General features: G+C 66.0%; 67 protein-coding genes, 1 pseudogene and 1 riboswitch (2 of these 69 only partly in view). Of the genes and pseudogenes, 53 read left to right on the plus strand and 15 right to left on the minus strand.

Annotated elements, in window-relative coordinates; translation table 11 throughout:
• Positions 1-488: the 3' portion of a transcriptional regulator gene (locus tag ACZ5M6_RS09080; RefSeq protein ID WP_464158239.1), read on the plus strand. Its footprint begins 421 nt before the window's first position; the window shows 488 of its 909 coding nt (coding positions 422-909); its start codon lies beyond the left edge, outside the window; the stop codon is at positions 486-488.
• A 101-nt stretch (positions 489-589) separates the two neighbouring features.
• Positions 590-1,465, plus strand: a complete 876-nt coding sequence (locus tag ACZ5M6_RS09085) for a head GIN domain-containing protein (protein WP_464158241.1) — start codon at positions 590-592, stop codon at positions 1,463-1,465.
• A gap of 128 nt (positions 1,466-1,593) precedes the next feature.
• Here ACZ5M6_RS09085 and ACZ5M6_RS09090 read toward each other — a convergent pair whose 3' ends face one another.
• Positions 1,594-2,343, minus strand: coding sequence for a porin (locus ACZ5M6_RS09090; protein WP_464158243.1), 750 nt, complete (start codon positions 2,341-2,343; stop codon positions 1,594-1,596).
• A gap of 250 nt (positions 2,344-2,593) precedes the next feature.
• Positions 2,594-2,796, plus strand: a riboswitch (cobalamin riboswitch).
• A 110-nt stretch (positions 2,797-2,906) separates the two neighbouring features.
• Between ACZ5M6_RS09090 and metE the strand changes: the two genes are divergently transcribed.
• The 30 genes from metE to ACZ5M6_RS09240 all read left to right on the plus strand — a co-directional run bounded on the left by metE (position 2,907) and on the right by ACZ5M6_RS09240 (position 21,348).
• On the plus strand, positions 2,907-5,249 hold the full coding sequence (gene metE / locus ACZ5M6_RS09095) for a 5-methyltetrahydropteroyltriglutamate--homocysteine S-methyltransferase (RefSeq protein WP_464158245.1): 2,343 nt from the start codon (positions 2,907-2,909) through the stop codon (positions 5,247-5,249).
• 346 nt (positions 5,250-5,595) lie between these two features.
• Entirely contained in the window at positions 5,596-5,901 is a 306-nt protein-coding gene (gene rpsJ / locus ACZ5M6_RS09100) for a 30S ribosomal protein S10 (protein ID WP_003164367.1), read from the plus strand.
• 20 nt (positions 5,902-5,921) lie between these two features.
• Positions 5,922-6,671 carry a 50S ribosomal protein L3 gene (gene rplC / locus ACZ5M6_RS09105; protein WP_152949956.1) on the plus strand — a complete coding sequence of 250 codons (750 nt, stop codon included), beginning with the start codon at positions 5,922-5,924 and terminating at the stop codon, positions 6,669-6,671.
• Positions 6,671-7,309, plus strand: a complete 639-nt coding sequence (gene rplD, locus ACZ5M6_RS09110) for a 50S ribosomal protein L4 (protein ID WP_152949958.1) — start codon at positions 6,671-6,673, stop codon at positions 7,307-7,309. The genes rplC and rplD overlap by 1 nt, the downstream gene beginning before the upstream one ends.
• Positions 7,309-7,611 carry a 50S ribosomal protein L23 gene (locus ACZ5M6_RS09115; protein WP_054765458.1) on the plus strand — a complete coding sequence of 101 codons (303 nt, stop codon included), beginning with the start codon at positions 7,309-7,311 and terminating at the stop codon, positions 7,609-7,611. The genes rplD and ACZ5M6_RS09115 overlap by 1 nt, the downstream gene beginning before the upstream one ends.
• Positions 7,612-7,615: 4 nt before the next feature.
• Positions 7,616-8,452 (plus strand): 50S ribosomal protein L2, encoded by an 837-nt coding sequence (rplB, locus tag ACZ5M6_RS09120; RefSeq protein ID WP_054765459.1) that lies wholly within the window; start codon positions 7,616-7,618, stop codon positions 8,450-8,452.
• A gap of 2 nt (positions 8,453-8,454) precedes the next feature.
• A complete protein-coding gene (gene rpsS / locus ACZ5M6_RS09125) occupies positions 8,455-8,733 on the plus strand; it encodes a 30S ribosomal protein S19 (RefSeq protein ID WP_007442184.1) in 279 nt (92 codons plus the stop codon).
• Positions 8,734-8,736: 3 nt separating this feature from the next.
• Positions 8,737-9,117, plus strand: coding sequence for a 50S ribosomal protein L22 (gene rplV / locus ACZ5M6_RS09130; RefSeq protein WP_054765460.1), 381 nt, complete (start codon positions 8,737-8,739; stop codon positions 9,115-9,117).
• Positions 9,117-9,872: a 30S ribosomal protein S3 gene (gene rpsC / locus ACZ5M6_RS09135; protein ID WP_054765461.1), complete on the plus strand. Its 756-nt coding sequence runs from the start codon at positions 9,117-9,119 to the stop codon at positions 9,870-9,872. The genes rplV and rpsC overlap by 1 nt, the downstream gene beginning before the upstream one ends.
• Before the next feature lie 3 nt (positions 9,873-9,875).
• Complete coding sequence (rplP, locus tag ACZ5M6_RS09140) at positions 9,876-10,316, plus strand: 50S ribosomal protein L16 (RefSeq protein ID WP_054765462.1); 441 nt, start codon at positions 9,876-9,878, stop codon at positions 10,314-10,316.
• Complete coding sequence (gene rpmC, locus ACZ5M6_RS09145) at positions 10,316-10,513, plus strand: 50S ribosomal protein L29 (protein ID WP_054765463.1); 198 nt, start codon at positions 10,316-10,318, stop codon at positions 10,511-10,513. The genes rplP and rpmC overlap by 1 nt, the downstream gene beginning before the upstream one ends.
• A gap of 10 nt (positions 10,514-10,523) precedes the next feature.
• Complete coding sequence (gene rpsQ, locus ACZ5M6_RS09150; protein ID WP_201462487.1) at positions 10,524-10,766, plus strand: 30S ribosomal protein S17; 243 nt, start codon at positions 10,524-10,526, stop codon at positions 10,764-10,766.
• An 18-nt stretch (positions 10,767-10,784) separates the two neighbouring features.
• Positions 10,785-11,153: a 50S ribosomal protein L14 gene (rplN, locus tag ACZ5M6_RS09155; RefSeq protein WP_003164378.1), complete on the plus strand. Its 369-nt coding sequence runs from the start codon at positions 10,785-10,787 to the stop codon at positions 11,151-11,153.
• 2 nt (positions 11,154-11,155) lie between these two features.
• Entirely contained in the window at positions 11,156-11,464 is a 309-nt protein-coding gene (gene rplX, locus ACZ5M6_RS09160) for a 50S ribosomal protein L24 (protein ID WP_054765465.1), read from the plus strand.
• Positions 11,464-12,024, plus strand: coding sequence for a 50S ribosomal protein L5 (gene rplE, locus ACZ5M6_RS09165; RefSeq protein WP_464158252.1), 561 nt, complete (start codon positions 11,464-11,466; stop codon positions 12,022-12,024). Before rplX ends, rplE begins: the two co-directional genes overlap by 1 nt.
• Positions 12,025-12,043: 19 nt before the next feature.
• Entirely contained in the window at positions 12,044-12,349 is a 306-nt protein-coding gene (rpsN, locus tag ACZ5M6_RS09170) for a 30S ribosomal protein S14 (RefSeq protein WP_054765467.1), read from the plus strand.
• 15 nt (positions 12,350-12,364) lie between these two features.
• Entirely contained in the window at positions 12,365-12,763 is a 399-nt protein-coding gene (gene rpsH / locus ACZ5M6_RS09175; protein WP_054765468.1) for a 30S ribosomal protein S8, read from the plus strand.
• 1 nt (position 12,764) lies between these two features.
• Positions 12,765-13,298, plus strand: coding sequence for a 50S ribosomal protein L6 (rplF, locus tag ACZ5M6_RS09180; protein ID WP_054765469.1), 534 nt, complete (start codon positions 12,765-12,767; stop codon positions 13,296-13,298).
• Between the two features lie 3 nt (positions 13,299-13,301).
• Positions 13,302-13,658, plus strand: coding sequence for a 50S ribosomal protein L18 (gene rplR / locus ACZ5M6_RS09185; protein ID WP_183215851.1), 357 nt, complete (start codon positions 13,302-13,304; stop codon positions 13,656-13,658).
• A 12-nt stretch (positions 13,659-13,670) separates the two neighbouring features.
• Positions 13,671-14,273 carry a 30S ribosomal protein S5 gene (rpsE, locus tag ACZ5M6_RS09190; RefSeq protein WP_054765471.1) on the plus strand — a complete coding sequence of 201 codons (603 nt, stop codon included), beginning with the start codon at positions 13,671-13,673 and terminating at the stop codon, positions 14,271-14,273.
• Positions 14,274-14,276: 3 nt separating this feature from the next.
• Complete coding sequence (gene rpmD, locus ACZ5M6_RS09195) at positions 14,277-14,465, plus strand: 50S ribosomal protein L30 (RefSeq protein WP_054765472.1); 189 nt, start codon at positions 14,277-14,279, stop codon at positions 14,463-14,465.
• Between the two features lie 174 nt (positions 14,466-14,639).
• A complete protein-coding gene (gene rplO, locus ACZ5M6_RS09200) occupies positions 14,640-15,233 on the plus strand; it encodes a 50S ribosomal protein L15 (RefSeq protein WP_152949964.1) in 594 nt (197 codons plus the stop codon).
• Positions 15,234-15,363: 130 nt separating this feature from the next.
• A complete protein-coding gene (gene secY, locus ACZ5M6_RS09205; protein WP_182713952.1) occupies positions 15,364-16,743 on the plus strand; it encodes a preprotein translocase subunit SecY in 1,380 nt (459 codons plus the stop codon).
• 33 nt (positions 16,744-16,776) lie between these two features.
• Positions 16,777-17,337, plus strand: a complete 561-nt coding sequence (locus ACZ5M6_RS09210) for an adenylate kinase (RefSeq protein ID WP_054766908.1) — start codon at positions 16,777-16,779, stop codon at positions 17,335-17,337.
• 30 nt (positions 17,338-17,367) lie between these two features.
• Positions 17,368-18,108 (plus strand): energy transducer TonB, encoded by a 741-nt coding sequence (locus tag ACZ5M6_RS09215; protein WP_464158256.1) that lies wholly within the window; start codon positions 17,368-17,370, stop codon positions 18,106-18,108.
• Between the two features lie 276 nt (positions 18,109-18,384).
• On the plus strand, positions 18,385-18,753 hold the full coding sequence (gene rpsM, locus ACZ5M6_RS09220) for a 30S ribosomal protein S13 (RefSeq protein ID WP_054766909.1): 369 nt from the start codon (positions 18,385-18,387) through the stop codon (positions 18,751-18,753).
• 14 nt (positions 18,754-18,767) lie between these two features.
• Positions 18,768-19,157, plus strand: coding sequence for a 30S ribosomal protein S11 (gene rpsK / locus ACZ5M6_RS09225; protein WP_054765476.1), 390 nt, complete (start codon positions 18,768-18,770; stop codon positions 19,155-19,157).
• Between the two features lie 91 nt (positions 19,158-19,248).
• Entirely contained in the window at positions 19,249-20,268 is a 1,020-nt protein-coding gene (locus ACZ5M6_RS09230; protein ID WP_054765477.1) for a DNA-directed RNA polymerase subunit alpha, read from the plus strand.
• Positions 20,269-20,375: 107 nt separating this feature from the next.
• Positions 20,376-20,795 (plus strand): 50S ribosomal protein L17, encoded by a 420-nt coding sequence (gene rplQ / locus ACZ5M6_RS09235; RefSeq protein WP_054765478.1) that lies wholly within the window; start codon positions 20,376-20,378, stop codon positions 20,793-20,795.
• A 94-nt stretch (positions 20,796-20,889) separates the two neighbouring features.
• Positions 20,890-21,348 carry a GNAT family N-acetyltransferase gene (locus ACZ5M6_RS09240; RefSeq protein WP_464158259.1) on the plus strand — a complete coding sequence of 153 codons (459 nt, stop codon included), beginning with the start codon at positions 20,890-20,892 and terminating at the stop codon, positions 21,346-21,348.
• A 32-nt stretch (positions 21,349-21,380) separates the two neighbouring features.
• Here the strand turns inward: ACZ5M6_RS09240 and ACZ5M6_RS09245 are convergent, their stop codons facing one another.
• Positions 21,381-22,238: an ABC-2 transporter permease gene (locus ACZ5M6_RS09245; RefSeq protein ID WP_464158261.1), complete on the minus strand. Its 858-nt coding sequence runs from the start codon at positions 22,236-22,238 to the stop codon at positions 21,381-21,383.
• Positions 22,228-23,154 carry an ABC transporter ATP-binding protein gene (locus tag ACZ5M6_RS09250; protein WP_464158263.1) on the minus strand — a complete coding sequence of 309 codons (927 nt, stop codon included), beginning with the start codon at positions 23,152-23,154 and terminating at the stop codon, positions 22,228-22,230. Before ACZ5M6_RS09250 ends, ACZ5M6_RS09245 begins: the two co-directional genes overlap by 11 nt.
• A gap of 163 nt (positions 23,155-23,317) precedes the next feature.
• On the opposite strand from ACZ5M6_RS09250, the gene ACZ5M6_RS09255 reads away from it, so the two are divergent.
• On the plus strand, positions 23,318-24,352 hold the full coding sequence (locus tag ACZ5M6_RS09255; protein WP_464158265.1) for an NAD(P)/FAD-dependent oxidoreductase: 1,035 nt from the start codon (positions 23,318-23,320) through the stop codon (positions 24,350-24,352).
• Here the strand turns inward: ACZ5M6_RS09255 and ACZ5M6_RS09260 are convergent.
• Entirely contained in the window at positions 24,349-25,083 is a 735-nt protein-coding gene (locus tag ACZ5M6_RS09260) for a TonB family protein (RefSeq protein ID WP_054765483.1), read from the minus strand. The two genes, ACZ5M6_RS09255 and ACZ5M6_RS09260, sit on opposite strands and share 4 nt — an antisense overlap.
• 180 nt (positions 25,084-25,263) lie before the next feature.
• On the opposite strand from ACZ5M6_RS09260, the gene ACZ5M6_RS09265 reads away from it, so the two are divergent.
• Both ACZ5M6_RS09265 and spbR read left to right on the plus strand, forming a co-directional pair.
• Positions 25,264-26,061, plus strand: a complete 798-nt coding sequence (locus tag ACZ5M6_RS09265) for a transglycosylase SLT domain-containing protein (RefSeq protein WP_054766910.1) — start codon at positions 25,264-25,266, stop codon at positions 26,059-26,061.
• A gap of 110 nt (positions 26,062-26,171) precedes the next feature.
• On the plus strand, positions 26,172-27,314 hold the full coding sequence (gene spbR / locus ACZ5M6_RS09270; RefSeq protein WP_464158267.1) for a SpbR family protein: 1,143 nt from the start codon (positions 26,172-26,174) through the stop codon (positions 27,312-27,314).
• A gap of 46 nt (positions 27,315-27,360) precedes the next feature.
• On the opposite strand, the gene ACZ5M6_RS09275 is transcribed toward spbR, so the two are convergent.
• From ACZ5M6_RS09275 to ACZ5M6_RS09285, 3 genes are all read right to left on the minus strand, one after another.
• The gene (locus ACZ5M6_RS09275; RefSeq protein ID WP_464158269.1) at positions 27,361-27,837 is read right to left on the minus strand and encodes an Hpt domain-containing protein; all 477 of its coding nucleotides are present in this window, start codon (positions 27,835-27,837) and stop codon (positions 27,361-27,363) included.
• A 64-nt stretch (positions 27,838-27,901) separates the two neighbouring features.
• Entirely contained in the window at positions 27,902-28,681 is a 780-nt protein-coding gene (locus tag ACZ5M6_RS09280; protein WP_191555511.1) for an NAD kinase, read from the minus strand.
• A gap of 32 nt (positions 28,682-28,713) precedes the next feature.
• Complete coding sequence (locus tag ACZ5M6_RS09285; RefSeq protein WP_333895886.1) at positions 28,714-29,838, minus strand: DUF2336 domain-containing protein; 1,125 nt, start codon at positions 29,836-29,838, stop codon at positions 28,714-28,716.
• Between the two features lie 187 nt (positions 29,839-30,025).
• On the opposite strand from ACZ5M6_RS09285, the gene ACZ5M6_RS09290 reads away from it, so the two are divergent.
• The 4 genes from ACZ5M6_RS09290 to ACZ5M6_RS09305 all read left to right on the plus strand — a co-directional run bounded on the left by ACZ5M6_RS09290 (position 30,026) and on the right by ACZ5M6_RS09305 (position 35,967).
• Complete coding sequence (locus ACZ5M6_RS09290; protein WP_152949974.1) at positions 30,026-30,790, plus strand: class II aldolase/adducin family protein; 765 nt, start codon at positions 30,026-30,028, stop codon at positions 30,788-30,790.
• A gap of 38 nt (positions 30,791-30,828) precedes the next feature.
• On the plus strand, positions 30,829-31,551 hold the full coding sequence (locus tag ACZ5M6_RS09295; protein WP_464158272.1) for a hypothetical protein: 723 nt from the start codon (positions 30,829-30,831) through the stop codon (positions 31,549-31,551).
• Between the two features lie 109 nt (positions 31,552-31,660).
• On the plus strand, positions 31,661-32,761 hold the full coding sequence (locus ACZ5M6_RS09300) for an efflux RND transporter periplasmic adaptor subunit (protein WP_464158274.1): 1,101 nt from the start codon (positions 31,661-31,663) through the stop codon (positions 32,759-32,761).
• Positions 32,761-35,967, plus strand: coding sequence for an efflux RND transporter permease subunit (locus ACZ5M6_RS09305; RefSeq protein WP_221233607.1), 3,207 nt, complete (start codon positions 32,761-32,763; stop codon positions 35,965-35,967). Before ACZ5M6_RS09300 ends, ACZ5M6_RS09305 begins: the two co-directional genes overlap by 1 nt.
• A gap of 4 nt (positions 35,968-35,971) precedes the next feature.
• Here the strand turns inward: ACZ5M6_RS09305 and ACZ5M6_RS09310 are convergent, their stop codons facing one another.
• Positions 35,972-36,475, minus strand: a complete 504-nt coding sequence (locus ACZ5M6_RS09310) for a c-type cytochrome (protein WP_191555514.1) — start codon at positions 36,473-36,475, stop codon at positions 35,972-35,974.
• Between the two features lie 165 nt (positions 36,476-36,640).
• On the opposite strand from ACZ5M6_RS09310, the gene ACZ5M6_RS09315 reads away from it, so the two are divergent.
• From ACZ5M6_RS09315 to ACZ5M6_RS09325, 3 genes are read left to right on the plus strand one after another with little or no spacing between them, the layout of a single operon-like run.
• Entirely contained in the window at positions 36,641-36,907 is a 267-nt protein-coding gene (locus ACZ5M6_RS09315) for a FeoA family protein (RefSeq protein ID WP_054766914.1), read from the plus strand.
• Positions 36,907-38,790, plus strand: coding sequence for a ferrous iron transporter B (gene feoB, locus ACZ5M6_RS09320; RefSeq protein ID WP_464158276.1), 1,884 nt, complete (start codon positions 36,907-36,909; stop codon positions 38,788-38,790). Before ACZ5M6_RS09315 ends, feoB begins: the two co-directional genes overlap by 1 nt.
• Positions 38,791-38,823: 33 nt before the next feature.
• Positions 38,824-39,588, plus strand: coding sequence for a prepilin peptidase (locus ACZ5M6_RS09325; protein WP_464158278.1), 765 nt, complete (start codon positions 38,824-38,826; stop codon positions 39,586-39,588).
• On the opposite strand, the gene ACZ5M6_RS09330 is transcribed toward ACZ5M6_RS09325, so the two are convergent.
• From ACZ5M6_RS09330 to ACZ5M6_RS09340, 3 genes are all read right to left on the minus strand, one after another.
• The gene (locus ACZ5M6_RS09330) at positions 39,585-40,211 is read right to left on the minus strand and encodes a TetR/AcrR family transcriptional regulator (RefSeq protein WP_054765492.1); all 627 of its coding nucleotides are present in this window, start codon (positions 40,209-40,211) and stop codon (positions 39,585-39,587) included. The two genes, ACZ5M6_RS09325 and ACZ5M6_RS09330, sit on opposite strands and share 4 nt — an antisense overlap.
• A 138-nt stretch (positions 40,212-40,349) precedes the next feature.
• Positions 40,350-40,568 (minus strand): hypothetical protein, encoded by a 219-nt coding sequence (locus ACZ5M6_RS09335; RefSeq protein WP_191555517.1) that lies wholly within the window; start codon positions 40,566-40,568, stop codon positions 40,350-40,352.
• Between the two features lie 141 nt (positions 40,569-40,709).
• Complete coding sequence (locus ACZ5M6_RS09340) at positions 40,710-40,952, minus strand: DUF378 domain-containing protein (RefSeq protein WP_054765494.1); 243 nt, start codon at positions 40,950-40,952, stop codon at positions 40,710-40,712.
• Between the two features lie 203 nt (positions 40,953-41,155).
• Here ACZ5M6_RS09340 and ACZ5M6_RS09345 point away from each other — a divergent pair, with 203 nt between their 5' ends.
• Entirely contained in the window at positions 41,156-41,284 is a 129-nt protein-coding gene (locus tag ACZ5M6_RS09345) for a hypothetical protein (protein ID WP_257720131.1), read from the plus strand.
• Here the strand turns inward: ACZ5M6_RS09345 and ACZ5M6_RS09350 are convergent.
• A complete protein-coding gene (locus ACZ5M6_RS09350; RefSeq protein WP_201462500.1) occupies positions 41,281-41,529 on the minus strand; it encodes a DUF6894 family protein in 249 nt (82 codons plus the stop codon). The genes ACZ5M6_RS09345 and ACZ5M6_RS09350 overlap by 4 nt on opposite strands.
• Before the next feature lie 53 nt (positions 41,530-41,582).
• On the opposite strand from ACZ5M6_RS09350, the gene ACZ5M6_RS09355 reads away from it, so the two are divergent.
• Entirely contained in the window at positions 41,583-42,302 is a 720-nt protein-coding gene (locus ACZ5M6_RS09355) for a Crp/Fnr family transcriptional regulator (protein WP_054765496.1), read from the plus strand.
• Between the two features lie 3 nt (positions 42,303-42,305).
• Here the strand turns inward: ACZ5M6_RS09355 and ACZ5M6_RS09360 are convergent, their stop codons facing one another.
• Positions 42,306-43,112 carry an SDR family NAD(P)-dependent oxidoreductase gene (locus tag ACZ5M6_RS09360; protein ID WP_152949979.1) on the minus strand — a complete coding sequence of 269 codons (807 nt, stop codon included), beginning with the start codon at positions 43,110-43,112 and terminating at the stop codon, positions 42,306-42,308.
• A gap of 122 nt (positions 43,113-43,234) precedes the next feature.
• On the opposite strand from ACZ5M6_RS09360, the gene ACZ5M6_RS09365 reads away from it, so the two are divergent.
• Positions 43,235-43,804, plus strand: a complete 570-nt coding sequence (locus ACZ5M6_RS09365) for an SRPBCC family protein (RefSeq protein WP_054765498.1) — start codon at positions 43,235-43,237, stop codon at positions 43,802-43,804.
• Positions 43,805-43,832: 28 nt separating this feature from the next.
• Entirely contained in the window at positions 43,833-45,008 is a 1,176-nt protein-coding gene (locus ACZ5M6_RS09370) for a zinc-dependent alcohol dehydrogenase (RefSeq protein WP_152949981.1), read from the plus strand.
• A gap of 4 nt (positions 45,009-45,012) precedes the next feature.
• Here the strand turns inward: ACZ5M6_RS09370 and ACZ5M6_RS09375 are convergent, their stop codons facing one another.
• A complete protein-coding gene (locus ACZ5M6_RS09375; protein WP_201462503.1) occupies positions 45,013-45,705 on the minus strand; it encodes a Crp/Fnr family transcriptional regulator in 693 nt (230 codons plus the stop codon).
• Between the two features lie 227 nt (positions 45,706-45,932).
• On the opposite strand from ACZ5M6_RS09375, the gene ACZ5M6_RS09380 reads away from it, so the two are divergent.
• The 5 genes from ACZ5M6_RS09380 to ACZ5M6_RS09400 all read left to right on the plus strand — a co-directional run bounded on the left by ACZ5M6_RS09380 (position 45,933) and on the right by ACZ5M6_RS09400 (position 48,170).
• Positions 45,933-46,190, plus strand: a complete 258-nt coding sequence (locus tag ACZ5M6_RS09380; RefSeq protein WP_464158282.1) for a hypothetical protein — start codon at positions 45,933-45,935, stop codon at positions 46,188-46,190.
• Positions 46,191-46,405: 215 nt separating this feature from the next.
• Entirely contained in the window at positions 46,406-47,047 is a 642-nt protein-coding gene (locus ACZ5M6_RS09385) for a helix-turn-helix domain-containing protein (RefSeq protein WP_464158284.1), read from the plus strand.
• 63 nt (positions 47,048-47,110) lie between these two features.
• Positions 47,111-47,452 (plus strand): hypothetical protein, encoded by a 342-nt coding sequence (locus ACZ5M6_RS09390; protein WP_054765502.1) that lies wholly within the window; start codon positions 47,111-47,113, stop codon positions 47,450-47,452.
• A gap of 48 nt (positions 47,453-47,500) precedes the next feature.
• Positions 47,501-47,947 (plus strand): hypothetical protein, encoded by a 447-nt coding sequence (locus tag ACZ5M6_RS09395; protein WP_201462505.1) that lies wholly within the window; start codon positions 47,501-47,503, stop codon positions 47,945-47,947.
• Positions 47,913-48,170 (plus strand): helix-turn-helix domain-containing protein, encoded by a 258-nt coding sequence (locus ACZ5M6_RS09400; protein ID WP_191555522.1) that lies wholly within the window; start codon positions 47,913-47,915, stop codon positions 48,168-48,170. Before ACZ5M6_RS09395 ends, ACZ5M6_RS09400 begins: the two co-directional genes overlap by 35 nt.
• 358 nt (positions 48,171-48,528) lie before the next feature.
• Here ACZ5M6_RS09400 and ACZ5M6_RS09405 read toward each other — a convergent pair.
• A pseudogene (locus ACZ5M6_RS09405) lies at positions 48,529-48,757 on the minus strand (IS5/IS1182 family transposase); the annotation flags it as partial.
• Positions 48,758-49,061: 304 nt separating this feature from the next.
• Between ACZ5M6_RS09405 and ACZ5M6_RS09410 the strand changes: the two are divergent.
• Positions 49,062-52,013 carry a TonB-dependent receptor domain-containing protein gene (locus ACZ5M6_RS09410; protein WP_152951100.1) on the plus strand — a complete coding sequence of 984 codons (2,952 nt, stop codon included), beginning with the start codon at positions 49,062-49,064 and terminating at the stop codon, positions 52,011-52,013.
• Positions 52,014-52,103: 90 nt separating this feature from the next.
• Positions 52,104-52,492 carry the 5' portion of a response regulator transcription factor gene (locus ACZ5M6_RS09415; protein ID WP_336966801.1) on the plus strand. The gene runs 286 nt beyond the window's last position, so only the first 389 of its 675 coding nucleotides appear in the window; it begins with the start codon at positions 52,104-52,106; the stop codon falls past the right edge of the window.

Here is a 52,492-nt window from a genome sequence, read left to right on the forward strand (position 1 = left end):
TGGTCCTGTTCCACATGCGGGGGCGCAAGCGGATCTACGTCTATCCCGGCGACGAGCGGCGATTGCCGGAACGGAACATGGAACAGGTGGTCGCCCGCCAGACGACCGAGGAACTGCCCTATGACCTGGCCTTCGAGCGAGAGGCGCAGATCATCGATCTGGAGCCGGGCCGGGCGCTGACCTGGCCTCTGTATGCGCCGCACAGGGTTGAGAATCTGGATCGGTTCTGCGTCAGCCTGTCGATGGACTTCCAGACCTGGCCGTCGCGTTTCCGAAACGGAGCCCTGTTCACCAACGCCGTCCTTCGCAGCCGCGGCGGACGCCCGCGTTGCACCGACGCCATGGGGACGCCCGAGCTGGCGGCCCGCTGGGCGGCTTCTCTGGCCCTGAAGCGCGCCGGATTGTTGAAGAGCCGGATCGCCCAGTTCGAACGCGACTTCGAACCCCAGATCGGCGCCGCCGACGGAGCGGGAGAGATCCGGGCCTGAGGCGGGGCGCCAGGTTAATTCGGGTTCATGACCTGAAGTTAAAATGACTTCGGTCGCCCGGGCGATCACCCTTCTCCCATAGTCAGGGAAAGGGAGCTCTCATGAAGACCGTTCTGATCGCCGCCGCCGCATTGACGGCCTGCGCCGCAGCCGCGCCGGCGTCTGCCGCCGAGGTCGAAATCCGCAACGCTGTCGCGCGCGTCGTCGTCATCGTCGAAGACCGCCAGGACGTCGCCGTGGAGGTGACGCAGGGACGCTCCCGGTTGCCGGCGCTCCAGGTGCGTCGTCAGGGACGGGACGTCCGCATCGACGGCGGCCTGCGTCGCACCGGGATGTGGGGCGGCGACGTCCGAAACTGCAACGCCGGGCGTGCGGGCGCCGCCCAACCTGGCGAAGGCGCCAGTGTCGAGGTGCGCAACCTGGGCCGCGTCCGTCTGGAAGACGCGCCGCTGATCGTGTTGCGCACCCCGCGTGATGTGGACGTCAGCGCGGAGGGCGCTGTTTTCGGCGCCGTGGGACGCGGCGCGCGTTCGGTCGAACTGGACAGCGGCGGGTGCGGCTCGTGGACGGTTGCCAATGTCGACGGCGCCTTGGAACTGAGCGTCGGCGGCTCAGGCTCGATCCGAGCCGGCGCTTCACGCAGCTTGGAAGCCAATGTGGGCGGTTCAGGCTCCGTCGCGGCGGGCGCGACTGGAAATCTGAAGACCAGCGTCGGGGGCACGGGCCGGGTCGATGTGGCGGCTGTCTCGGGCCAGGGGGATATTTCGATCGGCGGGTCGGGCGGCGTGACCGTGCGCCAGGGCCGTCTGGACAAGCTGTCGGTGTCGATCGGCGGGTCAGGCGAGGTTCACTACGGAGGGACGACCCGCGACCTCAACGCGGCGATAGCGGGGTCCGGCAGCGTCTATGTTGCGGCGGCGACCGGCTCGGTCTCCCGGTCAATCGTCGGCTCAGGCTCCGTTCAAATCGGACGCTGACATCCGCTTCTCGCCGCTGGAAGGCTCCGGTCGTGGAACCCCGGATCTTCCGCAATGGGACGGCGGCGATGAAAAAGCCCCGGCGGATCGCTCCGCCGGGGCTCTTTTTAGTCAGCAGGCCGTCAGGCTTAGAAGGCGCCCAGGACGCTGGTGATGGCCGAAACGCCCAGGTTGGCGCCGGCCCGGTCGCGGGCTTGCAGACCGCCGCCGAAGCTGTAGCGCAGGCCGACCGACCAGGTGTCGACGTCGACCGACTCGATGTCGGCGCGGGTGTAGGAAGCGCCGACCGAGAACGGGCTGTTCTCGATTTCGTACTCGGCGCCAACGCCGTAGGTCCAGGCGTCCACGTCGCCGCCGGCGACATCGACGTTGTTGTAGCTGACGCCGGCGTTCAGGCGCAGGTTCGGCATGACGTAGAAGGCGGCGTCGCCGCCGACGGTCCAGATGTCGGCGTCTGCGTCGTCGGCCGTGGTGTAGGCGACCAGGCCGGTCAGGGTCGCGTTGGACAGGTACTTCTGGGCCTCGGCGCCGACGGTCCAGACCGGCTCATCGCCCGAGCCGATGCCGTTGGCGGCGACGAAGGCGCCGGCGCGGACGTCCGAGGTCCACATCTTGGTCAGGTGGGCGGCGGCGACGCCGGTGAAGTCTTCTTCACCGAAGGCCTTGGTGTAGTCGACGGCGCCGTTCAGGGTCACGGTCCAGTCAGCGGCCGGCAGGGCGACCGTGCCGTCCACGGTCCAGACGTCGGCGTCGACATCGTTGCCGGCGACCTCGATCGAGGGGTTGGAATAGGTCACGCCGACCGAGCCGACGGCGTCTTGGGCGAAGGCCGGGGCGGCGAACAGGGCGGCGGCCGTGGCGAGGAGGATCGTCTTCATTTTCTTTTGTCCTTAGCAGTCTCGACCCGGATGGGGGTCCGGGGAGGGCGGCTGCTATCAGGCGAAGACGAAGCTGAGCATTAAATCGTCGTTACGTAAGTGTCTTGAAACTGTCGTGTTGCCCATCCGCCACGCCTTGTGGTCGCAATGTGTCAGGGGTGGGCGTATCTGGAGGCAAAGTGTTAAGATGTGGCAATCGCATAATCGTATAAGCATATCCTTATGTGTATTGACGGCTTGCTTATTGTGAGGCATCCTCAGCCGTCGTGGTCTGCACGTGGTCTTCGGAGCGCGTGGAGCTAAGAGGGAAGCCGGTGTGAAACCGGCGCTGCCCCCGCAACTGTAAGCGGCGAGTCGAAGGTCCATCTCGTGTCACTGGCGTTCACGCCGGGAAGGCCGGACCCTAGGTGTCGACCCGTGAGCCAGGAGACCTGCCCCGACAGATAACGTCCTCCGGCGGGGTGTCCGGTCAGGCCGCATGCGCGCCGCCGGACCCTGCACGTCCGCGTCGGCGTCCGCGCGACCCTGTCCGAAGCCTGGCCACAACACAGGTTTCGAACGTCATGACCCGCCACACCGTCCAGGTCGCCACCCTCGGCTTTCCCCGCATCGGCCCCAAGAGAGAGCTGAAGACCGCGCTCGAGGCCTATTGGGCCGGCAAGACCGACGCCGAGACCCTCCTGTCTACCGCCGCTGAGCTGCGCGCCCCGACCTGGGCGCGCCAGCGCGACCTGGGGGCCGACGTCGTGCCGTCCAACGACTTCTCTCTCTATGATCATGTGCTCGACCTGACGGCCATGGTGGGCGCCGTGCCGGCCGCCTACGGCTGGCGCGGGGAGCGGGTCGATCTGGCGACCTATTTCGCCATGGCCCGTGGATCGCGAGGCGACAGCCAGCCGTGTGCGCACGGCCATGTCCATGCGAGCGGCGAGGGGACGCCGGCCATGGAGATGACCAAATGGTTCGACACCAACTACCATTATCTCGCGCCGGAGTTCACCTTCGATCAGGTGTTCCGTCTCGGCTCGACCAAGGCGCTGGACGAATATCTGGAGGCCAGGGCGCTGGGGATCGAGACCCGGCCGGTGCTGCTGGGACCGGTCTCTTATCTCCTGCTGGGCAAGACGCGGGGCGAGCCGTTTGACGTCCTCAGCCTGCTGCCGCGCCTGCTGCCGATCTATGCCGAGGTGCTGCGGTCCCTGGCCCGCGCCGGCGCCACCTGGGTGCAGATGGACGAGCCCTGCCTGGTCACCGATCTGAGCGATGAGGCGAAGGCGGCTTACGACCACGCCTATCGTGTGCTGACCGACGTGACGCCGCCGATCAAGCTGATGCTGACCACCTATTTCGGTGGGCTCGGGGATAATCTGGAGGCCGTGCTGCGCCTGCCGGTTCACGGACTGCACATCGACCTGATCCGGGCGCCGGAGCAGTTGGCCCAGGTCGCGTCGGGGGCGCGCCCCGACCAGGTGCTTTCGCTCGGCGTCATTGACGGCCGCAATGTCTGGAAGGTCGACCTCAACGCCGTGCTGGACAAGGTGGAGCCTTTGGTCGCGGCTGGACGCAGGGTGGTGATCGCTCCGTCCTGCTCCTTGTTGCATACGCCTATTGACCTGGAACGGGAGACCGGGCTCGATCCCGAGATCAAGGACTGGCTGGCCTTCGCCGTGCAGAAGGTGGCCGAGTTGGCCACCCTGGCGCGGGCGTTGAATGAAGGCCGCGGCGCGGTGAAAGCGGCGCTCGACGCCTCGACCTCCTCGGTCGCCTCACGTCGCACTTCACCGCGCATCAACGACCCCAAGGTCCAGGCGCGAGCCGCCGATGCCGACCCCGCCCTGGCGCTCAGAAACTCCTGCTTTGAAATTCGTCGCCAGGTTCAGCGAGGGCGTCTGAATCTGCCCGCCTATCCGACCACCACCATCGGCTCCTTTCCTCAGACGGCTGAGATCCGAAAGGCGCGCGCTGATCACGGGCGAGGCGTCATCGACGATGCGGCCTACGCCCGCTTGCTGCGCGACGAGACCGCGCGAACGGTCAAGTGGCAGGAGGCGCTCGGCCTGGATGTCCTGGTCCACGGCGAGTTCGAGCGCAACGACATGGTCCAGTATTTTGGCGAGCACTTGTCCGGCTTCGTCTTCACAAAGGCCGCCTGGGTGCAGTCCTACGGTTCGCGCTGCGTGCGCCCGCCGATCCTCTATGGCGACGTCGCGCGGCCGAGGCCGATGACGGTCGAATGGTGGCGCTATGCGCAGGGTCTGACCAACAGACCGGTGAAAGGCATGCTGACGGGCCCCGTCACGATTCTGAACTGGTCCTTCGTGCGCGACGACCAGCCGCGCAGCACCACCTGCCGCCAGATCGCCTTCGCCATCCGCGATGAGGTGATCGACCTGGAGGCCGCCGGCGCCGCCGTCATCCAGATCGACGAGGCCGCCCTGCGCGAAGGCCTGCCCCTGCGGCGCGCCGACTGGGACGACTATCTGGAATGGGCGGTCGAGAGCTTCCGCATCACGGCCTCGGGGGTGCGAGACGAAACCCAGATCCACACCCATATGTGCTATTCGGAGTTCAACGACATCATTCAGGCCATCGGGGCCATGGACGCCGACGTCATCTCCATCGAGACCTCGCGGTCCAGGATGGAGCTGCTCGACGCCTTCTCCGACTACCGCTATCCGGCCGAGATCGGGCCGGGCGTCTATGACATCCACTCGCCGCGCGTCCCCACGGTCGAGGCGATGACCGCCCTGCTGAAGGCGGCGGCGCGCAAACTGCCGCAGGACCGGCTTTGGGTGAATCCGGATTGCGGGTTGAAGACGCGGGCTTGGCCCGAGACTGAGGCGGCGCTCGCCAATATGGTGACGGCGGCGCGGCTCATGAGGGCGGGGGAGACGGCGGCGGCCTGATCATTTGCGGCCAGCGGAGGCGGTGTTCGACCGTCCTCCGACCGGCGCGGAAAATCCTATCGCCGCTCTTGGTTCCGCGCTTGACGAAATCGGAATCGCTAGGCATAAGCCGCCACTCTTGTTGGACCGGCTGTGCATCCCCGGATGCAGACGCGGTTCGCAGGAACGACCTGAGACCCTGTTCTTTGCAGTGACCCAGGACTTTAACGGCCTTCGCAGGCGACTGCGTGGGCCGATCGTTTTTGCGGATTTGCGTACCCTGAGGGCCTAGCGCCCGAAGGCCTTCGGTCTTTGAAATGGTTCACAGGGACGCGGTCCTCCGACCGCATTGGAAGTAAGCACCGATATGGATCAAAGCATCCGCATCAGGCTCAAGGCCTTTGATCACCGCGTCCTCGATTTTTCGACGCGCGAGATCGTCAACACCGCCAAGCGCACCGGCGCCACTGTCCGTGGTCCGATTCCGCTGCCGACCCTGATCGAAAAGTTCACCGTGAACCGCTCTCCGCACGTCGATAAGAAGTCGCGTGAGCAGTTTGAAATCCGCACGCACAAGCGCGTGCTCGACATCGTCGACCCCACCCCGCAGACCGTGGACGCGCTCATGAAGCTCGACCTGTCCGCCGGCGTGGACGTCGAGATCAAGATTTAAGTAGAAAGAGGCGGGATCCGATGCGCACGGGCGTGATCGCCAAGAAGCTGGGCATGACCCGCGTGTTCGCCGATGACGGCGCGCACGTTCCGGTCACTGTGCTGCAGCTCGACGGCTGCCAAGTCGTCGGCCAACGTACCCAGGAGCGTGACGGCTACGTCGCTCTCCAGCTGGGCGCTGGCGCGAAGAAGGCTAAGAACACCAACAAGGCTCAACGCGAGACCTTCGCCAAGGCGGAAGTCGAGCCCAAGGCCTATGTGACCGAGTTCCGCGTCGATGCGGACGGTCTGCTGGACGTGGGCGCCGAACTGTCGGCCGACCACTTTGTGGCGGGCCAGAAGGTCGATATCCAGGGCGAGACCATCGGTAAGGGTTTCGCCGGCGCCATGAAGCGCTGGAACTTCGGCGGTCTGCGCGCCACGCACGGCGTGTCGCTGTCGCACCGTTCGCATGGTTCGACGGGTAACCGTCAGGACCCGGGCCGTACCTTCCCCGGCAAGAAGATGGCCGGCCACTACGGCGCCGAAACCGTCACCACCCAGAACCTGACCGTCGTCCGCGTGGACGCCGAGCGTGGCCTGATCCTGATCAAGGGCGCTGTCCCCGGTCATGACGGCGCCTACGTCAAGGTTCGCGACGCCATCAAGAAGGCCCGTCCGGCCGAGGCTCCGTTCCCCGGCGCCGTGAAGTCGAACAAGGCCGCTCAACCCGCTGAGACGCCCGCTGAAGAAGCGCCGGCCGTCGAAGCGACCGAAGGCGGTGAAGCGTAATGAAACTCTCGGTCATCAAACTCGACGGCAAGGCTGCCGGCGACGTGGAGCTCTCGGACGCCGTCTTCGGCATCTCCGAAATCCGCGGCGACATCCTGGCCCGCACCGTCAGCTGGCAGCTGGCCAAGCGCCGCGCCGGCACGCACAAGGTTCAGACCCGCAACGAGAACTCTCGTACGGGTAAGAAGATGTACAAGCAGAAGGGCACCGGCGGCGCCCGTCACGGTTCGCGCCGTGCGCCGCAGTTCGTCGGCGGCTCGCGCGCCTTCGGTCCGGTCGTTCGCGATCACGGCTTCTCCCTGCCGAAGAAGATTCGCGCCTTGGCCCTGCGTCACGCCCTGTCGTCCAAGGTGAAGTCGGGCGACTTGGTCGTCGTCGACAGCGTCTCGGTCACGGAAGCCAAGACGGCCGCCCTGCGCGAGACGCTGGGCAAGCTGGGTTGGACCAAGGCTCTGATCATCGCGGGTCCGGAAGTCGACGCCAACTTCGGTCTGGCCGCCCGCAACATCCCGCACATCGACGTGCTGCCGAACGCCGGCCTGAACGTCTATGACATCCTGCGGGCCGACAAGCTGGTGCTGACCAAGGCCGCCGTCGAGGCGATCGAAGCCCGCTTCAGCGATAAGGAAGCCGCGTAATGGCCGCTCAACCTACCGCCAAGCACTACGACACCATCCTGGCCCCGGTGATCACCGAAAAGGCCACGATCCTGTCCGAGCAGAACAAGGTCGTCTTCCGCGTCGCCGACACGGCGACCAAGGACGAGATCGCCGCTGCGGTCGAAAGCCTGTTCAAAGTCAACGTCGTCAAGGTCAACACCCTGGTCCAAAAGGGCAAGACCAAGCGCTTCCGGGGCATCCTCGGCCGTCGCGTCGACATCAAAAAAGCGATCGTGACCCTGGCCGACGGCCAGTCGATCGACGTCACCACGGGGCTCTGATCAGATGGCCTTGAAACATTACAATCCGACTTCGCCGGGCCGTCGCGCCCTCGTGCTGGTCGACCGTTCGGAACTCCACAAGGGCCGTCCGGAAAAGTCGCTGACCGAAGGCCTGACCAAGTCGGGCGGTCGCGGGCAGGGCGGTCGCGTCGCGGTCCGCTTCCGCGGCGGCGGCGCCAAGACCCTGTACCGCAAGATCGACTTCAAGCGTCGCAAGTGGGACATGGTCGGCACGGTCGAGCGTCTGGAATACGATCCGAACCGCACGGCCTTCATCGCCCTCGTGACCTATGAGGACGGCGAGAAGACCTACATCATCGCGCCGCAACGCCTGAAGGCGGGCGACACGGTGGTCGCGGGCGAAAAGACCGACGTGAAGCCGGGCAACGCCATGCCGCTTCGTTCGATGCCGGTGGGTACGATCATCCACAACATCGAGATGAAGCCCGGCAAGGGCGCTCAGCTGGCCCGTTCGGCCGGCGCCTACGCCCAGCTGGTGGGTCGCGATCAGGGTTACGCCCAGATCCGTCTCGGCTCGGGCGAGCTGCGCATGGTCCTGGACAGCTGCATGGCCACGGTGGGCGCGGTTTCGAACCCCGACCACATGAACCAGAACCTGGGCAAGGCCGGTCGCAAGCGCCACATGGGCTGGCGTCCGCACGTCCGCGGCGTCGCCATGAACCCGATCGACCACCCGCACGGTGGTGGTGAAGGCCGGACCTCCGGTGGTCGTACCCCCGTAACGCCGTGGGGTAAGGACACCAAGGGCACCCGCACCCGTAAGAACAAGGCTACGGACAAGTTCATCATCCGTACCCGTCACGTGAAGAAGGCTCGCTAAGAATGGCCCGCTCCTCCTGGAAAGGCCCGTTTGTCGACGGGTATCTGCTCAAGAAGGCCGACGCCGTTCAATCGTCGGGCCGCAAGGACGTGATCAAGACCTGGTCGCGCCGCTCCACCATCCTGCCGCAGTTCGTCGGTCTGACGTTCGGCGTCCATAACGGTCAGAAGCACGTTCCCGTGTCGGTCTCGGAAGAGATGGTCGGCATGAAGTTCGGCGAGTTCGCCCCGACCCGGAACTTCCCGGGTCACGCGGCGGACAAGAAGGCCAAAAGGAAGTAACCGATGGCCCAGACCAAGAACATTCGTCGGGTCGGCCCGACCGAGGCCCGCGCCAAGCAGGTCAACATGCGCATCAGCCCTCAGAAGCTGAACCTGGTCGCCGCCTCGATCCGCGGCATGCCGGTTCAGAAGGCGCTGAACGAGCTGGAATTCAGCCGTAAGCGCATCGCCGGCGACGTCCGCAAGGTCCTGTATTCGGCGATCTCGAACGCCGAGAACAACCACAACCTCGACATCGACAACCTGGTCGTCGCCGAGGCCTTTGTGGGCAAGAACCTGGTGATGAAGCGTTTCGCGAGCCGCGCTCGTGGTCGCTCGTCGCGCATCCTGAAACCGTTCAGCGAGATCACCATCGTGGTCCGCGAAGCCGGCGAGGCCGCCTGATGGGACAGAAAATCAATCCGGTCGGTCTGCGCCTCGGCGTGAACCGCACGTGGGACAGCCGTTGGTTCGCCGCCGGCGCCGACTATTCCCGCCTGCTGCACCAGGACCTGAAGCTGCGCGAGTGGCTGCGGGAACGCCTGTCGGCCGCCGGCGTGTCGCGCATCATCATCGAGCGCCCGCACAAGAAGTGCCGCATCACCATCTATGCCGCCCGCCCGGGCGTCGTGATCGGCAAGAAGGGCGCTGACATCGAGAAGCTCCGCAAGGACATCTCGGCGCGCACCGAAGGTGAAGTTCACCTGAACATCATCGAAGTCCGCAAGCCGGAAACCGACGCCCAGCTGATCGCCGAGAACATCGCGCAGCAGCTGGAACGCCGCGTCGCCTTCCGTCGCGCCATGAAGCGCGCCATGCAATCGGCCATGCGTCTGGGCGCCAAGGGCATTCGGATGAATGTCTCGGGTCGTCTGGGCGGCGCTGAAATCGCGCGGATGGAATGGTATCGCGAAGGCCGCGTGCCGCTTCACACCCTGCGGGCCGACATCGACTACGGCTTCTACGAAGCCAAGACGACCTACGGCATCATCGGCGTGAAGGTCTGGGTGTTTAAGGGTGAGGTGCTCGAGCACGACCCGATGGCCCAGGACAAGCGTTGGGCCCAGGAAGCCTCGGGTCCGTCCTCGAACGAAGGCCGCGAACGCGGCGGCCCCCGTGGCGACCGCGGTCCGCGTCGCGATCGGGGACGTGAGAACTAAGTCATGTTGCAACCGAAGAAGACCAAGTACCGCAAGGCCTTCAAGGGCCGTATCCACGGCTCGGCCAAGGGCGGCTTCTCGCTGAACTTCGGGTCGTACGGCCTGAAGACGCTGGAACCGGAACGCATCACGGCGCGTCAGATCGAAGCGGCCCGCCGCGCGATCACCCGCCAGATGAAGCGTCAGGGCCGCGTCTGGATCCGCGTCTTCCCCGACCTGCCCGTCACGGGCAAGCCGGCCGAAGTCCGGATGGGTAAGGGCAAGGGCGCCGTGGACTATTGGGCGGCGCGCTGCCACCCGGGCCGCATCCTGTTCGAAATCGACGGCGTGTCGGACGAGGTCGCCCGCGAGGCGCTCCGTCTCGGCGCCGCCAAGCTGCCGGTCCGCACCAAGGTGGTGACCCGCATCGACGCCGGCATCGCCCAAGTTGAGGAAGCCGCCTAATGACCAAGATCGCCGATCTGCGGTCGCAAACGACCGACCAACTGGCCGACGAGCTGCTGAAGCTCAAGAAGGAACAGTTCAACCTGCGTTTCCAGGCGGCCACCGGCCAGATGGAGAAAACCCACCGCGTGGGTGAAGTGCGCAAAGACATCGCCCGCATCTCGACGCTTCTGCGCGAGAAGCGTGCGGCCTCGTAAGGAAACGAATATGCCCAAGCGAATTCTTGAAGGCGTGGTCGTGTCCGACAAGGGCGACAAGACCGTCGTCGTGAAGGTGGAGCGCACCCTGCTGCACCCGCTGCTGAAGAAGACCGTCCGGTCTTCCAAGAAGTATCACGCCCACGACGAAGCCAACGCGCTCAAAGTCGGCGACATCGCTCGCATCGTCGAGTGCGCCCCCAAGTCCAAGTTGAAGCGCTGGGAAGTCCTTTCCAACGCCTCCGCCTCGTAATCAGAAGGATCTGATCTTATGATCCAGATGCAAACTAACCTGGAAGTGGCCGATAATTCGGGCGCCCGCCGGGTCATGTGCATCAAGGTGTTGGGCGGCTCCAAGCGCCGCTACGCCTCGATCGGCGACACTATCGTCGCCTCCGTGAAGGAAGCCATTCCGCGCGGCCGCGTGAAGAAGGGCGACGTCGTGCGCGCCATCGTCGTGCGCACCGCCAAGGACATCCAACGCAAGGACGGCTCGGTCATCCGTTTTGACAAGTCGGCCGCCGTCATCGTCAACAAGCAGAACGAGCCCGTCGGCACGCGGATCTTCGGCCCGGTTCCCCGCGAACTGCGCGCCAAGAACCACATGAAGATCATCTCGCTGGCTCCGGAGGTCCTGTAACCATGGCCGCCAAGATCAAGAAGGGCGACCGCGTCGTCGTCCTCACCGGCAAGGACAAGGGCCGCACGGGCAATGTGCTGAAGGTCCTGCCCTCCGAAAACCGCGTCGTCGTGGAAGGCGTCAACATGGTTCAGCGCCACACGCGCCCGAGCCAGGCTGACCCGCAGGGCGGCATCAAGAACAAGGAAGCCTCGCTTCACCTGTCGAACGTCGCGATCGCCGACGCCAACGGCAAGGCGACCCGCGTCGGCTTCCGGATCGAAGGGGACAAGAAGGTCCGCTTCGCCAAGACGACGGGAGACGTCATCTGATGGCTACCGAGAAATACACTCCCCGCCTCAAGGCCGAGTATCAGAGCCGCATCCGTGCGGAGATGAAGGCCAAGTTCGGCTATACGAACGAGATGCAGGTGCCCAAGCTGGACAAGATCGTCCTGAACATGGGCATCGGCGAAGCCGTCGCCGACTCCAAGAAGGCCAATGCGGCCCTCAAGGATCTGACGGCCATCGCCGGTCAGAAGGCCGTCGCCACCAAGGCCCGTAACTCCATCGCCGGCTTCAAGCTGCGCGAAGGCATGGTCATCGGCGGCAAGGTCACCCTGCGCGGCGACCAGATGTACGAGTTCCTGGACCGTTTCATCACGATCGCGCTTCCGCGCGTGAAGGACTTCCGCGGTCTGAAGGGCACGTCCTTCGACGGTCGCGGCAACTACGCCACCGGTCTGAAGGAACACATCGTGTTCCCGGAAATCAATTACGACCAGATCGACCAGATGTGGGGCATGGACATTGTCGTCTGCACCACGGCCAAGACCGATGAGGAAGCCAAGGCTCTCCTCACCGAGTTCAAGTTCCCGTTCTTGAAGAACTGAGCGGGAAGGGAAGAGCACAATGGCTAAAAAGAGCGCCGTAAACCGCAACGAAGCCGTCAAGGCCCTGGTTGCGAAGTATGCCGCGAAGCGGGCCGCCCTGAAGGCGACCGCCAACGACGAAAACCTGCCGCTTGAGGAGCGCTTCGCCGCGCGCCTGAAGTTGGCTGAACTGCCGCGCAACTCCGCGCCGAGCCGCATTCGCAACCGTTGCGAAGTGACCGGTCGTCCGCGTGCGTTCTATCGCAAGCTCAAGATGAGCCGGATCGCGCTGCGTGAGCTTGGCAACCTGGGTCAGATCCCGGGCCTGACCAAGTCCAGCTGGTAAGGGGAGCGAAGAGACATGATGATCAACGATCCCCTGAGCGACATGATCGCTCGCATCAAGAACGCGGCGACCCGCAAGCGTTCCAAGGTGCTGACCCCCGCTTCCCGTCTGCGCCAGCGCGTCCTCGACGTGCTGCAGGACGAGGGCTACATCCGCGGCTACAACCTGGTTCAGAACCCGGGTGAGTTTCCGCAGTTCGAGATCGAGCTGAAGTATTTCGACGGTCAGCCCGTCATCGCCGAGATCGCGCGCGTGTCCAAGCCGGGCCGCCGCGTCTACTCCGCGATCGGCGATCTGAAGCCCGTCAAGAACGGCCTCGGCATCTCGATCCTCTCGACTTCGAAGGGCGTCATGTCCGACGCCGCCGCTCGCGACGCCAATGTCGGCGGCGAAGTCCTCTGCAGGGTCTACTGATATGTCCCGTATTGGCAAGAAAACCATCGCAGTGCCGAAGGGCGTGACGGTCACGCTCGACGGCCAAACCGTCTCGGTGAAGGGTCCGAAGGGCGAACGCTCCTGGACCGTCGCCGAAGAGATCGAAGTCAAGCACGAAGGCGACGAGCTGTCGCTGGGCCTGCGGACCGACACCCAGCGCGGTCGCGCCATGTGGGGTCTGTCGCGCACCCTGGTCGACAACATGGTCACCGGCGTCACCACCGGCTTCGAGAAGTCGCTGGAACTGGTCGGCGTGGGTTACCGCGCCGCGATGAAGGGCAACGCCCTGTCGCTGCAGCTCGGCTTCTCGCATGAAGTCGACATCGACCCGCCGGCCGGCGTCAGCTTTGCTGTTCCGAAGCAGACCGAGATCAAGATCCTGGGCGCGGACAAGCAGGCCGTCGGTCAGATCGCCGCGGTCATCCGCAAGCTGCGTCCGCCGGAGCCCTACAAGGGCAAGGGCGTCCGTTACGCCGGCGAGACCGTGCGTCGCAAGGAAGGCAAGAAGAAGTAAGTCATGGCTCTTTCTCTTCGACAACAAGCCAAGCGCCGCGCCGAGCGCACGCGCCGTCGCCTGAAGGCTGTCGCCAACGGTCGCCTGCGTCTGTCGGTCTATCGTTCGGACAAGAACATCTCGGCCCAGATCATCGACGACGCCCAGGGCGTGACGGTCGTGGCCGCCTCGTCGCTGGAAGGCGGCAGGGGGTCCAAGGGGTCGGACATCGCCGCGGCTACGGCCATCGGCAAGCTGATCGCCGAGCGCGCCATCGAGAAGGGCGTCAAGGACGTCGTCTTCGACCGGGGCGAGTACATCTATCACGGACGGGTGAAGGCGCTGGCGGAAGCCGCGCGTGAAGCCGGCCTGAACTTCTAAGGGACGCGACAGATGGCGCAACAACCCCAACGCGGCGGCGGCGATCGTAATCGCCGCGACCGCAACGCTCCCGCCGCCGCCGAGGCCCCGGAAAGCGACATCATCGAGAAGCTGGTGCACATCAACCGCGTCGCCGCCACCGTTAAGGGCGGCCGTCGCTTCAGCTTCGCCGCCCTGATGGTCGTCGGCGACGGCAAGGGTCGCGTCGGCTTCGGTCACGGCAAGGCGCGCGAAGTGCCGGAAGCCATCCGCAAGGCGACCGAAGAAGCCAAGAAGACGATGATCCGCGTGCCTCTGCGCGAGAACCGCACCCTGCACCACGACGGCGCCGGCCGTTGGGGCGCCGGCAAGATCATGATGCGCGCGGCCCCTCCCGGCACCGGCGTCATCGCGGGCGGTCCGATGCGTGCGGTCCTCGAAACCCTCGGCGTCCAGGACGTCGTGGGCAAGTCGACCGGTTCGTCGAACCCCTACAACATGATCCGTGCGACGTTCGAAGCCCTGAAGGTTCAGTCGTCGCCCCGTCAGGTCGCGTCCAAGCGCGGCAAGAAGGTCGCGGATCTGATGGGTCGTCGCAACGACGGCGCCTCGGCGCCGGAAGCCGTGGAGTCCTAAGTCATGGCCGAGAAGAAGACCGTCACCATCAAGCAGATCGGCTCGCCGATCCGCCGCAAGAACGACCAGCGCGCCACCCTGGTGGGCCTGGGCCTGAACCGCATGGGTCGTGAAGCGACCCTGGAGGACACCCCTTCGGTTCGCGGCATGATCGCCAAGGTCCACCACCTGGTGGAAGTGGTCGAGAAGTAAGACTGTTCGCTACGCGAAGTGGCGAGTGATGAGTGGCGAGTGACGAGTAGCCCGGGTGTCGGTTCGACCGATTTCTCTTGACTCGCCACTCATCACTCGCCACTCGCCACTTTCTTTTTTCCAAGCCGAGTCCGGACGAATGTCCGGGCGCTAGCACCCGAAAGGATCAGGCACATGAAACTGAACGAAATCCGCGACAACGAAGGCGCGCACAAGAAGCGCATGCGCGTGGGCCGCGGCCCCGGCTCCGGCAAGGGCAAGACCTCGGGCCGCGGCGTCAAGGGTCAGAAGTCGCGGACGGGCGTCAGCCTGCTGGGCTTCGAAGGCGGCCAGATGCCGCTGTACATGCGCATGCCCAAGCGCGGCTTCAACAATCCCAATGCCCTGAAGCTGGCCGAAGTGAACCTGTGGCGTCTGCAAGACGCCATCGACGCCGGCAAGCTGGACGCCTCGGCCGAGATCAAGGGTGAAGCCCTGGTCGCCGCCGGCGTGATCCGCCGCGTCAAGGACGGCGTCCGTCTGCTGGGCACCGGCGAAATCAAGGCCAAGCTGAACCTGGTCGTCTGGTCGGCCACGGCCGGCGCCAAGAAGGCCATCGAAGCCGCAGGCGGTTCGGTTCTCGAACAGCGTATCGAAGCCGAAGCCAAGGCTGCGGCCCGCGTCGAGAAGCGCAACGCCGCCAAGGGCAAGGCTCCGGCCCCCAAGGCGCCCAAGGGCGACGCCAACAAGGTCTCGGCCCGCGCCAAGCGCGCCGCTTCCAAGGGCTAAACAACGCGTCGTCGCGGCGCGTATAGGCCGTGGCCTGAATACACCTGCGACGACGAAACAACGGAAGCGGCCCTCGCATGAGGGCCGCTTTCCGCCTATCTGACGACTCAGTCAGTCGTGGGGACGCATAATGGCTTCGGCCGCAGAACAACTCGCCGCCAATATGAACATGGGCTCGTTCGCCAAAGCGACCGAGCTGCACAAGCGCCTGCTGTTCACGCTGGGCGCCTTGCTGGTTTATCGCATCGGCACCTATGTGCCGATCCCAGGCATCAACTCGCAGGCCTTCCTGCAGTTCTTCCAGGACCCCTCGGGTCAGCGCGGCATCCTGGACATGTTCAACATGTTCTCGGGCGGCGCGGTGGAGCGGATGGCCATCTTCGCGCTGAACGTCGCGCCCTATATCTCGGCGTCGATCATCGTGCAGCTGATGGGCACGGTGTATCCGCCCTGGGAGAAGCTGAAGAAGGAAGGCGGGGAGAGCGGCCGCAAGCAGCTGAACCAGTACACCCGCTATCTGACGGTCTTCCTGGCCCTGGCCCAGTCGCTGGGCATCGCGGCGGGTCTGAACGCCCAGCCGGGTCTGGTCGACAATCCGGGGATCTTCTTCCTGGTCTCGACCGTCGTGACCCTGACGGGCGGCACCATGTTCCTGATGTGGCTGGGCGAGCAGGTGACGGCGCGCGGCGTCGGCAACGGCATTTCTTTGATCATCTTCGCGGGCATCGTGGCGGTTCTGCCCTCGACCATCGCCCGGATGCTGGGCCTGGCCCAGCAGGGTCAGATGTCGGCCTTCGCCCTGTTCTTCATCGCCGTTCTGGCCGTGGCGACCGTGGTCTTCATCGTCTTCATGGAACGGGCTCAGCGCCGTCTGCTGATCCAGTATCCGAAGCGCCAGGAAGGCAACCGGATGGCGGGAGGCGAGCGCTCGTTCCTGCCGCTGAAGGTCAACACCGCCGGCGTCATCCCGCCGATCTTCGCCTCGTCCCTGCTGATGCTGCCGACCACAGTGGCCAGCCTGACCGCCAATGCGGACCTGCCGTCCTATCTGGGCTGGCTGCCGCTGGTCACCTCGCAACTGACCCACGGCCAGCCTCTGTTCATGGCCCTGTACGCCGCCCTGATCATCTTCTTCTGCTTCTTCTACACCTCGATCACCTTCAACCCGGAGGACACGGCCGAGAACCTGCGGAAATACGGCGGCTTCCTGCCGGGGATCCGTCCGGGCAAGCGCACGGCCGAATATCTGGACTATGTCCTGACCCGCCTGACGGTGATCGGCGCGGCCTATATCACCGCCGTCTGCCTGCTGCCGGAGTTCATGGTCGCCCAGATGGGCAACAGCCTCTACTTCGGCGGAACGTCTATCTTGATCGTGGTGTCGGTGACGATGGACACTGTGGCCCAGATCCAGTCCCAACTGCTGGCGCACCAGTACGAGGGGCTGATCAAGAAGGCCAAGCTGCGCGGTCGCGGCGGTCGTGGCGCGCCCACGCCCGTCCGTCGCTGAGTTGACTAGAAGACGCCTGGGGAGGACTTGCGCGTGAACTTGATCCTGTTTGGACCGCCGGCGGCGGGCAAGGGGACCCAGGCCAAGCGGCTGGTGGAAGAGAAGGGCATGATCCAGCTCTCCACCGGCGACATGCTTCGGGCCGCCATCGCCTCGGGCTCGGAGCTGGGCCTCAAGGTCAAGGACGTGCTGGCGCGCGGCGATCTGGTGACGGACGAAATCGTCATCGCCCTGATCGAGGATCGTCTGCCGGAGGCCGAGGCCGCCGGGGGCGCCATCTTCGACGGCTTCCCCCGCACCGTAGCCCAGGCCGAAGCCCTGGACGCCATGCTGGCCAAGCGCGGCGCCCAGATCGACGCCGTGGTCCGGCTGAAGGTCGACGACGCCGCCCTGCTGGAGCGGATCGCCAAACGCTACGCCGAACAGGGCCGCCCGGATGACAATCCGGAGACCTTCGCGGTCCGTCTGGACGCCTACAACCGCAACACCGCCCCGCTGCTTCCCTATTATGAAGCCCAGGGCAAGTTGACCGAGGCGGACGGCATGGGCTCGATCGAGTCCGTCGCCAAGGCGATCGACGAAGCCCTGGCGTGACCCAAGTCGTTTTCGGGCGTTTGGGAACGGATGCCTGAAACCGAGATCCAGTCTGACAGAAGGCGCGCCCGCAGACGCTGGCGCGCCTTCGCCGTCTTCGGCGGGGTCGCCGCCGCCGAAATCGCCCTGATCCTGATGCTGGGACAGGTGAAGGGCCGGCCCCCCCGGACCCCCATGGCGGACGGCCCCCCGCCGTTCGAGGTGCTGCTCTATGATACGCCGCCGCCGATCCTGGAGCGCCCCTCTGCGCCCAAGGCGGGGGGAGGGGCGCCGGCCGCGCCCTCGCGCATTCACACGCCGCCCAAGCCGCAGCCAGATCGCCCGCGCGAACTGCCGTCGCCGTCGAAGCCGGCGCCCCAGCCCGTCCCAGTCGTGGGCGTCGCGCCTTCCCCCTCGCCGGAACCCGGGTTGGGTCAGGGCGGCCAGGGGACCGGCGCGGGTTCCGGCGTCGGCGCGGGGTCCGGGCCGGGCAGCGGCTCGACGGGGCCGCGCCTGATCACGGGGCCGTCCATGGCCCAGGTCCGCGCCAACCACCCGCGCCAGGCCCGCAGCCGCTACGGCCGAGTCGAACTGTCTTGCCGCATCCGGTTAGACAGCCGGCTGGAAGCCTGTCGCGTGGTGGAGGAGACCCCTGTCGGCCTGGGCTTCGGGGCGGCGGGACTGGCTGTGGCCGACTATTTCCGTTTCCAGCCGCCGACCGAGAACGGGCGTCCCCTCGAGGGGCAGCAGGTGACGGTGGGCGTCGACTTCGGCATTCCCCCGCGTCGCTGATCCACCGCTTCGCAGGGTGGCGGCCTAAGCCCCTTGACCGGAACCGGGTTGCGGCGTTCAACATTGATGCACAGAGGCTGATCGCCGCCGTTCGAGGCGGGTCTGAGTGACGGTTTAGGCGGTGGACCGAAAAAGTCTGGCCGGCAGGGTTGCGCGCAGCCGTTGACGCCCGGTGAATCATCTGTATAAGGGCGCCTTCCCGCGAAGGGCGCCACGCTCCTGGTTTGTTAACCGGAGCGTTTGTTGCGTCTGAATAACGCGTATCTGGAGAATTTCGTGGCCCGTATCGCTGGCGTCAATATCCCGACCAACAAGCGCGTTGAAATCGCGCTTCAGTACATCCACGGCATCGGCCCGGCCGCCGCCAAGGACATCACCGAAAAGGTCGGCATCGAAGCCGCCCGCCGGGTGAACCAGCTGACGGACGCCGAAGTCCTGTCGATCCGCGAGACCATCGACCGCGACTATACGGTCGAGGGCGACCTGCGCCGCGAAACCTCGATGAACATCAAGCGTCTGATGGACCTGGCCTGCTATCGCGGCCTGCGTCACCGCAAGGGCCTGCCGGTCCGCGGTCAGCGCACCCACACCAATGCTCGCACCCGCAAGGGTCCGGCCAAGCCGATCGCCGGCAAGAAGAAGTAAGAGAGAGCTGACCGATGGCCAAGGAACCGGGTCGCGTAAAGCGCCGCGAACGCAAGAACATCACCTCGGGCGTCGCCCACGTGAACGCCAGCTTCAACAACACCATGGTGACCATCACCGACGCGCAAGGGAATGCGATTTCCTGGTCGTCGGCCGGCCACATGGGTTTCAAGGGCTCGCGTAAGTCCACCCCGTACGCCGCCCAGATGGCGGCCGAGGACGCCGGCAAGAAGGCACAGGAACACGGCTTGAAGACGCTGGAAGTCAACGTCTCGGGTCCGGGCTCCGGCCGTGAGTCGGCCCTGCGCGCCCTGCAGGCCGTCGGTCTGACGATCACCACCATCCGCGACGTCACCCCGATGCCGCACAACGGCTGCCGTCCGCCCAAGCGTCGTCGCGTCTAAGCGACACCGCCTAAAGCACCCCCATCTCCGTCGGCTCCACCATGGCCTCGTCGACAAGGCCGGAGCCGACGAAACCCGTTCGAGGGACAAAATGATCGAAAGAAACTGGCAAGAGCTGATCCGTCCCGAGAAGCCGCAGATCGAGATCGGTTCCGACGCCCAGCGTAAGGCGCGTCTGGTGGCCGAGCCTCTGGAGCGCGGCTTCGGTGTGACGCTCGGCAACGCCCTTCGTCGCGTTCTGCTGTCCTCGCTGCAAGGCGCGGCGGTGACGGCGATCCAGATCGACGGCGTGGTTCACGAATTCTCGTCGCTGGAAGGCGTGCGCGAAGACGTGGTCGACATCGTTCTGAACATCAAGCAACTGGCGCTGCGCATGCACGCCGAAGGCCCCAAGCGCATGACCCTGCGCGCGACGGGCCCCGGCGTGGTGACGGCCGGCCAGATCGACGTGCCGGCGGACATCGAGGTTCTGAACCCCGATCACGTCATCTGCACCCTGGACGACGGCGCCTCGATCCGCATGGAGCTGACCGTCCAGAACGGCAAGGGCTATGTGGCGGCCGAGTTCAACCGTCCGGAAGACGCGCCGATCGGCCTGATCGCCGTCGACGCCCTGTACTCGCCGGTCAAGAAGGTGGCCTATCGCGTCGAGCCGACCCGTCAGGGCCAGTCGCTGGACTACGACAAGCTGCTGCTGGAAGTCGAAACCAACGGCGCGGTCACGCCGGTTGACGCTGTGGCTTACGCCGCGCGCATCCTGCAAGACCAGCTCCAGATCTTCATCACCTTCGAAGAGCCCAAGAAGGCTGTCGAGCAGTCGGACGGCAAGCCCGACCTGCCCTTCAACCCGGCCCTGCTGAAGAAGGTGGACGAGCTGGAGCTGTCGGTCCGTTCGGCCAACTGCCTGAAGAACGACAACATCGTCTACATCGGCGACCTGATCCAGAAGACCGAGGGCGAAATGCTTCGCACCCCGAACTTCGGCCGCAAGTCGCTGAACGAGATCAAGGAAGTTCTCGCGACCATGGGGCTCAGCCTCGGCATGGACGTGCCGAACTGGCCGCCCGAAAACATCGAAGATCTGGCCAAGAAGTTCGACGACCAGATCTAAGTTCAACCCTCCGCCCGTCTCCTCTCGGGGAGAATGTCGGGGCGGTTAGAAGATTACGAGCCTAGGTCTCCCCAGGAGATACCGGGTTCGGAGTAGGAGAGACCCTGATGCGCCACGGCGCCGCCCATCGTAAACTCGGTCGCACGACCAGCCACCGCACCGCCATGTTCGCCAACATGGCCGCCTCGCTGATCAAGCACGAGCAAATCACCACGACCCTGCCCAAGGCGAAGGAACTGCGTCCCTTCGTCGAGAAGCTGGTCACCCTGGCCAAGAAGGGCGACCTGCACGCGCGTCGTCAGGCCATCAGCCAGGTCCGCGACGTGCCGCAGGTCGGCAAGCTGTTCGAAACGATCGGCCCGCGCTACGCCGAACGCAACGGCGGCTACATCCGGATCATGAAGGCCGGCTTCCGCCACGGCGACAACGCCCCGATGGCCGTGATCGAGTTCGTCGATCGCGATGTCGAAGCCAAGGGCAAGGACTCCGGTCCGGTCCTGGCCTATGAAGGCGATGACGAGGCTTAAGCCTTTCGTCTCTGACGAGACTGAACACCGAAAGGGCGGCCGGAGCGATCCGGCCGCCCTTTTGCTTTACGCGGCGATGGGGCAAGAGGCGGCCATGTCCGTCGCCATCGTCCAATTCCGTCCCGACCATGCCGCCGCCTGGGCCCGGCTGAACGAGGCCTGGCTGGCCGAGGGCGGTTTCGCCGTCGAGGCCAAGGACCGGCGCTCCATCGACGATCCCCATGGGGTCTTCATCGCCGGCGGAGGGCGGATCTTCATCGTCGAGCGGGACGGGGAGGCGGTCGGCTGCTGCGCCCTGATCCGTATGCCCGACGGGTTTGAGGTGTCGAAGATGACGGTGACGCCCGCCGCGCGCGGCTTGGGCTTGGCGCGGCGTCTGCTGGAGGCCTGCGAGGCGGCGGCCCGGGCCGAGGGCGCGACCCTGCTGTATCTCGAGACCAACAGCGCCCTGAAGCCGGCGATCGCCCTGTACGAGAGCTTCGGCTTCGTCCACCTGCCGCCCCGCCCGACCCCCTACGCTCGCGCCGACGTCTTCATGGAGAAACGGCTCTAACGGCTGTCAGGGGGGCTTCAGCCCGCCTCCGCCTATTCCTTCGACAGATCCTGACGCTGGAACCAGGCGATAGAGGCTGCGACCGGCGCGACGCACCACAGGACCAGGCTGACCACCGCCTTCATGACCACGCCCTCGGGCAAGGGCATGGGGCCGGGAGCGAGGGCGGCTTTCAAAGTGTCATAGGCCAAGCCGGGCAGCAGCAATTGCGCGGCCCAGTCACTCGGCTCCCAGCCGAGAATGGGCAGCAGCGGTCCCCCGAGGATGGTCTGGGCGAAACCCAGAGCCCAGGGGGCGAACAGGGTCGCCAGCAGGGACCGGCTGACGACCGCCGCCAGTAGGGCGATGAGGCCGTATTGAACGATCCGGATGTAGGACAGAAGCCAGGTCAGAAGGAACTGAACCAGGTCGAAGTCGGACAGGTCGAAGATCATCGGCCGTCCGGCCACCAGGGCCTGTGTGACGAAGAAGATGAAGGCGGCGATCAGCATGGCCAGCATGGCGATCATGGCCAAGACTTTCATCACCCCGATCTTGCCCAGGATCAGCCAGGGTCGGCCGTTGCGAGCGCTGATCAGTCGCCAGGTCTCCCAGCGGTAGTCGCCGGCGTAGACCGCCGCCGCCGCCAGCAACATGAAGACCAGCAACACGCCGTTGGCGCCGTTGCCGGCCGCAAAGCCGAAGGCCTCGGCCAGATTGACGGGCTGATTGCCCAAGGTCGCGGGCAGATTGGCCTTGGCAGCCAGTGCGTCGCCCTTGGCCTTGGTCATGATCTGGTAGGCCAGCCCGCCGAAGACGAACAGCAGCGGCGTCAGCAGGATGCTGAAGAAGAGCGTCGTCCGGTTCCGCGAGACGCGATAGGCCTCGGATTTCAGCGCATCAACCAGCATGATCGGTCCCCTTGTCGGGCGCGCCCTGCACGCCGGTCCAGCCGGTTTCGCTCATGAAGACGTCTTCCAGGTCGGCGCCGATCCAGCGGGCCTCTTCGATATCGACCCCGGCCTCGACCAGGGCGCGGATGGCCGCCGGCGTCTCGGCGCGGGTCAGGGCGGCGATCAGGGCCTCGCCGTCCAGCGTCGCCTTGTCGCCCAGCACCCCCATGGCCTTGGCGAGCGGGGTGGCCGAAAGGCGCAGACGTTCGCCTGAGGCCGTCAGGTCCGAAACCCGGCCTTCGGTGATCACCTTGCCCTTGTTGAAGATGGCGACGCGGTCGCAGACGCGCTGGACCTCCTGAAGCTGGTGGCTAGCCAGGATGACGGTGACGCCGTCGTCGTCGGCCAGGCTGCGGATCAGGGCGCGCATCTCCTGGATGCCGGGCGGGTCCATGCCGCTGGTCGGTTCGTCCAGAATGACGAGGTCCGGCTTGGTCATCAGGGCGGCGGCGACGCCCAGGCGTTGCATCATGCCGACCGAGAAGCCGCGCACCCGTCTGTCAGCCGCCTCGCCCAAGCCCACCCGCTTCAGCCAGGCCTCGATATCCGAGGACGCGACGCCGCCGTGGGCGTGGCCCAGCCAGACCAGGACCTGACGCGCCGTCATGAAGGGAGGGAAGCGCGGCGTCTCGATCATGGAGCCCATCCGCCGCGTCGCCGCCGGATCGCCGATCCGGCCGCCCATGACCGTCGCCTCGCCCGCAGTCGGACGGATCAGGCCGAGCAGGGTGCGAAACAGCGTCGACTTGCCGGCGCCGTTGGGGCCGAGGATGCCGTAGACGCCGCCCCGGGGGATCGACAGGGTCAGGCCGTCCAGGGCCTTCACCGTCCCATAGGTCTTGGTCAGGCCGCGGATCTCGATGACGGTTTGCATAGGATGAGCTTGGCGCGAGAACGGCGTTCCCACAAGGCGTCGTGCGGCTGTCGTCCATTAAGATTAGGCAATGGTTCGGCGGGGCGCCGGCGCACGGCTAGGACCAAAGGTCCAAGGGCGGCGGCTTGCATTCTGAGCGGCCTGGGCCGATCTGGGGCGCGTGATGTCATCCCCTGCCATAGTGATCGTGGGCGCCGGCGTGCTGGGCCTGAGCACCGCCTTCAGCCTGACCCGGCGGGGGCATGCGGTGACGGTCATCGACTCGGGCGGTCCGAATGCGTCGATCGTGGCGGCGGGCATGGTGGCCCCGGCGATGGAGTCCGTTTTGGACGACGTCACGCCCGAGACGGCGGCCCTGTTCTGCGCGGGCCGGGATCTGTGGCCCGACTTCGCCGAGGCGGCGGGGATCGCCCTGGCGCGCCGACCGGCCGAATGGCGCGGCGGCGACGTCGCCGGTCTGGCGGCGCGATTTGAAGCCTTGGGCTTTGAGGCGCGCCGGACCGGCGACCGGCTGATCACGGATGAGGATTATCAGATCGACCCCGGCCAGGCCTTGGGCGCCTTGGCCCAGGCGGTGGCGCAGGCTGAAGGCGGCGCTGTGGTGCAGGACCGCGTCTCGGCCCTGGTTCAGACGGCCGACGGCTGGTCGATCGAACTGGGCCGACGCAGCCTGCACGCCGCCGCGGTCGTGCTGGCGACGGGGGTCGAGGCGGCGATAGAGGGGGCCCCGGAGGCGACGCGGCGGCTGATCGACGGCGTTCAGCCCATTCGCGGTCAGATCGGCGTGACCGGCGAGACTCTGGCGGATCATGTGGTGCGCGGTCCCGGCGCCTATGTGGCGCCGATGGCCGGCGGAACTGTGATCGGCGCGACGATGGAGCCGGGGCGTCGCGACGCCGCGCCGGACTGGACCGTGGGCGAAAGGCTGAGCCAGGCCGCCTGGCGCGTTCTGGGTCGGACGCCTGCGCCGCTGCACATCGACTGGCGTGTCGGGGTGCGAGGCGCGTCGGCAGACGGCCTGCCCATGGCGGGGCCCGCGCCGGACGGCAGGGCCCTGTTCCTGGCCCTGGCCCCCCGCCGCAACGGATGGCTGCTGGGGCCGATGGTCGGGACCGTGGTCGCCGATGCGATCGAGGGGCGAACGCCGCAAGCCTACGCCCACGCCCTCGATCCTCGGCGATTTAAGGCCGAAACCTAGTCCTCCATTGCGAAGCGGACGGTGAAGTTCACCGTCGCCCCATCCACCGGACGGCCGTCGACCGTGCGAGGGTTCATCCGGAAGGCGCGCGTCAGGCTGAGAGCCGCCCGACCGAAGCCTTGGCCGTTCGGAGTCTCGCCGGCGACGCGGCAGGCGGTCAGGCCGCCGTCGATGCGAACCAGGCAGGACAGGGTGGCCGCGCCCGAAACGCCGTCTTCGGCGGCCCGGCTGGGATAGGCCCGCGCCATCTGGGCGGACGAGGGGCGGCTGGCCCAGCTGGGGTTGTTGATGACGGAGACGGCGCGGACGGGGGTTTCGACCGTCGCGGTTCCGCCCTCGACCCCGCTGGGCGCCGTGCTGATGACAGGCAGGCCCGGTGAAGCCGTGACCGCCGACGGCTCGGGCGGGGTCAAGGCCACGGTCTCGACATCGGCCGGCGCAGGGTTGCGGGGCGGGTGGAGGGGCGTCGGCGGCGCTGCGACCTTCTGGACCGGTTCTGGCTCAGGCTTGCGCTCCGGCGGAGCCAGGCTGACAGTCACATGCGGCAGTTCGTCGATCACCGGCTCCGGCTTCAATTCGAACCGCTGGGTGTAGAGCGCCACGCCTATGCCGACATGGACCAGGATCGAAACCCCGATGGCGGCCGGCATCCAGCGCGGCATCGGTTTCTTGCGTTCCCCATAGTCGATGGGGTTGACGGCGCCGGGACCTCCGGCGGCGCGGATCATCATATCGACACTCCCTCGTTCACCGCCCCCGCAGCGCCCGTAACCGAAAGTGAGCGCCCAGGTTGTGGCGGGATTGCGGCGGTGTTTCAGCGGTCGACGAAGGTCGAAAGCTTGACCTTACGGTTAAAGCCGGTCTTAACGATTAAGGGTTGGTTAACCATGTTCGACGAGGCTCCGCCTGTTATGGGCATCCGAGCGATTCCATCTTCGGGCGGCGTTGAGGCGGCGATTCAGCGCGCGTCCCAGGCGGTGGGCGTCGATTACGACTTCCTGGTCAAGACCGCCCGACGCGAGAGCGCGCTCAATCCTTCGGCCAAGGCGCCGACCTCATCGGCGGCGGGTCTCTTCCAATTCATCGAACAGACCTGGTTGGCCACCGTCAAACAGCACGGCGCCCAGCATGGGTACGGCCAGTACGCGGATCTGATCCACCGCGGCGCCGACGGGCGATGGCGGGTCGAGGGTTCGGCCCGCAATGTGGTTCTGGACCTGCGGTTCGATCCGCATGCGGCCTCGACCATGGCGGCGGAGCTGACGGCGTCGAACGCCGCCTATCTGCGGGGCCGCACCGGCAAGGAGCCGGGCGCGGGCGACCTCTATGCGGCCCATTTTCTGGGACCGGCGGGTGCGGCCAGTCTGATGACGGCCATGGACCGCAACCCGGGCGGCAGCGCGGCGGCCCTGTTTCCCGAAGCGGCCCGCGCCAACCGCAGCATCTTCTACAAGGATGGGCGGCCGGCCACCGTGGCCGAAGTCTACGCCAATCTGCAACGCACGGCCGGGACCGGGGCGCCGGCGGCGGGCGTCGGCGATGAGCGGCCCGTGGCGCCGGAACTCAGCGACCGGGACCAGATGCTGGCGGCCCGCCTGGATCGCTTGAAGCAGGATCAGGGGCTCTTGGCCCTGTTGCTGGGCCAGGACGGATCGGCCGGCGGCGGCTTCGGCGGCGCCTTCTCGCCAGACGACGCCCAGGGCGCCTAAACAGGTTTTGCGCGGGCGGAAATTCTGCCGAAACGCCCCGATGGTAAACTGGGCGTTAAGCATGGCAGGATGATCGTATCGGGGACGCCCGATTCCCGAACGAGCCATCCATGACCGCCTATCGCGCCCGACTGACCGAGACGGATATCCAGCGCCTGATCAAGGCGACGGAGGACGACGACCGGGCGGAGGCGGCCTATAAGCTGTGCCGCAGCATGGATCGCGCCGATCTGGACGAACGGGACCGCGAAGCCGCCCAGAAGATTCTGCGCCTCCTGGCCAACGATGCAGCCGAACTGGTCCGGCGGGCCATGGCTGTGACCTTGAAGGCGTCGGATCTGCTTCCGATCGACGTGGCGCGTCGGCTGGCGGCCGATGTCGACAGCATCGCCCTGCCGGTGATCAGCGCCTCTCCGGTCTTCAGCGACGAGGATCTGATTGAGATCGTCCGCGCCGGTTCGCCAGTGCGCCAGGTCGCGGTCGCCGGCCGGCCGCGCGTGTCGCGAGACGTCGCGGGCGTGCTGGCGGGCGTTGGTTGCGAACAGGCCGTGCGAATGCTGGCGGCCAATGACAACGCCGATCTGTCGGAACAGGCCCTGGGCGTGATCGTGGACCGTTTCGCCGCCTCGCCTGAGGTGGTTACCGCCGTGGCCTATCGCCAGGTTCTGCCTCTGCATGTGACCGAGCGGCTGATCGTCCTGGCCAGCGAGACGGTGCGGGAGCATCTGGTCGCCCGGCATGCGGTGGCGCCCGAGACGGCGATCCGTCTGGCCCAGTATGCGCGCGAACGGGCGACCGTCGATCTGGTCGATCAGGCGGCCTCCAGCGCGGACATCGGCGCCTTCATGGCCCAGTTGAACCTTCGCAAGTCGTTGAATGCGTCTCTGCTGCTGCGGGCCCTGGCGCGCGGCCAAATGGCGATGTTCGAACATGGCCTGGCCGAACTGGCCAACACTCCGCACCAGCGCGCCTGGCTGATGATCCATGACGCAGGTCCCCTGGGCTTGAAGGCGATCTACGACCGGGCCGGTCTGCCGCCGCGCCTGTTTCAGGCGTTCCGCGCCGGGGTGGACACCTGGCGGGCCCTGTCCGCCGAAGGGGCGGACACCTCCAGCGACCTGTTCCGCCAGCGCATGCTGGAGCGCTTCCTGACGCAGCGACCGAACGTGCTGCGCGAGGATCTGGCCTATCTCATGGAAAGGCTGGACCAGCCGCAGAGCCGCGGGTCGGCGGCGGCCGCCAGCGCCGCCTGACCAGGGGCGGCCGGCTCAGGCCCACTCGGTTCAGGCCCCACTCGATTCAGGCCGCGCGGTATTCGGCGACCTTGGCTTCCAGGGTCTCGGCCAGGGTGCGCCCCACAGGATGTTCGTCTGTCTTGATCTGGTCGCGCACCACGGCGCGGATGGCGTCGATATGGGCGTCCAGAAGCGTCATCGGCGCCTGCATCCGCTTGCCGGCGTCGTCCAGCATCTTGCACAGCGACCCGGCGATGCGCGTGACCAGCGGATATTCATAGGTCGTGCCCAAACCCTTCAGGTCGTGGGCGCGGAAATAGAGGTTTTCGGCCGTCTCGGGCGTATAGCCCTCTTCGCGGATCCGGGCCTGGGCGGCGTCCAGCTTGACGATCTCGTCCTTCAGCCACTGATCGAACTGAGCCGCCATGGCCTTCAGGGCTTCTTCGGCCCGCGCAACGGCGTCGGCGTTGATGCCGAAACCGCCGCCGACCTTCATGCGGAGGGCGTTGGGCGGACGAATGACGTGCGAAGGATCGCTCATGACGGGCTCCCGGAAATTTACGCGAACCCTAACGGGCCGCTCTTAAGAAGCCGTGTAGGGGGGGTCAGTTGGTGAACTGTTCCGTCATCACCCGTTCGTCGAAGGATCGACCGGCGTCGAACAACATGGTCAGGGCGACGTCGCGCCGCTCGCGCACCTCGACGCTGGCGACGCGCCGAACCTCGAAATTGTCGGCCGTGGCTGAGACGGGCCTCTTGTCCGGTTCCAGCACGTCGAAGCGCACCCGAGCCTCGTGGGACAAAAGGGCGCCGCGCCAGCGCCGGGGCCGGAAGGCGCTGATCGGCGTCAGCGCCAGGATGCGCGCGTCCAGCGGAATGATCGGCCCGTGGGCGGATAGATTGTAGGCGGTCGATCCGGCCGGCGTCGCCACCAGACAGCCGTCGCAGGACAGCTCCTCCAACCGAACCTTGCCGTCCACCGTGATTTTCAGCTTGGCGCTCTGTCGCGTCTGACGCAGCAGGGACACCTCATTGATGGCCAGGCCCGTATGCACCTCGCCCGCTTCGGTCCAGGCGTCCATCTGCAACGGATGGATGACCGTGCGTTCGGCGGCGACGATTCGGGCGATCAGATCGTCCTCGTCATAGTCGTTCATCAGAAAGCCGACCGAGCCCCGGTTCATGCCGTAGACGGGCGTCCGGCGGCGCAGATTGCCGTGCAGGGTCTCCAGCATCTGGCCGTCGCCGCCCAAGGCGACGATGACGTCCGCCTGTTCTTGCGGCACGGCGCCGTAGCGGGCGATCAGAGCCTGACGCGCGGCCTGGGCCTCTGGACGGTCGCTGGCGGCGAAGGCCAGGGCGGGAACGGGCGGGATCTGGGTCACGGCCGAACGAGAGCCCTAGCTTGACCGCGAAGTCAAACGATCGCGGTGCGCTCCATTATCTGGCGAAAGGCGCGGGCGGCCGAACGGCTGTTCATCGGCGTCGCGCTCCATGCGCCCCCGCCGGGCCGTCCGTCGGTCAGTTTGCGGACTTCCGACAGCACATTGGCGAAGACCGCTCGATCCAGTCCGACTGCGGTGCAGGCCAGATAAAGCGGCTCCGCAGTAGACGAGTGGATGGCGGAGCGCACCTGAGCCGGCGTGAATCCTCCCAGTTGCACCAGGGCCTGTTCGAACAGGCTCAGACGCTGTTCGCGCAAGGCTCGGATCAATATGCCGGGCCGAAGTTGCCCGGCCGCCTGAAGCTTGTCGACCAGACGTTTTTCCATCTCTTGCCGCTCGCGATCGGCGTTGCGGCCGGTGGGTTGCAACGGCCGCCAAGTGGGGGAATGCACCGCCTTGGCCGCCGCCTCCCGCACCGCCGCGTTCAGGCGGGCGTCGTCGATCTTGAACCGCTCGCCGATGGACTGCCGCAGGGCCTGTCCGACCCATTGGTACAGATCATGGGCGAGATCTGCGTTCAGGCGGGGGTGACGGGTCAGGGGCGCGCGAAGACCGGCGATACGCCGGGAATGTTCGATCAGACGACGCATGGCCGCATCGCTGATGTCGGCGGTCCGGTTCGACGCCAGGGCCGTCATGGTCACGGGATCGGCCTGATCCACGATCGCCTCTACGACCCCATGAGACAGGTGCGGCCGCCGCGCCACGGCGATCTGATGCTCCAGCGTGGTCTCCAGCAGGATCCGGATCAGGTCCGCGTCCTGCAACAGGGGGCTGGCGGCGATGACCGGCGCCGCGATCTCGATCTCGTCCAGCGCCAGCATGTTGATCAGAGCCGGCGGGGCCCAATCCGCTGCGGCGAGGCGTTCGGACAGCAGGCGGCGAATATCCCGCTCGGCCTGGGCGGCCAGGGTCAGGAAGATTTCCGCCAGGGCGGGCGCCAGGGCGGTGTTCGGCGGCGCGGCTTCGCACAGGGCGACCACGCCCAGCAATAGTCGCCGACGGTCGTCCGGCGCCTTGCTGCGCGCCAGGTCGATCAAATCCAAAGCGGGGTCGCGCGCGGGCGACGGCGATCTGAGCTGGGCGACAGCGGACAAGGCGGCGGCTCCGACGCGGGAAGGTACCGCTTGCAACTGTGACGCCTGGTCATGAAGACGCGGTTAATGAAATCTGAAGTGCGGCGGTTAATGCGCGTGTCGTTCGGGCTCGACTTGACGGACGCAGGCTGCGGAGGGACGGTTGGGCAAGGCCCGTCAGAGGCCCGCCCTAGGATAGGAGACCCCCATGGCCGACGACGCCGTCCTCAGTCTGAAATCTCGCGTCTCCGAGGCGGAATGGCGCACCCGGGTGGAGTTGGCCGCCCTCTATCGGCTGGTCGCCCTCCACGGTTGGGACGACATGATCTTCACCCACATTTCGGCGCGCGTTCCGGGGGCGGAGCATCATTTCCTGATCAATCCCTACGGCTACTATTTCGACGAGATCACCGCCTCATCCCTGGTGAAGGTCGATCTGGACGGCAACATCGTTCAGGAGACCGCCGACTTCATCAATCCGGCGGGCTTCACCATCCATTCCGCAGTCCATGCGGCGCGGGAAGACGCAAAGTTCGTGATCCATCTCCATACGGTGAACGGGGTCGGGGTGGCGGCCCAGCAAGGCGGTTTGTTGCCGATCAGCCAAAACGCCTGTTTACTACAGCATCAGGTTGCGTATCATGGATACGAGGGGTTGGCTCTGAACCATGACGAGCGCGAACGTCTGGTCGCCGATCTGGGGGACAAGCCGCTGATGCTGTTGAGAAATCACGGCACGCTCGCGGTCGGGGAAACGGCGGCTCAGGCATGGATCGGCATCTTCTTCCTGGAAAGAGCCTGCGCCCAGCAGGTCGCCGCCCTGTCAGCGGGGCCGGATCAGGTCTTGATCGCGCCCGATCAGGCCCAGGCGGAGACCAAGGCGCAGGGCCGGGGGATCGGCTTCGTCGCCGCCCTGGCCTGGCCCGGGGCGCTGCGGCAGCTGGATCGCAAGTCGCCCGGCTACGACGCCTGACCGCAGCGGCGGCGGGTCTGGCGCTCGCCTGGCCTGCCTTGGCGCAGGCGGGAGCCTGGAACCCGCCGAAGGGCCAGGGGCAGGCGATCATCAAGTATGAAAACCAGCGGGGCGATACGGGCTTCGATCCTTCAGGTGAGGAGGTTCCCCTGCCGGCCCAGCGCCGTGATGCGGCCCTGGGCCTGTTCGCCGAATATGGAGTAGGCGACGCCCTGGCGATTCGGTTGAAGGCGGATTGGCAGGACGGAGAAGACGCCTTCGTCGATTATCAGGGGCGCGGCCCGGTGGAAATCGGCGCTTCTTGGCAGGTTTGGCGAGACGACGGCGGCGCCGTCTCCGTCTACGGCGGCTACGCCTGGGCGGGGGAGGGGCGCAATGCGGGCTATGCGGCGCCGGGAGTCGGCGAACATGATTGGGAGGCGCGGGTGTCGGCGGCGTGGTCCCTGGGCGAAATGGGCGGGCGATGGGGGATGGACCAGTCCTTCGTCGAACTTCAGGTCGCGCGTCGCCTCCGCGACGATCTGCCCAATGAGACCCGGATCGACGCCACCATCGGGGCGCGGTTCGACGCACGATGGCTGATTCTGGGCCAAGCCTTCGCAGGCGCGGCGGACGGCGGCGCGCGCTGGCTGTCGCTCGAAGGTTCCCTCGTCAGGGACATTGGCGACTGGAGCCTTCAGGCGGGCTGGCGCCAGACTCTCGCGGGCCGCGAGGCGGCGGTCGTTCATGGACCCGTTGTGGCGATCTGGCGCAGGTTTTGACGAAAACCGCGCGACGGAATTCGCCGTAAGTCACGTTACGGATAGGTAAGGTTGCGCGCCTGAGAGAAGACGCTAAGCGTGCACGTCCTCTGAATTGAAAGTCTGTTGCGTGATCAAACGCCACTTCTTCCTCGTCGCCGCAGCGATCCTGCTGGGGCTGATGGTTCTCGCCGCCGTGCTGAAGCTGGCCTTCGCTGAAGACGAGGGGGCGGGCGGTCCCGGCGGCGGCGGTCGTCGCGGCGGCCAGCAGGTGTCCGAGGCGGTCGTCGCGCAGAAGCCCTTCTCCGACCAGATCCGCGTCCTGGGCGTGGCGCGCGGCCAGAGGTCGGTGAACATCACTTCCGCCACGACCGAGCTGATCACGCGGGTCCTGTTCACGGACGGCCAGAGAGTCTCGGCCGGGGCGCCCCTGGTCGAACTTCAGGCCCGCGAAGAGGATGCAGCCATCATCGAGGCGCGCGCCAATGTCGCCCAGGCGCAACGCGAATACGACCGCTACAAGGCCCTGGCTGATCGCGGGGTCGCCCCTCAGGTCTTGCTGGAACAGGCCGAAACCGCCCTGGAGACGGCGCAGGCGTCCCTCCAGGCGGCGCAGGCCCGACGCGGGGACCGAGTGATCCGCGCCCCCTTCGCCGGGACCCTGGGCCTGACCACGGTGACGCCCGGCACCCTGGTCAATCCGGGCGCCGTGATTGCGACCCTGGACGATGTCTCGACCATTCGCGTCGATTTTCCTCTGCCCGAACGGTACCTGAACCTGCTGCGGCCGGGGACGCCGATCACCGCGACCGCTGACGCCTATGGTGACGCGCCGTTCCAGGGCCGGATCGCCCTGATCGACACCCGCGTCAATGAGACGACCCGCGCGGCCACCGCCCGGGCCGAATTCCCCAATCCCGGCGGCCGCATTCGCCCAGGCATGCTGCTGAGGGTTTCGGTCCAACAGGGACAGCGGCAGTCCGCCGCAGTTCCCGAGGCCGCCGTTCAATATGAGGGCTCGGGCGCCTTCGTCTATCGGATCGCCCCCGGCGCCGAAGGTTCGACCGCCCAGAGGGTCGAGGTCGAGACTGGGGCCGTCGAGAACGGTTTTGTTGAAATCCTGTCCGGCCTGGAGGTCGGCGATCGGATCATCGGTTCGGGTCTGAACCGCATTCAGCCGGGCGCCGCCGTCAGCGTCGCCGGCGCGCGTCGTCAGGCCGCCACCAAATGATGCTCTCTGATGTCTCGGTGCGGCGGCCCGTATTCGCGGCCGTCGCAGCCATCGTCCTGTGCGTGATCGGCCTTGCGGCCTTCTTCTTCCTGCCGGTTCGCGAACTGCCGGACGTGGATCCCCCGATCGTCTCGATCAACACCAGCTACGCCGGGGCCTCGGCCGAAGTGATCGAGAGCCGGATCACCGAGCCGATCGAACAGCAGATCGCCGGGATCCAGGGTGTCGAACGGATCAACTCGACCAGTCGGGACGGCCGGTCGAACGTCAACATCGAGTTCTCCCTGGACCGCAACATCGACGATGCGGCCAATGACGTGCGCGACCGCGTCAGCCGGGTGGTCGGCGCCCTGCCGGATCAGGCGGATCCGCCGGAGGTGGCCAAGGCCGATTCCGACAGCCAGCCGATCATCATCGTCTTCCTGCGCTCGACCACGATGAATCGGCTGCAGCTGACCGACTACGCCGACCGCTATCTGGTGGACCGGATGGCGACCGTGCCCGGCGTGGCCCAGGTCAACATCTATGGCGAGCAGCGCTATTCGATGCGGATATGGCTGGACCCCGCCGCCCTGGCCGCGCGCGGTCTCACCGTCACCGACGTCGAGACCGCCCTGACCAGCCAGAACGTCGAACTGCCCGCCGGGTCGCTGGAGTCGACCGCCAAGAACTACACCGTGCGCGTGGCCCGCAACTACGCCCTGCCGGAAGACTTCCGCCAGCTGCCGATCGGAACGCGCGGCTCGGCCTCCACCTCCGCCTCGGTCGCCACGGGAACCGGCAGCGGCTCGTCGGCCATCATTCAGGGCCAGCCGACCTATGTCACCCGTCTGGGCGACGTCGCGCGTGTGGAAGAGGCGCCGGAAGAGGACCGGCGCCTTTTCCGCGGCAACAGCATGGATCAGATCGGCCTGGCCGTGACCCGTCAGGCCCAGTCGAACGACCTGGCCATTTCCGACGGCGTGCGCAAGATGATCGACGAGATCCGACCCAGCCTGCCGCCCGGCGTAACGCTGGAGATCGGTTCGGACAATTCGGTCTTCACCTCTCACGCCATCGACGAGGTCTGGATCACCATCGGCATCTCCATGGCCCTGGTGGCCCTGGTCAACTTCATCTTCCTGGGCAGTCTGCGTGCGGCCCTGATCCCGTCCATCGTGGCCCCCATCTGTCTGCTGGCGACCTTCATCGTCCTGGCGCCCCTGGGCTTCTCGCTGAACCTTCTGACCCTGCTGGCCCTGGTGCTGGCGATCGGCCTGGTCGTGGACGACGCCATTGTGGTAGTCGAGAACATCCAGCGGCGGCTGGATCATGGGGAGCCGCCTCTGGTCGCGGCCGAACGCGGCGCGCGCCAGGTCTTCTTCGCCGTTGTGGCGACGACGGTGGTGCTGCTGTCCGTCTTCGCCCCCCTGCTGTTCCTGCCCGGCTATGTCGGGCGGCTGTTCGTCGAACTGGCGGCGGCGATTGCGGCCGCCGTGGCCTTCTCGGCCTTCCTGGCCTTGAGCCTGTCGCCGATGCTGGCCTCCAAGATCCTCAAGCCGGCCGAAGGCGGCGGCTGGCTGGCGCGCCGGGTCGACTGGGGCATGGACCGGCTGAAGACCTCATACGGCCGTTCGCTGGAGATGCTGCTGGGGCGGCGCGCGGCGGTGATCGGCGTCGGCGTCCTGATCGCCCTGGTCGCGGCCGGGGCGGCCGGCATCTTTCTGGCCCTGCCCAACGAGCTGGTGCCGGATGAAGACCGGGGCCGCGTCTCGGTCCGCGTCGCCGGGCCGGAAGGGGCGGGCTTCGACTACACGCGAAAGATCATGATGGGTCTGGAGCCCCTGCTGGCCGACTATAAGGCCAGCGGCGAGGCCGATTCCTATCTGATCTCGGCGCCGGGGTTCGGCGGCGGCAGTTTCAACTCCGGCAATGGGGTGCTGGTCCTGTCGGACTGGTCCAAGCGCGAGCGGTCGGCGGCCGAGATCGCCCAGGAGTTGAACCGCAAGCTGCGCGGCCAGACGGACGCTCAGGTCAACGCCTCGACGCCGGGCGCCTTCCAGCGCGGCGGGGGCAATTCCAACTCCATCGAATTGATCGCCACCGGCACCGACTATCAGCAGATCTACAACTGGCTTCAGCCCCTGTTGGCTGCGGCTCAGAACAATCCGGGCTTCTCGCGGCCGCGCCTGAACTATGAGCCCAACTCGCCGCGCCTGCTGGTGGACGTCGATCCGCAGAAGGCGGCGGCCCTGGGCGTATCCTCGCAATCGATCGGCCGCACCCTGGAGACCATGTTCGGCTCACGCCGGGCCACCACCTATATCAAGGGCGGCCAGGAGTATGACGTCATCCTGCAAACGGAACGTCAGAACCGGCGTGAAGTCTCTGACCTGGAAGCGCTTTATGTGCCGACCGGTTCTGGGCAGCTGGTGCCGCTGGCGGCGGTGGTGACCACCCAGACCTCGGGCGACACGCCCGATCGCCGCCGGCTGGATCGCCAGCGGGCCATCACCCTCCAGGCCGATCTGAACCCCGGCACGACGATCGACGACGCGGTTCAGTTCCTGCGCGCCGAAGCCGCCAAACAGCCCCAGGGCGGGGTGGTGGTCCAGTGGGGCGGGGCCGCGCGCGATCAGCAGGAGGCGGGCGGCGCCGTCCTGGCCGCCTTCGGCCTGGCGCTTCTGCTGGTCTTCCTGGTTCTGGCGGCCCAGTTCGAAAGCTGGATCACCCCGGCGGTCATCATGCTGACCGTGCCCCTGGCGGCGGCGGGCGGTCTGTTCGGCCTGTTGATGGCCGGGTCCAGTCTGAACATCTACAGCCAGATCGGCCTGATCATCCTGATCGGCGTGGCGGCCAAGAACGGCATTCTGATCGTGGAATTCGCCAATCAGCTGCGCGATCAGGGCCGGTCGATCCGAGAGGCTATCATTGAATCCTCGTCCCTGCGCCTGCGCCCCATCATCATGACCTCCATCGCCACCGCCTTCGGCGCCCTGCCTCTGGTGCTGTGGCAGGGGGCGGGGGCCGGCAGCCGTCAGACGATCGGCGTCGTCATCTTCACCGGCGCCATCTTCGCCACCGTCCTGACCCTGTTCGTCGTGCCGGTGATCTACGGCCTACTGGCTCGCTTCACCAAGTCGCCCGAATGGACCGCTCGCAAGATCGAGGAGTGGGAGGCCCAGGAACTGCGCGAGGGCGGACCCAAGCCGATCGCCGAAGGCTGACGCCTCAGGAGGCGGGCGGCGTCGAGGCCGCAGGGCGGTAGCCCGTCTCCACCTTCAGGAAGGCGATGACGTCGCGCCGGTCCTTGGCGTCGGGCAGGCCGGCGAAGGTCATCTTGTTGCCGGGCAGGAAGCCGCGCGGATTCTGCAGCCAGCGGTCCAGCGCCTGGGCGTCCCAGACGAAATCGGCCGTCCGCAGGGTGTTGGAATAGTTGTAGCGCGGCCGCTCGCCCGCCTTGCGCCCGAACACGCCGTACAGATTCGGCCCCGCCATGTCCGGCCCGTCCCGGCCGATGGTGTGGCAGGCGCGGCAACGCGCGAAGACGCGACGTCCATTGTCCAGGTCTCCCGTATTGTAAGGGGCGGGAAGGGCGGCGAGCAGATCGGCCTTCTCCGTCTCCGTCAGGGCGGGCGGGGCCTTGGATTGAGGCGCACCGCCCTGATCTCCGTTCGGACCGCAGGCCGTGAGCGTCAAAACAAGGGGGACGGCGGCGAGGGTGAGGTGACGCATCGCAGGCTCCGATTTTGCAGCAGGTTAGGCCGCCGGATAGGGCAAATGTCCAGCGCGGCAATTGGTCAAGGTGTCCCGCTGGACGGACGGGGGGCGCACCTGATAATCACTGTCAAAGAAGATGCGCGACCCCTGGTGCGGTCGCCCGCCCGTGTGAGCCTAGATTTGACCGATACGATAAAGCTGAGCCAAGCCCGACGCGGCGACCGCGGCGTCATTGTTCAGGTGGGCGGCCATTGTCACCATAAGGAGCATGAGGTCGAGTTGGAGCGCCGCCTGCTCGAACTGGGCTTCGTCGAGGGCGCCGAGGTCGAGCTGCTGCACGAAGGCCTGTTCGGGCGCGACCCGATCGCGCTGAAGGTGGACGACATGCGCGTGGCCCTACGTCGGCGTGAGGCCGCCAGCCTGATCATCCGCCGGGTCGCCGCCTGATGGACATGGCCCTTAAGACCGCCCGCGTCGCCTTGGTCGGCAATCCGAACAGCGGCAAGACCGCCTTGTTCAACGCCCTCACCGGCGCGCACCAGAAGGTCGCCAACTACGCCGGCGTCACGGTTGAGCGGAAGGAGGGGCTGATCCGAGCCGCCTCCGGCCGGACGATGTCGGTGCTGGACCTGCCGGGCACCTACTCGCTGCGGGCCCGCAGCCCCGATGAGGAAGTGACCCGCGACGCCGTCCTTGGCCGTCTTGCCGGAGAGACCCCGCCGGATGTGGTGGTCTGCGTCGCCGACGCCACCAATCTGCGTCTGGTTCTGCGCCTGATCCTGGAGTTGAGGGCCGTCGGCCGGCCCATGGTCCTGGCGCTGAACATGTACGACATCGCCCAGCGCCAGGGGCTGCGCATCGACCTGGAGGCCCTGTCCGCCGAACTGGGCGTGCCGATCATCACCACGGTGGCCACCCGCAAGCGCGGGATCGAAGACCTGATCGCGGCTGTCGAGGCGAAGATCGAGGCGGCGGCGGTCGAGGGCGAAAACCGGTGGAGCAGCCCGGATTCCGCCGCCCTGCGCCATGCGGCCCGGGAAGCCGAGCGGATCATGAAGGCTTGCGTGCGCCCGCCCGAGCGGCCCGACACCCTGACCGGGAAGATCGACTCGGTTCTGCTGCACCCGGTCGCGGGGATGGCGATCCTGTTCGTCCTCCTCTTTGTGATGTTCCAGGCCGTCTTCAGCTGGGCGGCGCCCCTGATGGACGGCATCGAGGGCGGAATCGGCTGGATCGGCGGCCTGGTCGCGGCCCTCATCCCTGACCAGGGCGCGGGCGGACTGATCCAGAGCCTGATCGTCGATGGGATCATATCCGGCGTCGGCAGCGTGCTGGTCTTCCTGCCGCAGATCCTGATCCTGTTCCTGTTCATCATCGCCTTGGAAGACTTCGGCTATATGGCCCGCGCGGCCTTTTTGATGGACAAGATCATGGGCGGCGCCGGCCTGCACGGGCGAGCCTTCATCCCCCTCTTGAGCAGTTTCGCCTGCGCCATACCCGGCATCATGGCCGCGCGGGTGATCGACTCGCGCCGCGACCGGCTGACCACCATACTGGTCGCGCCCCTGATGACCTGCTCGGCCCGGATTCCCGTCTATACGCTGATCATCGCGGCCTTCATTCCCAGCCGGACCGTCTGGGGCGTCGTCAATCTGCAGGGACTGGTGATGTTCGGCCTCTACGCCGCAGGGATCGTCAGCGCCCTGATCGTGTCGCTTCTGATCCGCAAGGTGTTCTGGCGCGGCGCGGTCGAGCCCTTCATGATGGAGCTGCCCACCTATCGGTTGCCGGACCCCAAGAGCGTCGCCTTCAACCTTTGGCTACGCGCAAAGATCTTCATCAATCGCGCCGGCCGGATCATCCTGCCGCTGGTGATTCTGCTGTGGGTTCTGGCGACCTTCCCCTATCCGCCCGCGAACGCGACCCTGCCGGATATCGACTATTCGTTCGCCGGCATGATCGGCCGGGCGCTGGAGCCGATCTTCGCCCCCATCGGCTTCAACTGGCAGATGGTCATCGCCCTGATCCCCGGCATGGCGGCGCGTGAAGTGGCGGTCGCGGCCCTCGGCACCACCTACGCCATCGCCGATGCGGAGAATGCGACCGGCCTTCTGGCCTCGACCCTGTCGGCCCAGTGGTCCCTGGCGACGGCCCTGTCCTTCCTGGCCTGGTACATCTTCGCGCCCCAGTGCGTCGCCACCCTGGGTGTGGTCAAGCGCGAGACCAACTCGACCAAATGGACCTGGATCATGATCGGCTACATGTTCGGACTGGCCTATCTGGCGTCCTTCGTGACCTATCATGTGGCGGTGGCCCTCGGAGGCGGCTAAGCGGGGGTGGTTCTTCACCGTCCGGACCCAGAGATGAGCCCTGTCCTCGCCGCCGTCGTCCTGGGCCTTCTGGGTCTGATCATCGGCAGTTTCCTGGCGGCCGTCAGTGTCCGCCTGCCGCGTGACGAGGACATTGTGCTCGCCCGGTCGCGGTGCATGGGGTGCGACCAGGTTCTGAGGCCGTGGGAACTCGTCCCCCTGTTCAGTTGGGTCGTGTTGCGCGCCCGCTGCGCCCGGTGCGCCGCGCCCATTTCTCCACGGTATCCTTTGATCGAGCTGGCGGCGGCCGCCATCGGCGTCTGGACGGGTCTCTGGGCCGGCCTCAACGGCGGATCGATCCTGATGACGGCGGCGACCGCGATCCTGGGATGGCAGCTGCTGCTGATCGCGATCGTCGACGGCGAGAATTTCTGGCTTCCCGACGTCCTGACCGGACCGCTGGCGGCGACGGGACTGATCGCGGCGGTGCTGTCGGGATGGGACCAGGCGATCGCCCATCTGATCGGCGCGATCGTCGGGTTCGGCGGGCTGTGGCTGGTCGCCTGGCTGTACAAGCGGGTCCGGGGTCGAGACGGGCTGGGCGGCGGCGATCCCTTCCTCTTTGCGGGCGCCGGGGCCTGGGTCGGATGGATCGGCCTGCCCAGCGTTCTTCTCTGGGCCTCGGCGGCGGGCCTCAGCCTGGTGTTCGGCCTGCTGGTGGTGCGCCGCTCGGTCAGCGCGACGGACAAACTGCCCTTCGGGGTCTTTCTGGCCGTCGGCATCTGGCTGACCTGGCTTTACGGGCCGCTGGGGCTTTAGCGCCCGGTGGTCAGTTTGACGATGATGATCGCCGCCGTGTCCAGAATGGCCTCGGGCGTGTCGGCGCGGCGCAGCAGGTCGAAGCTGGCGGCGGTGGATTCGGCGATGGAGGCGATCTGGTAGGAGGCCAGTCGGGGATTGTAATCCTTGGGATGGAGGCCCGCCGCATGGGCCTGGGCCACCCGCCGTTCGATCGCCAGATGCAGGCGGCGCAGGCGGCGCACGCGGCTTTCGACAAAGGCCGCCTCGCCGTTGTCGGCCAACATATGCTCGACCCTCAAAACCTGCCCATGATCGCGCCAGACCGCCATCACGTCCAGAATGAAGGCGCGGCCGATGGCGAAGGCCCTGTCGCCGGGCCAGTCCGTCTGGAAATGCGCGGCCAAACCCTGGAAATCGGCCGCCGCCGCTTCACACAGGGCCAGAACCGGTTCCTCGACCGACTTGAAATAGGTGTAGAAATTCGAAGGCGAGACGCCGGCGGCCGAAGCCACGTCCGCCACGCGAATCTCGCCGTAGTGACGCGCGTTGAGCAGCGTCCGCGTGGCGTCCAACAGGGCCTGACGGGTCCGGCCGCCCCGCGCGCCGATCTTGTGCCCCAGCTTGTTGGTCGTGTCGCCCATATCCCCAATGTCGAAAAAAGGTGCTATGCGGCGGCGGCCCCGAGGGCGGCGCCGACCGTGACGACACGGCCCGCATAATCGATACGGCGCAGCCTAGCCGACCGACTCGCAAAAGGCCAATGCCGGGAAGGTTCGACCTCAGTCGAACGGCAGGATGAAGACGCCGTCGTATCCGGCGCCGGCGTCCTGGCGGGGCAGGGCCACGAATTCCCGCCCGGCGCTGGACAGGACCTCCCGCACCAGTTGGTCGAAGGCGGCGGCGTCATCCCGTTCAGACTTCAAGATGGCGAAGCCCTCTTCAGTCGGTTCGACCCGGTACCCCGCGCCCTGCTTCAACTCTGTGAGCGAAAAACCCATCGAACGCGCGGCTCCTCTATCCAGGATGCCTTCGCACAACCCTGATGCGTCGTAAACAACATGGGTTGGTTCGATACGGAAGAAGGGCCGTCCGACGGACGGCCCTTCGATGATCCCGAACAGAGATCCTTGAAAGGTGGATCAGCTGCGGACGGGCGCGCGCACGCCGGCTTCCGCTCGGGCCTCATCGGTCTTCAAGGCGGCGAGGAAGGGCATGATCTGCCAAAGGGCGGACAGGCCGACCAGCACATAGACGATGCGGGACAGGGCCGAGCCGTCGCCGAAGAGGGCGGCGACCAGATCGAAGTCGAAGGCGCCGACCAGACCCCAGTTGAGGCCGCCGACGATGACGAGGAGGAGGGTGACGAGGTTCAGGATTTTCATGAGCTTTCTCCGTGATTGTAAGGAAAGAAGCTTCGACCGGTCAGGCCGTTCCATCCTCGCCTTGTCCGCGTCGCCTCTGGCGGAAACCGGACAGACCGCAACCCTTGCGGTCGTCATTGTCCATTTGCCGACACGGAGCAACGCGGCCGCGCGGCGCCCATTGAGGCGGGGACGCCGACATTGGCGGTCCGGGATTCTCGCGCTTGCCGCCCTTCGACCCCACACCCCTCGTTCAGAACATAGAGAGCCTGTTTCGCCGGCTCCGCCTCGTGGGCGTCCTCGGCGGAGCGGCCGTTCTGGCGACCCTGTCCGCCCTGGCGATCCTGCGCTAATCGAGCGGCGGCGGAGGATCGTCCGGCGGGCCGGCCGCCACCCGGACTTCATAGATCGGCGATCCCCCGTCTTGGAACAGGACGAGCGTGAACGCCGTCTGGTGCACGCCTTTCAGCGCATGGTCGCGGATCAGGTCGCCCACAGCCAGCAACGCTTCGCATCGGGCCGCGTTGTCATCCCCAGCCATAAGCTGAAGACGCTCCTCCATGCCGGCGACGCCGATTTTCAGGCGGTATTTCCTCATGGAGCCTATACGTGAGAGGCGGGGCTTGGATGTCGCTTAGCTCAATTTGTTCAATGCTGGACGTTCTCGTCCAGAAGTTCGAACGTCGTGACGATCTGTCGCCGGCTCAGAGGCGGGCCATTCTTCGACTGCCCGTCGAGCGTCTCCAGGCGAGCGCTGGGGAAACGATCGTGCGCGAGGAGCGGCGTCAAACCTCGAGCCTGCTGCTGCTGTCCGGTTACGCCGGACGGGTCGCCTTTGTTGGAGACGGCGGGCGGCAGTTCACCCAGATCGGGCTGCCCGGCGACTTTCTGGACCTGCACAGCCTGGTTATGAAGCGGATGGAAAACGGCGTCATGGCCATTTCCGACTGCGAATTAGCGACCATCCCCCATTCCGCTCTTCGCCGACTGGCCTCGCGCGATCCCCATCTGGCGCGAATGTTCTGGCTGGAAACGGTGGTGGATGCGGCCATCCACCGGGTCTGGCTGGTCGGCATGGGACGTCAGGACGCCCAGGCGCGCATGGCCCACTTCTTCTGCGAGATATTCACCCGGCTGGAGCCGGTGGGGCGAACCGCCGAAGGGAGCTTCGACTTTCCCCTTAACCAGAATGATCTGGCCGATGTTCTGGGCCTGTCGTCCGTTCATGTGAACCGAACCCTGATGGCGCTGAGGGCGGCCGATCTCCTCGACGTGCGCGACGGCCGCGCCGTCATCAAGGATTGGGACGGGCTGAGCCGCGTCGCAGAGTTCGACCCCCAATATCTTCGTCTCTGGAAGGAGGCGGTTTAAGCCTCAGGCGCCCGAGCCAGGCTCCGCCATCTTGCGGTGCCTTTCGGCCAGGACGGTCTGGGGGGTGATCGCCGCCATCGCCGCCTGGACCTTGTTGCCGAGACCCGCCACCACGTCGCCGTCGCCCCGCTTCATGGCCGCATAGCCCGCCTTTGCGACATCCTCCGGGTTCGCCTTGTCGCCCTGGGCGACCTTAGTGTCCATCATGTCGGCGCGCTCGAAGAATCGGGTGTCGGTCGGGCCGGGCATCAGAACGGTGACCGACACCCCTGAGTCCTTCAGCTCATTGCGAAGGGCCAGGGAGAAGCTGTCCACGAAGGCCTTCGAACCATTGTAAACGGCCTGGAAACTGCCCGGCATCAGGCCGGCGATCGAGCCGGTGAACAGGATGCGGCCTTGGCCGCGCGCCCGCATGGTTCTGCCGATCAGATGGACCAGACGCACCGTCCCGGTGATGTTGGTGTTGATTACATGAAGGATCTCATCGAACGGCTGGTCCAGAAAGGCCCGGCCCAACCCGTGACCGGCGTTGGCGGCCAGGGCGTCGATCGGGCGCTCGCCGATCAGCGCTCTCAAGGACTGCACCCCCTCTTCAGAGGCCAGGTCGACCTGAAGGGCCTCGACATGGGCGCCCAATCCCTCAAGCGCCTGCATCGCCTCAGCCAATGGGGTGTCGGCGGCGATGACCAGGTCGTAGCCGTCCTGGGCGAACAGCTTGGCCAAGGCGTAGCCGATGCCCGATGAGGCCCCGGTGACCACGGCCAGCGGCCGAACGGTTTCTGCAGCGGTTTGATCCAGGGCGTCGGTCATTGATGAACTCCGGCTTTTCAGCCTGACCAACTCACGCCTGGGCCCTGTGTTCCGTCCAAGACTCGACGGAACGAAGCCGGCGCCGCTCGGTTCACCACGTTCAGCCGATCGGAGCTAAGTCCATGTCTTATAGTGACGTTTCAACCGACGCCGACGTCGGATCGACCGCCTTCCTTGAAGAGGATCGGCAAGAGGGCGACCATGACTCTTCAAGTCTGCGTGCGGCCCTGATCAACCGGCCGAGGCAGGAACTCTATGACTACTGGCGGGAGTTTCGAAACCTGCCCAGCTTCATGGAGAATGTGAAGGCCGTCGAAATTCTGGACGGGCGTCGCTCGCAATGGACCATAGCCGGCCCCGCCGGCGCCGACTTCGACCTGGTCTGCGAGATCACCGAGGATCGCCCGGGCGAGCGGATCGCCTGGACCTCTTCCGAGGGCTCCGACGTCGATCACGAGGGCTGGGTCGATTTCAAGGACAACCCCTTCGGTCGCGGCACGGAGGTCCGGGTCTTCATCAGCTATGATCCGCCTGCGGGGGTGGTGGGCAAGGTGGTCGCCAAGGTGATGCAGCGCGAGCCGCGGGTTCAGGCCCGGCGCGAGCTTCGCCGCTTCAAACAGCTGATGGAGACGGGGGAGGTTTCGACCTCCAAGGCGCCCGAGGCGGCGCCCCGCGCCTCGCGCCACCTCTGATCCATTTCCCTCGAACCAAGGAGCCCAAATGCGCGCCCTCACATGGCACGGCAAACACAATGTCCAGGTGGATACGGTCCCTGACCCCCAGATCGTCAATCCCAGGGACGCCATCATCAAGATCACGGCGACCGCCATCTGCGGCTCGGACCTACACCTCTACGACAGCATGATCCCCGGCATGTCCAACGGAGACATCCTGGGACATGAGTTCATGGGGGAGGTGGTGGAGGTCGGCCGAGGCAACACCAGCCTGAAGAAGGGCGATCGCGTCGTGGTCCCCTTCGTCATCGCCTGCGGCCAGTGCTTCTTCTGCGAACGGTCGATGCCAGCCGCCTGCGACAATTCCAATCCCGCCGACAAGGCCGACGCCACCGAGATCGCCTACGGCCACTCCGTCGCGGGCCTGTTCGGCTATTCGCACCTGACCGGCGGCTTCGCCGGGGGACAGGCCGAATATGCGCGCGTGCCCTATTCCGACTACGGCCCGATCAAGATTCCCGACGGGATCGACGACGAGAGGGTCCTGTTTCTGTCCGACATCTATCCCACCGGCTGGATGGCGGCGGAGAACGCCCAGATCCAGCCCGGCGACACCGTCGCGGTCTGGGGCTGTGGACCGGTCGGTCTGTTCGCCATCAAGAGCGCCATCCTTCAGGGCGCCGGCCGGGTGATCGCCATCGACCGTCACCCGAACCGATTGGCCCTCGCCAAGGCCAATGGCGCAGAGGTGCTGAACTATCACGAGGTCAAGGTGCGCGAGGCCCTGATGGAGATGACGGCCGGCCTGGGCCCCGACAGCTGCATCGACGCCGTCGGCATGGAAAGCCACGGCTTCTCGCCAGACAATATCGTCGATGCGATCAAACAGGAGACCCGGCTGGGGACAGACCGTCCCCACGTGCTGCGCGAAACCATCATGGCGGTGCGCAAGGGCGGAACGGTGTCGGTCCCAGGCGTTTACGGCGGGGTGGCGGACAAATGGCCTGTGGGCGCCTTCATGGAGAAGGGGCTGACGCTGAAGACCGGCCAGACCCATGTTCAGCGCTATCTGCCGCAACTGCTGCAACTGGTGCTGGACGGCAAGATCGACACCACCGACCTGATCAGCCACCGTCTGCCGCTGGAACAGGCCCCCGAGGGCTACAAGAACTTCAAGGAAAACCAGAACGAATGGACCAAGGTGGTCCTGAAGCCGCACTGAGGCTTCAGCAGCCGCAGGCGAAGCGATGAAGGCGCGCGGGGTCGGTGACGATCATCCGGCCCCGCGACAGCTTCAGCGCGCCGTCCCGCTCCAGGGCCTTGACGGCCGCATTGACGCTGGTGCGTTGAACGCCCATGGCCTGTGCCAGGATGGACTGGGTTGTGCGCAGTTCAGGGCCGGAGGTCTCGTACAGACGGCGAATCCAATTGGCCGTGCGGTGGGGCACTTGGTGGACGGCGTTGCAAGCCGCCTCGGCCTGCACCCGCGACAGACGGTCCAAGGCATGGCGGGCGAAGACGTGTTCGACCCAGGCCTGCCCCATCAGGTCCGACAGTTCGGCGGCCGGCGCCTCGATCCAGTGGGTGTCGATCAGAGGTAGAAAACGCACGGGATAGAAGGCGGAGGCCAACGAGGCTTCCCAACCGAACATCGCGCCTCGGCCGTGAAGGCCGACGCAGGCCATGTTCTTGCGGTCGAAGGCCGCCAAGGCGCCGTCCAGCACAAAGCCCACCGCCGCACGCCCTTCCAGGCTTTCCCCGGCGCGGCCGCTCCGCATCTGACCCTTCTGTCGGACCAGATCCTGGACCTCGTCCGGCATCAGCCGCAGCACCGGGTGATCCCGCACGCCTTGCGGACGATGGTCTTCCGAAATCGGATCGCCCGAGGAGACCGCGAGGGCTGAAGCGGCGTCATACATGCACCCACCCTGCACGGCGCGTAAGGCCAAGGCATTCACATGGGTTAAGCGAGGGCGGCGATCGCTGCGCCTTGGGCGATTCTTTTTTCCCGCTCGGACCGGACCGCAGGGCGAGGAGGCGGGGCGAACCCTGCCTGCCTCGACCGAGGCGGGGCATGGACGACGCCTCTCAGGCCGCGGAACCCGCCGCAGCGGCTGGCCTTTCCTTAAGACGAAGGAGCCGCGCCATGACGATGAAGTTTTACCAGATAGACCTTGAGCAAGGCGGGGTGACGCGAACCGTACGCGTTCCGTCCGAGACCGATGTCCAGGCGGCCGACGCGGCCGCGCCTCTGATGAAGGCGGGCGAGCGGATCGTCGCCATTCGCCAGGTCGTCGATGACGGATTGCAGAAGGCCGACGCCCTGCCGCCCGTCTCCCAGGCGGAGGCCTTCGCCGAGATCACGCCGGGCGCGGCGGCAAAGGGGCCGCCTCCCGCCAGCTGACGCCGCAGCCGGCGCCGGGTCGCGCTGAAGACTGACCTGGGTAAGCTGAAGCGTTGCGCTGAAGGAGGGTTGACGGCTTTGTCGGGCGGCAGACGAGTGAACCATGCCCGACCAACCGACAAACATCGACGACGCTTCTCCGCAGTTTGGGCGAGACGATTTAGCGACGATGGTTCGGGCGGTTGTCGGCTAAGGTGTCCGAGACGACGACATCGGTGAACGCCGCCCAGCGCCTGACGCCTATGGAGGCGGCCTGTCTGCGCCGTGTGCGCGACGGTCTTCAGTCGAAGGAGATCGCGCTCGAATTGGGCCGCTCCGCCAAGACCATAGACAAGCATATCGAGAACGCCTGTCGCAAACTGGGCGTCAGCAGCCGCCGGCAAGCGGCGCGCCTCTATTTCGAACCTCTACGGGACGATTCCGTAGGGGCGTCATTCCCCCTGCCCACCGCTCCCGACGCCGTCTCTGATGACGGTCGGAAAGGAGGCCCGGATGCCGCACTCGGGATGTCATCTGCCGCCCGTCACATGGGAGGAGCTGGAGGCGATCTTCGAGGATTTGGCGGCGACGAACGAGGAACGCGAGACGGCTCTGCGGTTGCTGGATCTGACACGGACCCTTCAGCCCTATCTCTCGCCGCTCGATTTGATGCGCGAGATACTCTGCATCGCGCTCGTTCTCCCCAGCGAGAACGATCGGCCGCCAAGAAGGCCGGCGTTGCCGAGCGAGTTCGTGAACTGGCGATGATTCCGATCTTCGCCGCCGTCGCACTCGCCGTTCTCGCCGCCATTCTCGGAGGCAGTGTGCAGCTTCAGCTCGCTGTGCAAGCGCTCGATCGTCTGCTGTCCGGCCGCTAGGTCTCTCTTTCCGCTGATCAACAGTTGATGCGGCGCCGACAGCTCGGCGTCGGGGAGCGGACAATGCAAAGACTTGAAATCGCGCAAACGATCGCGAACGCCCTGTTTCGGGCGGAGGACCAGGCCGACCAAGGTCTGATGGCGGCGAGCGCCCTCGTCAGCCTGATGGCGGAGACGCGGCTGGATCATCGCCTTTCGGCCGTCTTGGCCGCTCAGGCCGTTTCGGAGACCACCGAGGCCATTCGGGCTTTCGGCGAAGCGCGAGCCCGTCTGGTGGCGGCCCATGCGGCGCTGGAACAGGCCGCGCCGGCGCTCATTGGGCGCGAGACGCGACTGATGGGGCCGCTGACAGGCAAGCCCGAAACCGACCAGCCCAGGACCGCTCGTCTTCGGGCCGCCGCCTGATGGTGACGCTGGACTTGCAAGGTCGGACGGCGCGCGCCACGAAGACCTATGCAATCGCTACACACGCCGCTGCAAATCGGTCTGACCGTCGCCATGGCGGTCTGCCTTCTCGTCGCCCTCTGGAAGGGCGACGGGTCGGCGCGGCTGGCGGCCCTGGGCATGGTGGCGGGGTCGGTGCTCAGCGCCCTGGTGCAGGATCGCGCCAACCCCGACGCCGCCCAGTGGCTGATCATGGGGGTGGACGCAGCCTATCTGGGGCTGTTGGCGGCGATGGCCTGGCGCAGGCCCGCGCGCTGGTTGGTCTGGGCGGCGGCGTTCCAACTCGCCCAGGCGGTGACGCATCTCAGCTTCGCGCTCAATCCGGAGATTCTCGGCCGGGCCTATATCAGCACCTCCTATGTGCTGTTCGCGGGTCTGCTTTGCGCCCTGTTCGCCGGGCTTCTGCGATCGGAGGCCGCCCATGAGCATGACGGCCGAACCGATCGATGCGACTGACCGCTATGTAGGCGACCGCCTGTCGGAACTGCGCAGGGAGATGGGGTTGAATCTCTCCGAGCTGGCGAGGACCAGTGCGATTTCGATTGCGGAGCTGTCGGCCATCGAGGCGGGCAGGGGGAAGGTCTACAGCGCCACCCTCTGGCGTCTTTGCCGCGCCCTCCACGCCGACCTGGAAGACGTCCTTCCGCCCCGCGACCTCACGGTCAGCGGTCGCGCCTGAAGGCGTCGGACAAGTCCTGATGGAGCAGGGCGACGATGGTGGGTGATCACAGGTTCGAACTGTGCACCCGCTGATTAGGAGATGCCGATGTGGGCTCTCCAAAACCCGCAAAATCAGCGAAATTGCTCGATTTAAAATATTGATATAATTGATTATTGTCCGGCGGCGTGGGCTGAAGCGAACCCAGCGAGAGCTGTCGTCCCAAGCCGCGGCGGCGCCATTCTCCTGCTCGTAAACCTGAAGCGTGAGATGCGGCGTCCGAACGGGGGCGGACCAGGAGCGACGAAGTCGGCCTTTCAGGACCGGCCGCCACCGACGTCACAGACGGCCCCCGGCTCCCCTGTCGTTCCGGAGCCCTGAGCTGACCCGCCGTCATGAAGAGGCTAGTGGGCCTTCCGTTCGCATCGGCGACGGCGTGAAGCTCGGTGTTCATGCCGCCTTGCGTGCGTCCGATCAGTCGCCCGAGCCCGACTTTTTTGCCCGCAGGCTCGAAGCCGTGCCGTGCCCTTGAGATAGGTCGCGTCGATCATGACCGTGCGGCGTTCGGTCTGAGCCCCGGACAGGCCGGCCATCATCCGGATGAAGACCTAGCCCATTGCAGTGTCGGGTTTAGAACGGCGTTTCGGGGGTTAATCGTGCCGATTGTGTGGCCTCGATGTTTCATCTCGCATGTATTTTCCATTGTGACGTCGGCAAAGCGACGCCGCTTGCAGAGCGGCGCTCCGCAGCCAGATTGGTGCAAGCTTCACGACGTAACGGTGACGGTGTCGCGACAAATCGTGGCTACGGCCGTCCTCGGCTGCAGTCCTCAGGGTTTGTCGCTCGGAGGTGAAGCTGCGCCGGTACGACCGGCAGGGGGATGACATGACTGCAAGACCGATGAGTACTTCGATGCTGGCCCTGATGATTTGCGCATCGGCGGGCGGCGCCTGGGCCCAGAGCTCGACCGAGGCCACGCTTGAACAGGCGGCGCGCGCTGCCGCTGCTCAGAAGGCGACATCCGCCGAGGCGTCGAGCGAACCCGCCGTCATCGAGGCCGTGGAGGTGACCGGCAGCCGCCTGCAGAACGGCGACGTTACGGCCGATGTCCAGGTGATCACCGCCGAAGAAATACGAGCGAGAGGGGTCACCTCGGTTGAGGAACTGATCCGCACGCTTCCTCAGAACGTCGCCAATGTCGGCGCCCTTACCAACGATCGGGCGAAGGGGCCGCTGAAGAATCGCACAGCGCCGGTGTCGCGTCTGGGCGCCCTAGGGGTTTCGGCCGCAAACCTGGGCGGCATGGGAGCGGGCAACACGCTTGTGCTGATCAACGGTCGCCGCGTCGCCGGCGCTGCGGGGATCGAGGACGGGTTCGTCAATCTGAACGGCATTCCGCTCAGCGCGGTCGAACGTGTGGAGATTCTGACGGGCGGCGCTTCGGCCGTCTATGGGGCGGATGCAACGGCGGGGGTCATTAACTTCATCCTGAGGCGAGACTTCGTCGGCGCCACCCTGACCGGCCAGGTCGAAAACTCCAACAACGGGGCGGACAACAGCAGCGTCAGCCTGTTCGCGGGCTACAGCTGGCGGGGCGGGAACCTGTCCGGCACCCTGAGCCATTCACGTCGTGATCCGATCCTCAATCGCGACGTCGGCTACGTCACCAACGACTACTCCAGCTATTACGGCGGGAACCCCAACTATGATCGTCGCTCGTTCGCACAGGGCTTGCAGCCCGGGGTGATCGACCGAAGCACGATGGCCTATGACCCCTCCACGGGGGGGCTGGTCAATAACGCGCAGGGATTGACGGTTCGTCCCGGCTTCACCGGTCGTCCTACAATGTCGGACATGGTGACCGTCGGAAGAGAGGCTCTTCCCGATTTTGTGCCGAAGTACGCCGGCAATGAGACCGAAAACACGAGCCTGTCGCTGAGCTTCGAGCAGAATCTGACCAGCCGCCTCAGCATCTTCGCCAACGGCCTATATTCTCGCGCCAAGAATACGCAGGAGATCGAGTTCTCCAGGCTGTCGATCAACCTCGCGCCCGGACAGTACTACAATCCATTCCCGGCCTATTACTTCAGCAGCTTCCAGCCGGGAGTCACGGTCTATTACAATCCGAAGGCCGAGGTCGAGGCTGGGATCCTGCCCAGCGGCAACATATCCAACACCTACGATTCCTGGAACTTCAATACGGGCCTGCGTTATCGACTGGGCGAGAACAGCCGGATCGAGTTGAACTACACGACGTCGCAGTCCGAATCGGACGGACAGCAAATGGTTTTCGGCAACCTGGTTGATCTGCGCCGCAACTCAGCGTCTCCCACCGGCGTGTCATGCTACAACTTCATGCTCGCCAACAATCGCTATGCGGCGGACGTTCGTCCCGGCATTCAAGACGCCTTCGACCGCCAGTGCAGGGCCTTGACCAGCGCGGATCCGACTCTCGCCTTCAATCCCTGGAAATCCACGGTCGATGGGGGCGGCTCCAGCGTGGTGGACTTCTATTACCGCGACGCTCGCGAGGACCGCAGCTCTCGTCTGGAGAATTACGACATCCAGATGAACGGGGTGCTCAAGACCCTGCCTGCCGGCAAGGTCTATTACGCAATCGGCGCGGAATACGCGAGCGACGGCGTCGACAGCAGCGAGGTCAAGGTCAAGACGGGCGAAGCGGTTGATCGGGATCGTTACGCCTATTTCGGCGAGTTGTCGGTGCCAATCTTCGGTCCGGACTACAACCGCTTCCTGGCGCGGTCGCTGACGCTCACCTTGGCGGCCCGCAACGACACCTATGAGACCTATGGCGCGGTCGGTACGGTCAACAAGGTTCCCATCGATCAGGGCGGGGAGCTGATCTTCGGAGAGAACACCTTCTCGCGCACGACGCCGTCCTACGGTCTGCGTTGGGAGCCTTTTGAAGGGCTGGCCTTCCGCGCCAAGTGGAGCGAGGCCTTCCAGGCCCCACCGTTCACGCAGCTGTTCGACGTGCAGGGTTCTTCGACGTTCAACACTACCATCTTCGACGACCCTCTGTTCAGCTGCATCGGCTGCATATCCTTCTATCCGACCCGCAACGCCTATACGGCCCAGGTCGTGCGTGCGCCCAACCCCGACCTACGTCCTCAGACGTCCGAACAGGAGGCCTTCGGGCTGACTTGGCGGCCAAAGGGGCGGCTGGAAGGGCTGGCGGTAGACGTCGCCTACAATCACACGGTGATCCACGACGAGTTCGCGACTCTTCAGAAACTGCTGACCCTGATGCCGAGCGCCGAGGTCCTGAAAATCGAACAATTCTATCCGCGCGATGCGACGGGACGGATCATTCGCCAACAGAACCAGATCTTCAACATCCTCGGCTCCGAGTTCGCCTCCATCAACTATGAGATCAGCTATCTGTGGCAGACGGAGTGGGGCACGTTCGAACCGCGTCTGAACGTCCTCGACAACCTGATGTCAGAACAGCAGGCGTTTGAAAACACCGCCAAGATTTCCACCCTGGGGTCGATCCTAGGGCCAGACGAGTACAAGGTGGTCGGCTCTCTGGGGTGGTACTACCACGATCTCAGCGCTAATATTTGGGCCTATTACACGCCCAGCTATCAAAACGACTACGCCATAACTACCGCTGCGGGGATCATCTCCAATCCCAAGGACCAGCAGGAGGTCGACGACTTCCTCACGTTCGACATGACGTTCGCCTGGCAGGTCGCGAACAATACGCGGCTAAACGTGGCCGGGCGCAACATCTTCGACGCCCAGCCGCCGTTCGTGGTCGTGTACAACCTTCCCTACGATGCGGCACGTTACAATGCGGCTGGACGGACTCTGTCGCTTGAACTCCAGTATACGTTCTGACTGGATGAAGAGGGGGCGGCGGCTCAGGCGGGCGCCCCCTTGTCGGTTCGGTTACGCCGGAGCCGACGTTCCATCGCCGTCGAGGGGCTCATGAGACTGCTGCTTGTCGAGGATGACGCCGACGTCGCCGAGACCCTTGTGCTTTATCTGGAGAAGCAGGGCTTCGTCGTCGATGTGGCGACCAGCCTGGCCATGGCGCGTGACGCCCTGGATGACGGCGGGTTCGATCTGGTCGTGCTGGATCGCGGCCTGCCGGACGGGGACGGGGTCTCCCTGATCGCCTGGTCCGAACAGAGAAACCGGCGCCAGAGGTTCATCGTCCTGACGGCTCTCAGCTCGATCGATCATCGGGTCGAGGGGCTGGAATCGGGGGCCGAGGATTATATCGCCAAGCCGTTCGAGCCGCGCGAATTGCTGGCGCGGATCCGCACGGCGCTGAGGCGGCCGATCGAGACGCGACGGGAGACGCGCCGGTTCGG

The organism is Brevundimonas sp. Br13 (genome assembly GCF_055391505.1).

Bases quoted from the DNA above. Each gene is read 5' to 3' on its own strand.
- rpsK (WP_054765476.1), top strand. From the start codon at position 18,768: ATGGCCAAGGAACCGGGTCGCGTAAAGCGCCGCGAACGCAAGAACATC.
- ACZ5M6_RS09115 (WP_054765458.1), top strand. From the start codon at position 7,309: ATGGCCGCTCAACCTACCGCCAAGCACTACGACACCATCCTGGCCCCG.
- rplN (WP_003164378.1), top strand. From the start codon at position 10,785: ATGATCCAGATGCAAACTAACCTGGAAGTGGCCGATAATTCGGGCGCC.
- rpsE (WP_054765471.1), top strand. From the start codon at position 13,671: ATGGCGCAACAACCCCAACGCGGCGGCGGCGATCGTAATCGCCGCGAC.
- rplR (WP_183215851.1), top strand. From the start codon at position 13,302: ATGGCTCTTTCTCTTCGACAACAAGCCAAGCGCCGCGCCGAGCGCACG.
- ACZ5M6_RS09240 (WP_464158259.1), top strand. From the start codon at position 20,890: ATGTCCGTCGCCATCGTCCAATTCCGTCCCGACCATGCCGCCGCCTGG.
- rplV (WP_054765460.1), top strand. From the start codon at position 8,737: ATGGCCCAGACCAAGAACATTCGTCGGGTCGGCCCGACCGAGGCCCGC.
- ACZ5M6_RS09395 (WP_201462505.1), top strand. From the start codon at position 47,501: ATGCAATCGCTACACACGCCGCTGCAAATCGGTCTGACCGTCGCCATG.
- ACZ5M6_RS09290 (WP_152949974.1), top strand. From the start codon at position 30,026: ATGGCCGACGACGCCGTCCTCAGTCTGAAATCTCGCGTCTCCGAGGCG.
- ACZ5M6_RS09360 (WP_152949979.1), bottom strand. From the start codon at position 43,112: ATGACCGACGCCCTGGATCAAACCGCTGCAGAAACCGTTCGGCCGCTG.
- ACZ5M6_RS09250 (WP_464158263.1), bottom strand. From the start codon at position 23,154: ATGCAAACCGTCATCGAGATCCGCGGCCTGACCAAGACCTATGGGACG.
- ACZ5M6_RS09310 (WP_191555514.1), bottom strand. From the start codon at position 36,475: ATGCGTCACCTCACCCTCGCCGCCGTCCCCCTTGTTTTGACGCTCACG.
- ACZ5M6_RS09215 (WP_464158256.1), top strand. From the start codon at position 17,368: ATGCCTGAAACCGAGATCCAGTCTGACAGAAGGCGCGCCCGCAGACGC.
- ACZ5M6_RS09400 (WP_191555522.1), top strand. From the start codon at position 47,913: ATGAGCATGACGGCCGAACCGATCGATGCGACTGACCGCTATGTAGGC.
- rpmD (WP_054765472.1), top strand. From the start codon at position 14,277: ATGGCCGAGAAGAAGACCGTCACCATCAAGCAGATCGGCTCGCCGATC.
- ACZ5M6_RS09335 (WP_191555517.1), bottom strand. From the start codon at position 40,568: ATGGGTTTTTCGCTCACAGAGTTGAAGCAGGGCGCGGGGTACCGGGTC.
- rplF (WP_054765469.1), top strand. From the start codon at position 12,765: ATGTCCCGTATTGGCAAGAAAACCATCGCAGTGCCGAAGGGCGTGACG.
- ACZ5M6_RS09260 (WP_054765483.1), bottom strand. From the start codon at position 25,083: ATGATGATCCGCGCCGCCGGAGGTCCCGGCGCCGTCAACCCCATCGAC.
- metE (WP_464158245.1), top strand. From the start codon at position 2,907: ATGACCCGCCACACCGTCCAGGTCGCCACCCTCGGCTTTCCCCGCATC.
- ACZ5M6_RS09370 (WP_152949981.1), top strand. From the start codon at position 43,833: ATGCGCGCCCTCACATGGCACGGCAAACACAATGTCCAGGTGGATACG.
- rpsH (WP_054765468.1), top strand. From the start codon at position 12,365: ATGATGATCAACGATCCCCTGAGCGACATGATCGCTCGCATCAAGAAC.
- rplX (WP_054765465.1), top strand. From the start codon at position 11,156: ATGGCCGCCAAGATCAAGAAGGGCGACCGCGTCGTCGTCCTCACCGGC.
- ACZ5M6_RS09085 (WP_464158241.1), top strand. From the start codon at position 590: ATGAAGACCGTTCTGATCGCCGCCGCCGCATTGACGGCCTGCGCCGCA.
- spbR (WP_464158267.1), top strand. From the start codon at position 26,172: ATGACCGCCTATCGCGCCCGACTGACCGAGACGGATATCCAGCGCCTG.
- rpsJ (WP_003164367.1), top strand. From the start codon at position 5,596: ATGGATCAAAGCATCCGCATCAGGCTCAAGGCCTTTGATCACCGCGTC.
- secY (WP_182713952.1), top strand. From the start codon at position 15,364: ATGGCTTCGGCCGCAGAACAACTCGCCGCCAATATGAACATGGGCTCG.
- ACZ5M6_RS09245 (WP_464158261.1), bottom strand. From the start codon at position 22,238: ATGCTGGTTGATGCGCTGAAATCCGAGGCCTATCGCGTCTCGCGGAAC.
- rpsC (WP_054765461.1), top strand. From the start codon at position 9,117: ATGGGACAGAAAATCAATCCGGTCGGTCTGCGCCTCGGCGTGAACCGC.
- rplD (WP_152949958.1), top strand. From the start codon at position 6,671: ATGAAACTCTCGGTCATCAAACTCGACGGCAAGGCTGCCGGCGACGTG.
- ACZ5M6_RS09230 (WP_054765477.1), top strand. From the start codon at position 19,249: ATGATCGAAAGAAACTGGCAAGAGCTGATCCGTCCCGAGAAGCCGCAG.
- ACZ5M6_RS09255 (WP_464158265.1), top strand. From the start codon at position 23,318: ATGTCATCCCCTGCCATAGTGATCGTGGGCGCCGGCGTGCTGGGCCTG.
- ACZ5M6_RS09350 (WP_201462500.1), bottom strand. From the start codon at position 41,529: ATGAGGAAATACCGCCTGAAAATCGGCGTCGCCGGCATGGAGGAGCGT.
- rpsS (WP_007442184.1), top strand. From the start codon at position 8,455: ATGGCCCGCTCCTCCTGGAAAGGCCCGTTTGTCGACGGGTATCTGCTC.
- ACZ5M6_RS09355 (WP_054765496.1), top strand. From the start codon at position 41,583: ATGCTGGACGTTCTCGTCCAGAAGTTCGAACGTCGTGACGATCTGTCG.
- rpsQ (WP_201462487.1), top strand. From the start codon at position 10,524: ATGCCCAAGCGAATTCTTGAAGGCGTGGTCGTGTCCGACAAGGGCGAC.
- ACZ5M6_RS09410 (WP_152951100.1), top strand. From the start codon at position 49,062: ATGCTGGCCCTGATGATTTGCGCATCGGCGGGCGGCGCCTGGGCCCAG.
- rplP (WP_054765462.1), top strand. From the start codon at position 9,876: ATGTTGCAACCGAAGAAGACCAAGTACCGCAAGGCCTTCAAGGGCCGT.
- rpmC (WP_054765463.1), top strand. From the start codon at position 10,316: ATGACCAAGATCGCCGATCTGCGGTCGCAAACGACCGACCAACTGGCC.
- ACZ5M6_RS09340 (WP_054765494.1), bottom strand. From the start codon at position 40,952: ATGAAAATCCTGAACCTCGTCACCCTCCTCCTCGTCATCGTCGGCGGC.
- ACZ5M6_RS09265 (WP_054766910.1), top strand. From the start codon at position 25,264: ATGGGCATCCGAGCGATTCCATCTTCGGGCGGCGTTGAGGCGGCGATT.
- ACZ5M6_RS09330 (WP_054765492.1), bottom strand. From the start codon at position 40,211: ATGGGCGACACGACCAACAAGCTGGGGCACAAGATCGGCGCGCGGGGC.
- ACZ5M6_RS09325 (WP_464158278.1), top strand. From the start codon at position 38,824: ATGAGCCCTGTCCTCGCCGCCGTCGTCCTGGGCCTTCTGGGTCTGATC.
- rplQ (WP_054765478.1), top strand. From the start codon at position 20,376: ATGCGCCACGGCGCCGCCCATCGTAAACTCGGTCGCACGACCAGCCAC.
- ACZ5M6_RS09090 (WP_464158243.1), bottom strand. From the start codon at position 2,343: ATGAAGACGATCCTCCTCGCCACGGCCGCCGCCCTGTTCGCCGCCCCG.
- rplO (WP_152949964.1), top strand. From the start codon at position 14,640: ATGAAACTGAACGAAATCCGCGACAACGAAGGCGCGCACAAGAAGCGC.
- ACZ5M6_RS09275 (WP_464158269.1), bottom strand. From the start codon at position 27,837: ATGAGCGATCCTTCGCACGTCATTCGTCCGCCCAACGCCCTCCGCATG.
- rpsN (WP_054765467.1), top strand. From the start codon at position 12,044: ATGGCTAAAAAGAGCGCCGTAAACCGCAACGAAGCCGTCAAGGCCCTG.
- ACZ5M6_RS09365 (WP_054765498.1), top strand. From the start codon at position 43,235: ATGTCTTATAGTGACGTTTCAACCGACGCCGACGTCGGATCGACCGCC.
- rplE (WP_464158252.1), top strand. From the start codon at position 11,464: ATGGCTACCGAGAAATACACTCCCCGCCTCAAGGCCGAGTATCAGAGC.
- feoB (WP_464158276.1), top strand. From the start codon at position 36,907: ATGGACATGGCCCTTAAGACCGCCCGCGTCGCCTTGGTCGGCAATCCG.
- ACZ5M6_RS09375 (WP_201462503.1), bottom strand. From the start codon at position 45,705: ATGTATGACGCCGCTTCAGCCCTCGCGGTCTCCTCGGGCGATCCGATT.
- rplC (WP_152949956.1), top strand. From the start codon at position 5,922: ATGCGCACGGGCGTGATCGCCAAGAAGCTGGGCATGACCCGCGTGTTC.
- ACZ5M6_RS09380 (WP_464158282.1), top strand. From the start codon at position 45,933: ATGACGATGAAGTTTTACCAGATAGACCTTGAGCAAGGCGGGGTGACG.
- rplB (WP_054765459.1), top strand. From the start codon at position 7,616: ATGGCCTTGAAACATTACAATCCGACTTCGCCGGGCCGTCGCGCCCTC.
- ACZ5M6_RS09305 (WP_221233607.1), top strand. From the start codon at position 32,761: ATGCTCTCTGATGTCTCGGTGCGGCGGCCCGTATTCGCGGCCGTCGCA.
- ACZ5M6_RS09390 (WP_054765502.1), top strand. From the start codon at position 47,111: ATGCAAAGACTTGAAATCGCGCAAACGATCGCGAACGCCCTGTTTCGG.